This is a genomic window from bacterium, assembly GCA_017744355.1.
Taxonomy (GTDB): domain Bacteria; phylum Cyanobacteriota; class Sericytochromatia; order S15B-MN24; family UBA4093; genus JAGIBK01.
The window spans coordinates 57672-113247 of sequence record JAGIBK010000007.1 but is presented as its reverse complement, the minus strand read 5'-3'; the positions used below and the strand labels follow the sequence as shown (position 1 = coordinate 113247).

53 protein-coding genes and 1 riboswitch (2 of these 54 only partly in view) are annotated in these 55576 nt (G+C 67.7%); of the genes, 26 read left to right on the top strand and 27 right to left on the bottom strand.

What is annotated here, in order from left to right; translation table 11 throughout:
• From J7643_16895 to J7643_16880, 4 genes are all read right to left on the bottom strand, one after another.
• Positions 1–1089, bottom strand: partial view of a hypothetical protein gene (locus J7643_16895; GenBank protein MBO9542269.1) — the 5' portion only. 117 nt of this gene lie to the left of the window's left edge; 1089 of the gene's 1206 nt are visible here — the first part of the coding sequence; the start codon lies at positions 1087–1089; its stop codon lies off the left edge, out of view.
• A gap of 6 nt (positions 1090–1095) precedes the next feature.
• Entirely contained in the window at positions 1096–2217 is a 1122-nt protein-coding gene (locus J7643_16890; protein MBO9542268.1) for a hypothetical protein, read from the bottom strand.
• 107 nt (positions 2218–2324) lie between these two features.
• On the bottom strand, positions 2325–2777 hold the full coding sequence (locus J7643_16885; protein ID MBO9542267.1) for a DUF4442 domain-containing protein: 453 nt from the start codon (positions 2775–2777) through the stop codon (positions 2325–2327).
• Positions 2778–2786: 9 nt separating this feature from the next.
• Positions 2787–3275, bottom strand: a complete 489-nt coding sequence (locus J7643_16880) for a hypothetical protein (GenBank protein MBO9542266.1) — start codon at positions 3273–3275, stop codon at positions 2787–2789.
• A gap of 71 nt (positions 3276–3346) precedes the next feature.
• Here J7643_16880 and J7643_16875 point away from each other — a divergent pair, with 71 nt between their 5' ends.
• From J7643_16875 to J7643_16850, 6 genes are all read left to right on the top strand, one after another.
• Positions 3347–4132 (top strand): alpha/beta hydrolase, encoded by a 786-nt coding sequence (locus tag J7643_16875; protein ID MBO9542265.1) that lies wholly within the window; start codon positions 3347–3349, stop codon positions 4130–4132.
• 106 nt (positions 4133–4238) lie between these two features.
• Positions 4239–4895 (top strand): hypothetical protein, encoded by a 657-nt coding sequence (locus J7643_16870; protein MBO9542264.1) that lies wholly within the window; start codon positions 4239–4241, stop codon positions 4893–4895.
• On the top strand, positions 4892–6073 hold the full coding sequence (locus J7643_16865; GenBank protein ID MBO9542263.1) for a hypothetical protein: 1182 nt from the start codon (positions 4892–4894) through the stop codon (positions 6071–6073). The genes J7643_16870 and J7643_16865 overlap by 4 nt, the downstream gene beginning before the upstream one ends.
• Before the next feature lie 4 nt (positions 6074–6077).
• Complete coding sequence (locus tag J7643_16860) at positions 6078–6962, top strand: type II secretion system F family protein (protein MBO9542262.1); 885 nt, start codon at positions 6078–6080, stop codon at positions 6960–6962.
• Between the two features lie 96 nt (positions 6963–7058).
• Positions 7059–7889: a type II secretion system F family protein gene (locus J7643_16855; protein ID MBO9542261.1), complete on the top strand. Its 831-nt coding sequence runs from the start codon at positions 7059–7061 to the stop codon at positions 7887–7889.
• A 98-nt stretch (positions 7890–7987) separates the two neighbouring features.
• Positions 7988–8230, top strand: a complete 243-nt coding sequence (locus J7643_16850; protein MBO9542260.1) for a hypothetical protein — start codon at positions 7988–7990, stop codon at positions 8228–8230.
• 1 nt (position 8231) lies between these two features.
• Here the strand turns inward: J7643_16850 and J7643_16845 are convergent, their stop codons facing one another.
• The 6 genes from J7643_16845 to J7643_16820 form a co-directional block, all read right to left on the bottom strand.
• Positions 8232–8672 carry a hypothetical protein gene (locus tag J7643_16845; protein ID MBO9542259.1) on the bottom strand — a complete coding sequence of 147 codons (441 nt, stop codon included), beginning with the start codon at positions 8670–8672 and terminating at the stop codon, positions 8232–8234.
• A 113-nt stretch (positions 8673–8785) separates the two neighbouring features.
• Positions 8786–9814 (bottom strand): MCE family protein, encoded by a 1029-nt coding sequence (locus J7643_16840; GenBank protein ID MBO9542258.1) that lies wholly within the window; start codon positions 9812–9814, stop codon positions 8786–8788.
• A gap of 18 nt (positions 9815–9832) precedes the next feature.
• Positions 9833–10636 (bottom strand): ABC transporter ATP-binding protein, encoded by an 804-nt coding sequence (locus tag J7643_16835; GenBank protein MBO9542257.1) that lies wholly within the window; start codon positions 10634–10636, stop codon positions 9833–9835.
• 9 nt (positions 10637–10645) lie between these two features.
• Positions 10646–11407 (bottom strand): ABC transporter permease, encoded by a 762-nt coding sequence (locus tag J7643_16830; protein MBO9542256.1) that lies wholly within the window; start codon positions 11405–11407, stop codon positions 10646–10648.
• Positions 11407–12156 (bottom strand): ABC transporter permease, encoded by a 750-nt coding sequence (locus J7643_16825; GenBank protein ID MBO9542255.1) that lies wholly within the window; start codon positions 12154–12156, stop codon positions 11407–11409. Before J7643_16825 ends, J7643_16830 begins: the two co-directional genes overlap by 1 nt.
• A 123-nt stretch (positions 12157–12279) precedes the next feature.
• A complete protein-coding gene (locus J7643_16820; GenBank protein MBO9542254.1) occupies positions 12280–12873 on the bottom strand; it encodes a hypothetical protein in 594 nt (197 codons plus the stop codon).
• A gap of 209 nt (positions 12874–13082) precedes the next feature.
• Between J7643_16820 and J7643_16815 the strand changes: the two genes are divergently transcribed.
• On the top strand, positions 13083–13226 hold the full coding sequence (locus J7643_16815) for a hypothetical protein (GenBank protein MBO9542253.1): 144 nt from the start codon (positions 13083–13085) through the stop codon (positions 13224–13226).
• A gap of 47 nt (positions 13227–13273) precedes the next feature.
• Here the strand turns inward: J7643_16815 and J7643_16810 are convergent, their stop codons facing one another.
• Positions 13274–15946, bottom strand: coding sequence for a DEAD/DEAH box helicase (locus J7643_16810; GenBank protein ID MBO9542252.1), 2673 nt, complete (start codon positions 15944–15946; stop codon positions 13274–13276).
• A 183-nt stretch (positions 15947–16129) separates the two neighbouring features.
• Between J7643_16810 and J7643_16805 the strand changes: the two genes are divergently transcribed.
• Positions 16130–16777 (top strand): ribonuclease HII, encoded by a 648-nt coding sequence (locus tag J7643_16805; GenBank protein MBO9542251.1) that lies wholly within the window; start codon positions 16130–16132, stop codon positions 16775–16777.
• On the opposite strand, the gene J7643_16800 is transcribed toward J7643_16805, so the two are convergent.
• Positions 16774–17694, bottom strand: a complete 921-nt coding sequence (locus J7643_16800) for a C39 family peptidase (protein ID MBO9542250.1) — start codon at positions 17692–17694, stop codon at positions 16774–16776. The genes J7643_16805 and J7643_16800 overlap by 4 nt on opposite strands.
• 145 nt (positions 17695–17839) lie before the next feature.
• Between J7643_16800 and J7643_16795 the strand changes: the two genes are divergently transcribed.
• From J7643_16795 to J7643_16780, 4 genes are all read left to right on the top strand, one after another.
• On the top strand, positions 17840–20215 hold the full coding sequence (locus J7643_16795; protein MBO9542249.1) for a hypothetical protein: 2376 nt from the start codon (positions 17840–17842) through the stop codon (positions 20213–20215).
• Between the two features lie 150 nt (positions 20216–20365).
• Positions 20366–21103 carry a hypothetical protein gene (locus J7643_16790; GenBank protein MBO9542248.1) on the top strand — a complete coding sequence of 246 codons (738 nt, stop codon included), beginning with the start codon at positions 20366–20368 and terminating at the stop codon, positions 21101–21103.
• Between the two features lie 10 nt (positions 21104–21113).
• On the top strand, positions 21114–24110 hold the full coding sequence (locus tag J7643_16785) for an IPT/TIG domain-containing protein (protein MBO9542247.1): 2997 nt from the start codon (positions 21114–21116) through the stop codon (positions 24108–24110).
• Positions 24107–25102 (top strand): hypothetical protein, encoded by a 996-nt coding sequence (locus J7643_16780; protein ID MBO9542246.1) that lies wholly within the window; start codon positions 24107–24109, stop codon positions 25100–25102. Before J7643_16785 ends, J7643_16780 begins: the two co-directional genes overlap by 4 nt.
• A 71-nt stretch (positions 25103–25173) precedes the next feature.
• On the opposite strand, the gene J7643_16775 is transcribed toward J7643_16780, so the two are convergent.
• The 3 genes from J7643_16775 to J7643_16765 all read right to left on the bottom strand — a co-directional run bounded on the left by J7643_16775 (position 25174) and on the right by J7643_16765 (position 27905).
• Positions 25174–26376, bottom strand: a complete 1203-nt coding sequence (locus J7643_16775; protein MBO9542245.1) for a glycine C-acetyltransferase — start codon at positions 26374–26376, stop codon at positions 25174–25176.
• Between the two features lie 29 nt (positions 26377–26405).
• Positions 26406–27482: an L-threonine 3-dehydrogenase gene (tdh, locus tag J7643_16770; protein MBO9542244.1), complete on the bottom strand. Its 1077-nt coding sequence runs from the start codon at positions 27480–27482 to the stop codon at positions 26406–26408.
• 204 nt (positions 27483–27686) lie between these two features.
• Entirely contained in the window at positions 27687–27905 is a 219-nt protein-coding gene (locus J7643_16765) for a hypothetical protein (protein MBO9542243.1), read from the bottom strand.
• Positions 27906–28143: 238 nt separating this feature from the next.
• Here J7643_16765 and J7643_16760 point away from each other — a divergent pair, with 238 nt between their 5' ends.
• Complete coding sequence (locus tag J7643_16760) at positions 28144–28599, top strand: hypothetical protein (protein MBO9542242.1); 456 nt, start codon at positions 28144–28146, stop codon at positions 28597–28599.
• Between the two features lie 12 nt (positions 28600–28611).
• On the opposite strand, the gene J7643_16755 is transcribed toward J7643_16760, so the two are convergent.
• From J7643_16755 to J7643_16745, 3 genes are all read right to left on the bottom strand, one after another.
• A complete protein-coding gene (locus tag J7643_16755; protein MBO9542241.1) occupies positions 28612–29856 on the bottom strand; it encodes a hypothetical protein in 1245 nt (414 codons plus the stop codon).
• 84 nt (positions 29857–29940) lie between these two features.
• A complete protein-coding gene (gene metK / locus J7643_16750; protein ID MBO9542240.1) occupies positions 29941–31179 on the bottom strand; it encodes a methionine adenosyltransferase in 1239 nt (412 codons plus the stop codon).
• A 96-nt stretch (positions 31180–31275) separates the two neighbouring features.
• Positions 31276–31380: riboswitch (SAM riboswitch) on the bottom strand.
• 142 nt (positions 31381–31522) lie between these two features.
• The gene (locus J7643_16745; GenBank protein ID MBO9542239.1) at positions 31523–32395 is read right to left on the bottom strand and encodes a hypothetical protein; all 873 of its coding nucleotides are present in this window, start codon (positions 32393–32395) and stop codon (positions 31523–31525) included.
• A 230-nt stretch (positions 32396–32625) separates the two neighbouring features.
• Here J7643_16745 and J7643_16740 point away from each other — a divergent pair, with 230 nt between their 5' ends.
• From J7643_16740 to J7643_16705, 8 genes are all read left to right on the top strand, one after another.
• Positions 32626–33606 carry a dipeptidase gene (locus J7643_16740; GenBank protein MBO9542238.1) on the top strand — a complete coding sequence of 327 codons (981 nt, stop codon included), beginning with the start codon at positions 32626–32628 and terminating at the stop codon, positions 33604–33606.
• 76 nt (positions 33607–33682) lie between these two features.
• Positions 33683–34744, top strand: a complete 1062-nt coding sequence (locus J7643_16735; GenBank protein ID MBO9542237.1) for a bifunctional phosphoglucose/phosphomannose isomerase — start codon at positions 33683–33685, stop codon at positions 34742–34744.
• Entirely contained in the window at positions 34744–35814 is a 1071-nt protein-coding gene (locus tag J7643_16730) for an NDP-sugar synthase (GenBank protein ID MBO9542236.1), read from the top strand. The genes J7643_16735 and J7643_16730 overlap by 1 nt, the downstream gene beginning before the upstream one ends.
• A gap of 61 nt (positions 35815–35875) precedes the next feature.
• Positions 35876–37309 carry a phosphoglucomutase/phosphomannomutase family protein gene (locus J7643_16725; GenBank protein ID MBO9542235.1) on the top strand — a complete coding sequence of 478 codons (1434 nt, stop codon included), beginning with the start codon at positions 35876–35878 and terminating at the stop codon, positions 37307–37309.
• 4 nt (positions 37310–37313) lie between these two features.
• Complete coding sequence (locus tag J7643_16720; GenBank protein ID MBO9542234.1) at positions 37314–38306, top strand: D-alanine--D-alanine ligase; 993 nt, start codon at positions 37314–37316, stop codon at positions 38304–38306.
• A 67-nt stretch (positions 38307–38373) separates the two neighbouring features.
• On the top strand, positions 38374–38916 hold the full coding sequence (locus J7643_16715) for a hypothetical protein (protein ID MBO9542233.1): 543 nt from the start codon (positions 38374–38376) through the stop codon (positions 38914–38916).
• 15 nt (positions 38917–38931) lie between these two features.
• Positions 38932–39375, top strand: a complete 444-nt coding sequence (locus J7643_16710; protein MBO9542232.1) for a CBS domain-containing protein — start codon at positions 38932–38934, stop codon at positions 39373–39375.
• Positions 39376–39450: 75 nt separating this feature from the next.
• Positions 39451–40002 carry a dual specificity protein phosphatase family protein gene (locus tag J7643_16705; GenBank protein ID MBO9542231.1) on the top strand — a complete coding sequence of 184 codons (552 nt, stop codon included), beginning with the start codon at positions 39451–39453 and terminating at the stop codon, positions 40000–40002.
• Between the two features lie 53 nt (positions 40003–40055).
• Here J7643_16705 and J7643_16700 read toward each other — a convergent pair whose 3' ends face one another.
• Entirely contained in the window at positions 40056–40898 is an 843-nt protein-coding gene (locus J7643_16700; GenBank protein MBO9542230.1) for a helix-turn-helix transcriptional regulator, read from the bottom strand.
• A 204-nt stretch (positions 40899–41102) separates the two neighbouring features.
• Here J7643_16700 and J7643_16695 point away from each other — a divergent pair, with 204 nt between their 5' ends.
• Complete coding sequence (locus J7643_16695) at positions 41103–42110, top strand: multidrug resistance efflux transporter family protein (protein MBO9542229.1); 1008 nt, start codon at positions 41103–41105, stop codon at positions 42108–42110.
• Here the strand turns inward: J7643_16695 and J7643_16690 are convergent.
• From J7643_16690 to J7643_16680, 3 genes are all read right to left on the bottom strand, one after another.
• Positions 42103–43380, bottom strand: a complete 1278-nt coding sequence (locus J7643_16690) for a YncE family protein (GenBank protein MBO9542228.1) — start codon at positions 43378–43380, stop codon at positions 42103–42105. The two genes, J7643_16695 and J7643_16690, sit on opposite strands and share 8 nt — an antisense overlap.
• Positions 43381–43430: 50 nt before the next feature.
• Entirely contained in the window at positions 43431–44417 is a 987-nt protein-coding gene (locus J7643_16685) for a transporter (GenBank protein ID MBO9542227.1), read from the bottom strand.
• Between the two features lie 124 nt (positions 44418–44541).
• On the bottom strand, positions 44542–44943 hold the full coding sequence (locus tag J7643_16680; GenBank protein ID MBO9542226.1) for a hypothetical protein: 402 nt from the start codon (positions 44941–44943) through the stop codon (positions 44542–44544).
• 135 nt (positions 44944–45078) lie between these two features.
• Between J7643_16680 and J7643_16675 the strand changes: the two genes are divergently transcribed.
• From J7643_16675 to J7643_16660, 4 genes are all read left to right on the top strand, one after another.
• Positions 45079–45432 (top strand): DUF1622 domain-containing protein, encoded by a 354-nt coding sequence (locus J7643_16675; GenBank protein MBO9542225.1) that lies wholly within the window; start codon positions 45079–45081, stop codon positions 45430–45432.
• A gap of 84 nt (positions 45433–45516) precedes the next feature.
• The gene (locus J7643_16670) at positions 45517–46875 is read left to right on the top strand and encodes a cytochrome ubiquinol oxidase subunit I (protein MBO9542224.1); all 1359 of its coding nucleotides are present in this window, start codon (positions 45517–45519) and stop codon (positions 46873–46875) included.
• A 10-nt stretch (positions 46876–46885) separates the two neighbouring features.
• Positions 46886–47926 carry a cytochrome d ubiquinol oxidase subunit II gene (gene cydB, locus J7643_16665; protein ID MBO9542223.1) on the top strand — a complete coding sequence of 347 codons (1041 nt, stop codon included), beginning with the start codon at positions 46886–46888 and terminating at the stop codon, positions 47924–47926.
• A gap of 260 nt (positions 47927–48186) precedes the next feature.
• The gene (locus tag J7643_16660) at positions 48187–48654 is read left to right on the top strand and encodes a hypothetical protein (protein MBO9542222.1); all 468 of its coding nucleotides are present in this window, start codon (positions 48187–48189) and stop codon (positions 48652–48654) included.
• Between the two features lie 99 nt (positions 48655–48753).
• Here J7643_16660 and J7643_16655 read toward each other — a convergent pair whose 3' ends face one another.
• From J7643_16655 to guaA, 5 genes are all read right to left on the bottom strand, one after another.
• Positions 48754–49713: an endonuclease/exonuclease/phosphatase family protein gene (locus J7643_16655; GenBank protein MBO9542221.1), complete on the bottom strand. Its 960-nt coding sequence runs from the start codon at positions 49711–49713 to the stop codon at positions 48754–48756.
• Between the two features lie 95 nt (positions 49714–49808).
• Positions 49809–50918 (bottom strand): alpha/beta hydrolase, encoded by a 1110-nt coding sequence (locus J7643_16650; protein ID MBO9542220.1) that lies wholly within the window; start codon positions 50916–50918, stop codon positions 49809–49811.
• Positions 50915–53716 carry an AMP-binding protein gene (locus J7643_16645; protein MBO9542219.1) on the bottom strand — a complete coding sequence of 934 codons (2802 nt, stop codon included), beginning with the start codon at positions 53714–53716 and terminating at the stop codon, positions 50915–50917. The genes J7643_16650 and J7643_16645 overlap by 4 nt, the downstream gene beginning before the upstream one ends.
• Before the next feature lie 184 nt (positions 53717–53900).
• Positions 53901–55043, bottom strand: coding sequence for an IMP dehydrogenase (locus J7643_16640; GenBank protein ID MBO9542218.1), 1143 nt, complete (start codon positions 55041–55043; stop codon positions 53901–53903).
• Positions 55044–55057: 14 nt separating this feature from the next.
• Positions 55058–55576: the final stretch of a glutamine-hydrolyzing GMP synthase gene (guaA, locus tag J7643_16635; GenBank protein ID MBO9542217.1), read on the bottom strand. Its footprint extends 1038 nt past the window's final position; 519 of the gene's 1557 nt are visible here — the last part of the coding sequence; the start codon falls outside the window, past its right edge — the gene reads right to left on this strand; its stop codon occupies positions 55058–55060.

Below are 55576 nucleotides of genomic sequence, written 5' to 3'. Positions count from 1 at the left end.
GCCGTCGCCTGAATAGCCCGCCGTGCCCGTGCCCGCGAGGGTGGTGATGGTGCCGTCGGATTTGATGGCCCGAACCCGGTGGTTGCCGCTGTCCGCCACGAAGACGCTACCCTGGTTGTCCACGGCGACCGAGGTCGGCAGGCTCAGCCAGGCCTCCTCGGAGGGGCCGCCGTCTCCGCCGAAGCCCGCGAGGCCGACCCCGGCGAGGGTGCTCACGGTGCCGTCCGGGGCGATCTTGCGGATGCGGTGGTTGCCCATGTCGGCCACGTAGACGTTGTCCTGGGCGTCGATCGCAATGTCGGACGGCTTGTCGAACCGGGCCTCGAGGCGCGGCCCGTTGTCGCCACCGAAACCCGCCTGACCCGTGCCCGCGTAGACCGAGATCCGCCAGCTGTGGTTGCCGTCCAGTTTGAGGATGCGGTTGGCGTTCATCTCTGCGACGTACAGGTTGCCCTGCGAGTCGAAGGCCAAGCCGGCGGGGCCGTCGAGCTTGACGTCGAGGCCGTTCAGGTCCTCGGCCCCGGGGGTGAGCGGCAGGGTACCGCGCCCGGCGATGGTAATCAGGAAGTTGTTGAGGTCGATGCAGCGGATGGCCCCGTTGCCTCGATCCGAGAAGAAGATGAGGCCCGTGGCGTCGTCCGAGACGATCTTGTAGGGGGCGTTGACCTGGAGGTAGCTCAGGTTGCGGCCGTCCCCGTTGTAGCCGGGCTCGCCCGTTCCCACGAAGGGGACGAGGAAGCCGTCGTAGGTGAGCTTGCGGATGCGGTGGTTGAGCGAGTCCGCGATGAGCAAATCGCCCCGGTTGATGGCGAGGCCGGTGGGGGTGTTGAGCTGCGCGGCGCTCGGCTGCTGGGAGTTCTCGGAGTAGCCCGCCACCCCGGTGCCGGCCACCGTCTGAATGGCCAGGTCGCGATCGCCCGCGAGCGGGGTCGGCGTCGGGGCGGGGGTCGTGCTGGGGCGCGGCGTGGGGGTGGCCTGTGCGGGGAGCTTGCCGGGCACAGGCTCCCCGGTCCCGGCAGGGCTGCGGAGCGCGCAGGCGGCCAGCGCGAGGGCGATCACGGGGAAGAGGGGCCTGAGGGCTCGGTGCATGGGCGCTTACCGCAAGACGCGAATCCGCGCGTTGTCGATGTCCGCCACGAGGATGGCGCCGTTGGGGGCGATGGCGATGTCTCCCGGCCGGCGGAACTGGATGGCCCCCGTGCCGTCGGTGAAGCCCGGCCAGTTGTTACCCGCCACGGTACGGATGCGACCGTCGGCGCCGATCTCGCGGACCGCGTGGTTGTAGGTGTCGGCGACGATCACCCGGCCCGAGGCGTCGACCGCGAGGCCCATGGGGAAGTTGAGGCGCGAGTGGCTCGTGTCGCCGTCGGTGAAGCCGAGGATCCCGTTGCCCGCGATGGTCTTGACCGTGCGATCGGGGGCGATCCGGCGGATGCGCAGGTTGCCGTAATCCGCGACGTACAGATTGCCGGCGCCGTCGAAGGCGAGCTTGCGCGGCAGGTTGAAGTAGGAGCGCGCCCCCGGCCCATCGGCGAAGCCGCGGCCCTCGTTGCCCGCGTAGCGGGTCACGACGCCCTGGGGCGAGATCTTGTCGATCCAGTAGGTGCTCGAGACGTAGAGGTTGGACGAGGCGTCGATCGCGATGCCGAAGAGCTCGATGGGGTCGTAGGCGCTGCCGTCGGGGTTCTTGAGGGCGAGGGTCGAGACCTGGCCGCTCGGGCTGATCTTGCGCACGGCGTCGAAGTCGGCGACGTACAGGTCGCCACTCGGGGCGATCGCCACGTCCTTGGGGCCCATGAACTGGGCCTGCTTGCCCAGCCCATCGGCGCGGCCCGGCTGCTCGCTCTGCCCGCCGACGAAGGTCGAGACCTGACCGCTCGGACTGATCTTGCGGATCCGGTAGGCGTAGGGCTCGGCGACGTAGAGGGTGCCGTCCGCGGCGACCGCGAGGCCCTCGGGGGCTTTGAAGGTCGCGCTCGTACCCGCCCCGTCCAGGCTCCCCTCGACGCCGGTGCCCGCCAGGGTCGAGGCCACGATGCCGGCGCGTGCCTGCTCGATGGAGGGCGAGGTGGAGACCTCGCCGGGGGTGTACTCGGCGGTCACCTCGTGGGGCACATCGTCGCCCGGCAAGGTGGTGCCCGCGGGGCCCTCACCGCCACACGCCGCCAGCGCGAGGGCCATGCTACCGGCTAGCGCGGCCCGGATCCAAGTCTTCATGCATCCCTCCTGAAGTCGAGCACTCAAGGGTTGCGCCGGATCGTATGGCATCCGGATGACCCGCACGTGGTGCATCGGTTACGGGAGGATGAAGGAAACCTCGCTCGCTATTTTCGGCGGATGTGGATCGTCTTGTCGATCTCAGCACAGCAGGTGCCCTCGCCATCGACGAGCGCGACACGGTAGGTGCGGTTCACGGCAGCGCCCTCGGCCGTCAATCGCGTGATCTCCTGGATTTCGGCCTCGTCGAGCGTAAACTGCGCGCGCAGCGTCGAGCGCCCGGGCTTCAGGAAGCGGATGGCGGCGCTCTTGTCCCAGACCACGTAGCCCGGGCCCAGGCTCCGGATCAACATGACCATGTAGATGGGATCGACCGCAGCGAACATGCTCCCGCCGAAGATGGTGCCCACGTAGTTGCGAGTCCGCCAGGAGAGCGGCAGGTCGATGCGGACCTCACGCCAATCCCCGGCGATGTAGCGGATGCGCGCCCCTGAGCCCCGATACGCGGGGAACAGGTTGAAGGACCAGCGCGTCAGACGCGTCTTCCAGGACTCGGGCATCGCGCCTCCTCAGGGCTTGACCTCGGCCGCCTTGTTCTTCTCGGCGGCGAGGCGATAGGCATCCCAGGCGACGAAGCCATGGAAGGCGAGCACCCCGAGTAGCGCGCCCATCTGCGCCCACTGGACGCCCGTGTCGCTGCTCAGGGCGTAGGGCTTCCCCGCGACCAGGGGCAGCAGCACCTGGCTGCCGAGGTAGAAGCCGCCGGCTCCGGCGGCCAGATCCCCCACCGGCGTGAGCGCGGCGCGGAGCCACTCGCCCTGGTACCAGTAGCCGGCGCTGGTCCCCACCAGGTAGATGGTCCCGGTCAGGGCCGGGTTCGTGCCCGCCAGGGTGGGGGGCAACGCGAGGGTCACCCCCGCAAGCCCCAGGGCCCCTGCGAGCTCGGGCGAGTAGCGCGGGCTGCCCGCGACGCTCGTGGCCCCCGGCAGTGCCGACGGGGTCGCAAGCGGCGAGAAGGCGAGGGTGGCCGAGGCGAGAAGGGGCAAGGTCGCGTGCATGGGCTTTCTCTGTCGAGGGGCGAGGGGCTGCTACTATAAGTACCACGACCCCCCACGCTCGTGAGGCTGCCATGTCGATCCCAGCGTCGCACCGCATCATCCCCCTGCTCCTCTTCCCCATGCTGCTGGCCGCGTGCGGGGTCCAGCCCTCGGACCCCGTGAAAGCGGGCCAGAAATGGTTTCTCGTCCCGGTGATGGCCGAGGCCCGTGAGGCCCTGCGCTCCACGGCCGAGGTGCGCGTCGACTCCGAGCAGGAGATCGTCCTCTCGCCCGCGACCGGTTCGCCCCGCACGGGGCTCATCCTCTACCCGGGGGCCTCGGTGGACCCGCGCGCCTACGCCCCAGCCGCGCGCGCGCTCGCCCAGCGCGGCCACCGGGTGATCCTCGCGAGCATGCCTTTCGGCTTCTCTCTCTTCAACGGCAACGCGGCCGACGACATCATCCGGCGCCACCCCGAGATCACGGCCTGGGCCATCGGCGGGCACTCGCTCGGCGGCGTGGCCGCGGCCTCGTACGCCGCCGAGCATTCGGAAAAGCTCAAGGGGCTCGTCTTCTGGGCGTCGTATCCGGCCTCAGGCACGGACCTGAAGTCGAGCGGGCTCAAGGTCGTCTCGATCTGGGGCACCCGCGACGGCCGCTCAAAGCCCGAGGCCGTCCGCGACTCGGCGCGTTGGCTACCCACCGATACCCGCTTCGTGTCGCTCGAAGGAGGCAACCACGCGCAATTCGGCTGGTACGGAGCGCAGGCCGGCGATCTGGAAGCGACCCTCTCGCGCGAGGAGCAACAGCGCCAGATCGTCGAGGCGACGGCGGCCCTGCTGGAGGCGATCGCTCCTTCGGCAGCGACCGGCCCCTGAGGCAAAAGGCTCAAGCCTTCGTTCATCCGCGCGTAACCTAAGGGCGATCTGCGCGCAAGAGTCGGGGGGTATGGTGCCCGGGACACAGGAGGTTCCGGCCATGGGCATGACCCCGTTCAGATTCGCGATCGCCGTTTGCTGCGGCTTGGCCGCTTCGAGCGTGCTGTACGTCTCGCAGAAGGCGGACGGCATCACCCTCGCCGAGAGCTCGGCCGCAAGCATTCAAGAGGCAACCCCCAGCGTGGCGGCGGCCTCGCCCCGGCCGTCCCCCATCGCCACCGCCTCTCACGCCCTTGCCGCCACCCACAGCGTCGCCGTCCCGACGCAGGCGCCCCCCGCGAGCCCTTCGCTTGCCGTGAAGCCGTCGCCGGCGGCGAGCGTCTCGGCGACCCCCAAGGCCAGCCCGTCGATCCCGGCGAGTCCCTCGGCGATGGTCAAGGCCACTCCGAGCCCCGCGAGCCCGTCCACCGCGGTCAAGGTTTCCCCGAGCGCAAGCCCCCCGCCGGTGGTCAAGTCTCCTTCGGCAAAAGGGACGAGCGCCGCCTCGCCAGCCCCCACGAAGTCGCCCCCCATCAAGGCCGCCCCTTCCACGTCGAAAGCGGCAAAACACCCAACGAGCAAACAGGCTGAGCCACCGGCGCCCAAGCGCATCATCATCCGTCATTCGCAGCCCGGGGACGTGGTCTTCACCATGGAAGGCGAAGAGCTCCAGGTCGAGTTTCGCCAGGCCCCGACCCCCAAACGCCAAGGAGGCCGCTCATGAACAAGCCCCTGCGCACTCTGCTGCTCGCTGACGACGGGATCCGGGACCGACACCGGGCGGACATCCGCAACCTCGAGAACTGTCAGCTGATCGGCGAGGTGCACGAAGGCGAGGCGGGGATCCACTTCGCCTCGCTCTGCCAGCCCGACCTGGTCCTGGTCGGCATCAGCGAGGATACCCTCGGCACCGCGCGCAGGCTCCAGACGGTGGCCCCATGGGCCAAGGTGGTGGCGCTAGGGACCCCCGAGGACGAGGCCAGCCGCCTCGCCTTGATGCAGGCCGGCGTGAGCGACTTCGTGCCCACCGAGGAGCGGGCCTCGCTCATCCAGCTCCTGGAGCGGCTCGCCGCTCCCGAAACGGTCCCCGAGGGCCTGGACGACGGGCCGCACCCCGGCAAGGTCATCGCCTGCTACAGCCCCAAGGGCGGAGCGGGGCGCTCGACGCTCGCGGTCAACCTCGCGATCGCCCTCTTCCGCGCTACCGGCCGCGAGACCATCCTGGTGGACGGCGCCTGCTTCCATGGGGATCTGGACCTCTTCCTCAACCTCCAGCCCCCGCAGGGGATCGCCTCGGTGCTCGCGGGCGGCCGGCTCGACGGGGCTCTCTGCCCCCACCCGACGGGCATCAAGCTGCTGGGGTGGACCAAGGGCGATCGCGAGGAGGCCCCCGAGAAGCTGCGGAACCTCGTGCACCTGCTGCGCCAGCGTGACGCCTGGGTGGTGGTGGACAGCCACCCGGCCCTGCGCGCGATCAACCGGGTCATCCTGGAGCTCTCGGACCGGGTCTACGTGCCCATGTTCCTCGACATCGCGCACATCCGCGCCCTCCAGCGGGACCTCGCCCAGTGGCGCGAGGATCGCCTGGACACCGCGCGCTTCGAGCTCGTCGCCTGGGGCGAGAAGAGCGACGTGAGCCGCCAAGAGGCTGGCAAGATCCTGCGCCGCGGGATCGACTTCCAGCTCCAGGCCGATCCCGTGGGCGCCCGCAGCGCTATCAACCAGGGCGTCCCCATGCTCCAGGCCGAGCCGCGCGGCGCGTTCGCGCGGGATCTCGATCGCTTGATCGCTTCTTTCACCGAGCCTCAGACCCGGGCGCTGGTCCAGCTCAAGGCCGCCAACCCCTTGGAGCAGTTCATCGCCTGGATCAAGAAGGGCCCCGCGACCGGTTTCGGGGCCTAGGGCCATGAACTACGTCTTCGTCTTCTTCGGCGCCACGATCCTGGCGCTCGTCGTCCTGTGGTTCGTGCCGCACCACGGCGCGCGGCTGGTCCGCTCGCGGCTGGGAGCGCTCGAAGCGGCGGGCCCCGGGCTCGTCCCCCTCGACTCGCCCCAGACCCGCAAGATCCAGGAGCGGCGGCGCGCCAAGGCGCGGCGCAAGCAGCGCCGGAGCCTGCAGGCCAGGTGGCTGCGCTTCGTGGCGCCCATCGTGGCCCTCGCCGCGGCCCTGGGGGTCTCGGCCTGGGCCTGGGGGCCCCAGCGCGCCATCGCCTGCGGCGCCCTGGTGCTGGCCTGGATGCTCGGCCTCGGCTGGTGGCGGCGTCAGCGCCGGCTCTCGCATGTCTCGCAGCAGATGCCCGTCGCCCTGCACATCATGGCGAACCACCTGCGCGACACCAACTCCTTCTTCGGGGCCCTCGAGGCCGTCGCGCAGCAGGCCCCGCGCGGGATCGCCCGGGAGTTCGCCCTGATCCACGCAGCGATCACCGCCGGCGCTACCGAAGAGCACGCCTTCTTGGCCTTCGCCCGCCGCAACCCGGTGCCCGAGGCCGAGATGGTCGCAACCGCCCTCTCGGTTCCCCAGGATCGGGGCCAGCGCCTGGCCGCTGCCCTCTTCAACGTTCACGAAGTACTCGCCGGTCGCCACCAGAGCCGGCAAGAGGCCGGGCGAATCGAGCGTTCGGTGCGCCTCTTGGCCTGGGTCCTGGTGGTGCCGGTAGCCGTGGTCGCCATCGAGCCCCTCGCGAGGCCGGAGGGGCTCAGCCTGCTCAAGGTCGTGATCCTCGGCCTGTTCTGCGCGGGGACCCTCGCCATCAACCGGGTGTGCGTGGGCCTCGGACGGGGAGGGTAACGTGCGTCCGACAAAACTGTTCCTTGGAGCCGCCAACGGCGGCCAGACACGACACATGCCTGGTTTTGTTGGACGCACGTAATGGGGGTGCAAGCCATGCTGGCCATCGTGCTTTCGATCCTCACCGTGACGGCGGGCGTCACGGTCCTCGCCTTCGAGCGCGCCCTGCGTCGCCGACGGGTGGTCGCGCGGCGCCTGGGGCTGCTGGAGGACGACGCCGAATTCGCGGGCCGCGGGGGACGCTGGGCCCTGATCGCCACCTGGGTGTCGGAGGCCTTCGAGCCTCGGAAGATCTGGCGTGGGATGGCGCGGACCGCCCGGCGCTCGCTGAGCGTCAGCCTGATGATGGCCTCGCTCGCTCTGACCCTCGGGATCGGCTACGGCTGGTGGCTGATGGACCGCTCGGGCACCACCTGGGGGGTGGTGGGCGGCGGCTCCCTGGCACTGCTCGGGTGGTACCTGCTGGGGGGCTACATGGAGGGGCGCCTCCAGCGCCGCAAAGAAGCCATCGCATGGTCGGTGCCGGCCCTCTTGGACCGCATCGTTTGCCTGGTCGAGGTGGGGGTCAGCTTCGAATCGGCCCTGGGCAACGTGGTGCGCGAGAAGGGAAAGGGCGATCGCACCCTCAAGAACGAGCTGTTCCGCTACCTGCAGGAGACCCGCCTCGGCCACACCCGCCAGGAGGCGCTGGTCGCCCTGGCGCAGCGCTGCGACGTGCCCGAGCTGCACCGGATGGTCGGAGCGGTCCTCGCCTCGCGCGACGACGCGGCCGCCCTGCGCACCCAGCTACGGGAGTGCTCCCTGGCGTTGCAGGGCGAGTGGCTCAAGAAGAAGCGCGATCGCGCCAAGCGCGCCATCACCCTCATGCTGGGGATCATCGTGACCTGCTTCGGCCCGCTGATGGCGATCGCCCTCGGTGCCAGGTAAGCCTTCCGGGGGAGTCGGCGCGGAGATAGAATGGGCCGCACTTCATGCCCAGGACGCGCCACGCACCCAGTCCTTGGCCACACGGCAACGGAGGCGGAATGGATATCGATCGCGTGATCGTCGAACGACAAGATGGCATGAGCTTCTGCGGGGTCCTGAGCTACGAGCACGGCGACAAGCACCAGATGCTCACCTGGAGCTTCGAGCGCACGCCCGACAACAAGGTCGTCCTGCTGCTCTTCCCGGCCAGCGCCAACGGCCACTACCCGGAGGTCCAGGTCTACTACCGCGAGCTCGCCGACGCCATCCTCGACGCCATCCTGCAGGCGGCTTCGCGCTAGGCTAGGCCTTGCCTTCCTGCACGGAGAGGGCGCGGTAGATCTGCGCCTCGGTGCAGGCCCCCATGTCGATCAGGACCGGTGCGAGGCGATCGCCCGTGCGCTCCTGGGTTTCGAGGGCCGTCCCGATCTGCTCGAGGGAGACCAGGCCGAGCTTCATCAGGGTATCGCCCAGCTTGATGTCCTGGTACTGGTCCTCGAGGGTGCTCTTGAGCTGCGCGAAGGAGATGAAGCCGAGGCCCAGGAGGATCTCGCCGATCCGCAGATAGGGGCTCGACGCCTGCACCCGGAGCGCCTCGTCGAGCTGGTGGGCGTCGATGATCCGCCGGGCGATGAGCAGGGCACCGAAGTGCAGGGTCTCGATCGGTACCCGCCGCCGCTGCGGCACAACCGGCACGGTGGCTTGTTTGGTGGCCGGGACGGGCAGGCTCGACGGGTTGTTCACGGGGCCTCCTGGACGCAAGGTCCGAAAAGTGTTCAGGTTGCTGGCTATTATACGGCAAGTGGCGGCGCTTTTGGCGCCGCCACTCACATTCAGAGTGTGATCTCGGTCAAATTCTAGAAGAGACGCGCCTTGACCTTGAGCGAGCCATCCTTCTCGACGAGCTCGCGGCCCTTGGTCTGGTCCAGGATCGGGTCCAGCTTGCCCAGGGTCGCATCGAGGCGATTCACGAGCTTGTCCAGGGTGTCCAGGGTCTTGGGCAGGCGGCTGAGCGAGGGCTCGAGGGCGTCCAGGGTCTTGGGGAGCTTGGTGAGAGTCGGATCCAGCGCGACCAGGGTCTGGTCCGCGTGGTCGATGAGGGCGGGGCCCTTCTTGCCGAGCGCGGTCACAGTGGGGGCGAGCTCGACGCTCGCACGGTCCAGGCGCGCCAGGAGGTCGGGACCGCGCTTGCCCAGGGCCTTGGTGGCGGGCTCCAGGTCAGAGGTCATGCGATCGAGGCGGTTGATGAGGCTCGGCGCGGCGTCAGCCGTGCGATCCAGGCTGTCGATCATGTGCGCCAGCTTGTCCTCGTTCTTGGTCAAGATGCGATCGAGGGTGGCGAGGGTGTTGCCCGCGGTGTCGAGGGTCTTGCCCATGGACTCGCCGCGGCCGCCCAAGGTGGTCGCGAGGCTGTGAACGATGCTCGAGAGGTCCTTGGGGTCCACGTCCTTGAGGACCGGGCCCACGTACTTCATCAGCTCGTCCACCTCGACCGGCACGTCGGTCTGACCGATGGTCTCACCGTCCTTGAGCAGGGGGGCGCTCTCGGACTGGGGCAGAAGCTCGATGTACTTCTCGCCCAGGAGGCTCTTCATGCGGATGGCCGCCTTCACGTCCTGGCGGATGTCGGCGTCGGTCTTGAGGCGCAGCTTGACGAGCGCCTTGTCGTGGGCGACCGAGAGGGACTCGACCGAGCCCACGTTCACGCCCGCGATCATGACCGCGCCGTCCTTGACGAGGCCCGCCGCGTTGTCGAACTTGGCCGTCACGATGATCGCCTTGCCGAGCTTGAGGCCGCCCACCGCCACGGACATGTAGGCCAAGAGACCCAGCGCCGCGAGGATGAAGGCCCCGAGGGCCACGTCGTTCCAGAGCTTGCGTTCCATTTAACTCCTACCTACTTGTTACACGACTTGGATGGGGCCGTCCGCGCTGCGGTCGAAGAACTGCCGGAGGATGGGGTTGTCCGACTCCTTCAGCTTGTCCGCCGCGCCGTAGGCGATGAGCTTGCTCTTGTAGAGCATGGCGATCCGGTCGGCGATCTGGAAGGTGCCGGGGATGTCGTGGCTGATGACGATGAAGGTCAGGCCCAGCTCGCGCTGCATGCGAAGGATCAGCTTGTCGATCGCATCGGACATGACCGGGTCCAGGCCCGAGTTGGGCTCGTCGAACAGCACGATCTCGGGCTCGAGGGCGATCGCCCGGGCGATGCCCACGCGCTTGCGCATGCCGCCCGAGAGCTCCGAGGGGAACTTGTGCTCGACACCGGGCAGGCCCACCTGGGCGAGCTTGGCCGCGACGATGGCGCGGATCTCCTTCTCGCTCTTCTTGGTGTGCTGGCGCAGGGGGAAGGCCACGTTGTCGCCCACGTTCATGGAGTCGAAGAGGGCGCCGTCCTGGAACAGCATCCCGAACTTCTTGCGGACCTCGTAGAGGTCCTTCTCCTTGAGCTGGGTCAGGTCCTGGCCGTCCACCAGAATCCCGCCCTGGTCCGGCTTGAGAAGGCCGACCAAGAGCTTGATGAAGACCGACTTGCCGGTGCCCGAAGGGCCGATGATGACGGTCGTCTTGCCGCGCTCGATGCGCAGCGTCACGTCATCCAGCACCTTCTGCTTGCCGAAGGCCTTGTGGACGTTGCGGAACTCGACGATGCTGTCTTGCGGCAGCGGCCCGGAGCCCGAGATGGCGTTTGACTGTTCGGTGGCCATAGTCCTTCTTTACCCAAACAAGGCTTCTGACAGGAAGTAGTTGACGATGACGATGATCGTGGCGACCACCACCACCGTTCGGTTGATGGCGCGGCTGACCCCCTGGGGACCGGGGGCCGAGTTGAAGCCGTAGTAGCAGGCGACCAGACAGGTCAGCGTGGCGAAGATGATCCCCTTCAACATGGCGCACCACAGATCGGTCGCCGTCAAGTAGCGGGTGAGGTCCGCGACGAAGGTGCCCCCATTGACGCCGAGCTGGAAGACCGCGACCACGTAGCCCGCGGCGATCGCCGCGATCGAGGCGAAGACGATGAGGCAAGGGGCGACCAGGATGAAGGCGAGGAAGCGCGGGACCATCAGGAACCAGAAGGGGTTGACCGACATGACCTCAAGGGCGTCGATCTGCTCGCGGATGCGCATGGTGGCGATGGTCGCGGTCATGTCGGTGCCGGGCTTGGCGGCCATCATGGCCCCCACGATGATGGGGGCGAACTCGCGCAGGCACATCAAGCCGGAATAGGCGCCCACCATGTCCTGGCCGCCGAAACGCTGGAAGGCGTAGTAGCCCACCAGCACGATGTTGGAGCCGACGAAGGCGCAGATGGCCATGATGACCGGGAAGCTCTCGAGGCCGATCTTGATCATCTGCTCGATGACGAGCGAAGGGCTCGGCGCGCGGCGGACGGCGGCCTTCAGTACCAGGCCCAGGAAGCGCACGATGGATCCGACCTCGGCCAGGACCCCGACGCCCTTGGAAAGCAAGCTCGCCATCAGCCGATCACCTTGAGCAACAGAGTGGTGATGAAGTAGTTGGAGATGGCGATGGCCACGATCGCATGGACGACCGTCTTGTTGGAGGCCTTGCCCACGCCCTGGGCGCCGCCCGTGACGTTGTAGCCGTAGTAGCAGGCGATGAGGCCGATCAGGGCGCCGAAGACCACGCTCTTGAGCATGCCGCCCAGGATGACGTTCATGTGGACGAACTCGAGCAGGTTGCCGACGAAGACGCCCTTGGTGACGCCCTTGAGGCCGACGGCCACCAGGTAGCCGCCCAGCATGCCCGCCAAGCTGCCGAAGAGGCTGATGAGGGGGCAGGCGACGACCAGGGCGATGAGGCGCGGCACGACCACGAACTTGATGGGCGGCACCGCCATCACCCCGAGGGCGTCGATCTCCTCTTTCACGCGCATGGTGCCGATCTCGCCGGCGATGGCGGTCCCCGCCTGAGCGGCGATCATGATGGCGCCGAGGCTCGGGGCCATCTCGCGCAGGATCGACTCGGCCAAGAGGCTGGAGAGGACGTGGTCGGCTCCGAAGATGCGGATGACGGCCAGGCCCTGGAGCGCGCCGATCATCCCGACGGCCGTCATGATGGCCAGCACTGGGATCAGGCACTGAAAAGCGACCGCGTGCAGGGCGCGGCGGGTTTCAGCAAAGAAGAAGGGGGGAGTGGCGATCGCGGCGGCAATCTCGCCGAGAAAGCGGCCCATCCCGCCGACGACGGCCAAGAAGTTGCGCATGGGCCCCATCCTACCATCATCCGTTAGCCTGCAACAAGGGCCGTCCACGCACGCGACAAGGCCCGGGCGGTTGCCCGGGCCTTGTCGAAGAGCAGTTGGGTTGGGAGTGGTTGAGCGAGTCGATTAGTAACCGTTGTAACCGGTGCCGGTCCCGCTGTTGTAGCCGTTGTTGTAGCCGGTGCCGGTGCCGGCGCCGTAGCCGCCGTCGGTGCTGGTGGCGACGGAGATCTCGTTGGCCTTCTTGCTGGGCGTGACGTCGAGGGTGGCCGACTGGCCGGCGGCGACGTTGAAGGTGATGTCCTTGGTCTCGGTCTGCTCGCCCTTCCAGGAGAAGGTGACGGTGACCTTGCCCGAAGCGGCGCTGGTGCCGGGGTTCTGGACCTGGATCTTGGCGCTCTTGATGCGCTCGGTCCCGAAGGGGAGGTACCAGGGCTTGTCCATCTCCTGGCTGGAGACCGAGGCGATGACCTGAGCGCTGGGGTAGCCGCCGGTGCCGGTGCCGGGGTTGTAGATGCCGCCGCCGTTGCCGGTGCCGGGGTTGTAGCCGGTGCCGGGATCGTAGGTGTTGCCGCCGCCGGTGCCGGGATCGTAGACGCTGCCCTGATCATCGCCCAGGCCGTCATCGACGCCGGTGGGGGTGCGGCTGCAGCCGGTGGCCATGCTGAAGGCCAGGGCGCCGACGACCAAGAGGATGGCGTGCTTGCGGAACGTGCTCATTGGTAACCTCCCGTGAAACCCAAACTCACTTGCTCTTAACAGTATTTGGACTGTTGGGCGGGAGATCTTGCGGGCATGAAGTTAATTCCACGTTAACTCTCATCTAAGATTAATCCAAGGACACGGATGAAATCTCCTCGAAACCGCACGGATACTTGCTTTCAACCGATCCAGGATAGCCTGAAGAAAAGCCGAGAGGAGGTGTTCCCGTGTTCACTCAACTGGGGGGATGGCTGGATCAGCTCGTGCGCACCGCCCCACCGCTGGTACAAGACAACGCCTTTGCGATCGCCTGGACCTTCGTGGCCCTTTATGCCGTGCGCACGTTCATGCGCTGGGGGATGCCCTATTAAAAATCCCCCGAGCCCTGTTGAGGGCTCGGGGGATGGTTTCGCGGTCCTTAGAAGACTTCCTTCACGATGTCGCGGTCCAGTAGCTCGGCGGCCTCTCGCGCCCTGGCGCGGAAGGTCTCGCCCAGCCCCGGGATCTCGCGGAACTGCTGGAGCATGTCGATCACCTGGCGCAGGTGGCGGACGAGCTGCCCCTCGTCAATCCCCGAGGCCTCGATGATCGGCCCCCACTCCAGCCCTTCGGCCCATGCCTGGGTAAGCCCCACGTAGTCGGGCACCAGGTAGATGGGTTGCTCGATCTCCAGCTCAAGCATCCGCTTGGCGAGGCGCTTGGCATCCTTGGCCAGGCGCTCGAACAGGATGTGCAGCTCAGGATCGAACTTCAGGCCGCGCCAGCTCTGGCGACCGCGCACCGGCTCGGCCACCAGGGCGCTCGTCGCCGCTGCGAGCTTCACGGGCTCCAGGCCCTCCAGCATCCCTGAAGCGAGGGCCTCGGCCGCCACCAATTCGTTCGTGGTCCGCACGCTCGTAAGGGCCTGCCCACGCGCCAAGAGCTCTCGCCCGCGCAAGAAGCCCGTCTCCTCCAGGAAGCGCACCAGCTTCAAGAAGCCGCGCCAGTGGTTGGAGTGGAGGACGTCGATCTCCTTGTTGAAGCGCCCGATCTCCTGGCCGAGGATGCGGCGATCGCGCACCGATTCCTGGCAGGCCTTGCGGACCTTGCAGCTGCTGCAAGGGAAGCGCTCCAGCTCCTGGGTGACCTCCTTGAGCTTCGCCTTGGCCTTGAAGATCTCGGGCGGCTCGGTAATGGGCTTGACCATCGCCTCGAGGTCAAGGCCGCTGCGCTCGATCCATTCGTGCCAGGTCGGCCGGTAATCCCCGGGGGTGTGCTGCTGGAGGTAGCTGATGCGCCCGGCCTTGACCACCACCTCTTCGGGGATGGTCGTCACGGGCTCGCCCGGCAGCACCATGACCAGGTGTCGGCCACCCAGGCGCGTGATCGAGGGGGTTTCGAGCAGCACCGAGTAGTGCACGTCGCCGCTCTTGACCGTCTGCACGTCTAGCAGGACCCCAAGCTCGGGCGAAGTGGCCCCGGGCGGGTGGACCAGCACCCAGCTTCCAAAAGACGCCTTGAGCAGCTGCGAGGTGGCCGACTGGCGCGACGTGTACTGCCGGGAGCTCTCCATCCCCGCGAGGCGCTTGCGCAGGCTCTCACGGTCGTTGCGCAAGAGCTTGAGGCGATCCAGCAGATCCACGCGCTCCTTGGCCTCGTCGAAGGGGCAGCGCTCGTCGAGCGCTTCGAGGCGCTCCTGGGTGCGGCGCTTGCGGTCGAAGAGGCTCGCGACCGCCCCCGAGCTCTGGAACTGGGCAAAGCTCTGCTCGACGATCTTGCGCGCCTGATCCGGCTCGTAGCGGTGGGTCAGGTTCGCCACCATGTTGAAGTTGAGGGCGAAGCGGCTCTTGAGGGGCTCGGCCTGGCTCGTCGCCAGGTGGCCGATCTCCATGGGCGAGTAGCGGTGGCTCGACACGACCACCCCGTAGCCCACCTCGTCCATGCCCCGGCGGCCGGCGCGGCCCATCATCTGCTGGAACTCGGAGACGGTCAGCACCCGGTGGCCTTCGTCGGTGCGCTTGATGACGCTCGAAAGCACCACCGTTCGAGCGGGCATGTTGATGCCCGCGGCCAGGGTCTCGGTGGCGAAGACCACCTTGATGAGCGCCCGCTGGAAGAGGCGCTCGATCAGGTACTTGAGCGGCGGCAAGAGGCCCGCGTGGTGCGGGGCGACCCCGTAAGGCAAGAGGTCCAGCCACTTCTTGGTGGCATGGGAGCCGAGCATCCCCGGCGTCTGCCGGACCGCCGCCTCGACCATGTGCCGGATCCGCTTGCGCTCCTCGGGGGTGGTCAGCATCAGGTCCGCGTTGATCACGTCCCGCGCCTGCTCTTCGCAGCCCAAACGGCTGAAGACGAAGTAGATCGCAGGCAGCATCTCCTTGTTCTGGAGATCCTTGACCACCTCGACCGGTTCGGGCGGCGCCACCCAGCCCTCGTCGTCGCCGAAGCGCTTGACCGCGAGCTTGCCCGTCGAGGTGAAGAGCTTCTTGACGTTGGGGGAAGCCACGTAGCTTTCGAGGGGCACCGGGCGCTCGGCGTGGTAGACCACCTGCATGGGCTTGTGGACCGTACCGACCCAGGTGGCGAGCTCTTCGGCGTTGGGGATGGTGGCCGACAGGGCCGTGACCGAGGTGTGCTTGTTGAGGAAGACGATCGTCTCCTCCCAGACCGTCCCGCGGCCCTCGCTGCCCAGGTAGTGCGCCTCGTCCAGGACCACGTGCGACACGTCCTCCACCCGCGTGGGGTCCGCGTGCAGGATGTTGCGCAAGATTTCGGTGGTCATGATGAGCACCGGCGCCTCGGGCTCGAGCACCACGTCACCCGTGATGAGGCCGACCTGGCCCGGCAGGGCCGCCTTGAGGTCGCGGTACTTCTGGTTGGAGAGGGCCTTGAGCGGGGTGGTGTAGATGCAGCGCGTCTTGGATTCGAGCGCCAGGAAGACGGCGAACTCGGCGACGACCGTCTTGCCCGAGCCGGTGGGGGCCGAGACCAGCACGGAGCGCCCGCTCGCGAGGGCCTCCATCGCCTCGATCTGGAAGGGGTCGAGCGGGAACTTCTGGGTCCTGGCGAAGGCGGCGACGAGCGCCTTGGGGTCCGTAGCGGGCATGGTCATGGGCGCGCCTTTCTCAAGTTTTTGCGCAGTGTAACACGCGCTCTCCCGCACGCCAAGCCATCTTTCGGGCAATACGTTAAGAGCGTCGAACAAAACTGTTCCGCTCAGGCGCCCACGGCGCCCAGTGATCAACACATGCCTGGTTTTGTGAGATGCTCTAAAATGGCCGCTATGCGCGAGACCATGTGGAGCATCGAGGAAAGCTGGTGGGGCAGGGGCGATCGCCACCTGGCCGGCCTGGACGAGGTGGGGCGCGGTCCCCTGGTAGGAGCGGTGGTGGCCGCCTGCGTGGTACTACCGGGGCCCGATCATCCCGACTTCGAAGCAGTAAAAGTACGTCTCACGGGCCTGACCGACTCCAAGAAGCTGAGCGAGGCGCGCCGTGAGCACTTCGCCGCGGTGGTCAAGGAGGTCGCGCTCGCCTGGGCGATCGCTGAGTGCTCCCCCGAGGAGATCGATCGCCTCAACATCCTCTCAGCCTCGCACGAGGCCATGGCCCGCGCCCTGCGCCGGGTGCGCAAGACCCTCAAACCCGACCGGCTCCTGGTGGACGGGCACATGGCGATCCGGGGGATTCGGACCAAGCAAGAGGCACTGGTCAAGGGGGACGCGCGATCCATGTCCATCGCCGCTGCGGCGGTGATTGCCAAGGTCCACCGCGACGCCCAGATGATCGCGCTGCACCGCCAATATCCCGCCTACGGCTTCGATCGGCACAAGGGGTACCCGACCGCCGAGCACCTGGCGGCGATCGCCGAGCACGGCCTCACCCCGCAGCACCGCAGAAGCTTCGGCCCCTGCCGCGACCTGCAGCTTCGTCTCTGGCCCTAGGCCTTGAGGGAGATCAAGCCGTAGGCGCCGCGCTGGGCCTGTGACTTCTTGAACTGGGCTTCCGAGATCGACATGGGGCCGCTCGCGTTGGCCGGGTCGTGCATGTAGACGCGGCCGTCGGCCACCTTGGTCACGACCGTGTAGTGCCCCGAGGTGGAGTTCGGGTTGAGGTAGCTGGGGCGCAGGTGCGCGATGACGAGGCGGCCCTTGGCCAGCTCGGCCTTCAGCTTGTCCAGGCCGCCGTACAGGACGTCGGCGTCCAGGCCGTAGCTCTTGGCGCCCCGGACGAGCTGCTCATAGCTCGTGCCGCTGTACTCGCTGGAGTTGCTCGTGCCCGCCCCCATCCGGCGACGGGAGTCCTCGATGGCGGCGTTGGCGTTGCCAGGCGTGACGCTGCGCTTGCCGAAGGCCTCCGCGACGATGGTCAGGCTCGCCGGGCCGCAGTTGCCGTTGGCACGTGAGGCATCCTCGTTAACGTTCGAGGTGCTGCGGTACTGGGAGACGAAGGTGTTGTTGCCGACGTTCGGCTTGACGGCCGGCTTAGGCGCGGGCTGCGGCGCCGGTTTCGGCTTCTCGGCAGGCTTGGGGGCCGGCTTCGGCTTTTCAGCGGGCTTCGGCGCCGGCTTGGACTGAGCCGGCGGCTTCTTCTCGGCCTCGGGCTTCGGCTTGGGCTTCAGGGCCTCGCCCAGGCGATCGACCAGGGTGTCGAGCTTCTTGAACATCTGCTTCAGGCCCGTCGAAGGCTGGATCATCTCCGCCTGGCTCGGAGCCGGCTGGACAGGCGCCTGGTGCAGATGAAGCCGATCGAGCAGGGCGTCGTAGGTGGGCGACGCAGGAGCCCCTACCGCACTCGTCGGTGCGGCGGTGCGAGCGGCATGCAACCTTGCTACTTGTGAAAATGCTTGAATGGTCGACATGGTTTCCCCCCATGGCTTGGCCTTTCCAATCTATCGGATGCCAGGGCGGAGAATCGGTAATCCATTGATTAAGATTCAGCTAGCATTGCCTTAATCACAAGGAAACGCTTGACGCTTCCGGGGAGGTAGGGTTTCTATCTCTAGCATGACGAGCCAGGAGCCATCGCCCCCGCCCTCGATGCCCCCCAGCGTCTTTCTCAGCGCCCCGCCGGGCGCGGGCAAGACCTATCAGCTCGAACGCTGGCACGCCGAGGCCCCCGATCGACGGCGCTACCTCGCCCTGACCCGCGACGACGCGGATCCCGCCTTCTTCCTGCACCGCTTCCTGCAGCCGTGGCCAGCACTCGCAGCGCGCTTCGAACAGCTCCGAAGCACCCTGAGCGCCTCCGAGCCGGGGGCTGTGCTCGGGCTCGCGCTGAGCGAGGTGATGCCCGAAGACGGCCTTTTGCTCGACGACTTCCACCTGGCCGAGGACACCCCGCTCGAAACGTTGCTCCAGGGTCTGATCCGGCACTTTCCCGCCACGGGCTCGCTTGCGATCGCCTCTCGCCATCTCCCGCCGAAGCTCGAACGCCAAAGCCTCGCGCACTGGGACGCCGAGCACCCGGGCTGGCAGGGGCGAGCGCGCCTCGAAGACCTCCTGGACCTGCCGGTGCCCTTGCAAGCGCAGGTCTTGGCCCTCCAACTGGTCGGCGCGTTCGGCGAGCTGCCCGACGGCGATGAGCTGATACGCCGCAACCTCGCCCAGCGCGACGCGGCAGGCTTGCTCGTGCTGCAGGCCGCCTGGCACGACGCGGCGATAGAGGCAGTGGAGCGCGGCGCGCCGCAGGGCGTGTGGGATTTGATCGCCAGGGGGCTCAAGGCGCAAGGCATCCGCCACTTCCGGACCCACCAGGCGAGTGCCGCCCGCGCGATCCTGCGCCAGGTGCCGCCCGAAGTGCGCACCCAGCATGCGATCTTCCTGCGGCTGGAGGCAGCCGCTCTCTTCGAGGCGGGGATGCTCGAAGGCGGCTGGATGCAGTATCAGCAGGCCCTCGCCCTCTGTGCGGCCGAGCGACACGAGCGGCTCGACACGTTGCTCGAAATGGCGAGCAGCGCGTCGAACCAGCGCGACCTGGAGCGCTACGAAGCGCTCCTCGCTGAGCTCACCCCTCACGAAGCGGCGCTCACGCCCCTCCAGCGCGCACGCTACCTCAACCTCAAGGCCTGGAAGCAGTGGCTGGTGGCCGAGACCGACGAGGTCCACGCCCTCTGGCAAGAGGTCCTCGCCATCACGCCGTCGGGCGATCGCCTCCTGCACTACGAGCACTACCTGGCCTTGCTCGGGCTGCACGTCACCCACAACAACCAGGGGCTGAGGCTGGAAGCCACCCGCTACGCCGAGCGCCTCCTCTCGCTAGTCGTCGCGCAGAACTTCGAGACCCGCCTGCTCGAAGCCCACAATGCGCGCCTGCGAAGCCACCTGCTCGATCCGCAGGGGCTCTCGTCCATCCAAGTCGTGCTCCAGATCCCGCCCCGCGCCTTCGAGGCCCCCAGCCCCGACGCGGTGCTCAACTTCGTCTCGCTGCTGGGAAGCCGTGCCCTGCGGGCCCAGGCCCACCAGGCGGCCTATGCCTACTTCCAGTACATGAAGGCCCGGGCCATCCGACAAGGAGCGACGGCGTTCGTGCAGATGAGCAACCTCCACCTACTCGAAATCGCCTGCTACCAGGGCCGCTACGTCGAAGCCCGGTTGTACTACGACGAGCTGAGCCGCCTTGCGCTGGACAACGACCAGCGCAACTACATGCGCCTCACCTGGGCCTGCGCGCTGGCCGCCCAAGGGGAGACGGCCGAGGCACTGGCCCTGCTGCAGACCGAGCTCGACGCGCAACCGCTCGAAGACCTCAGGGCGAGCGTGTTCTTGCTTGCCCAAAAGCTCGCAGGCGAAGCGGTCCCGGCGCCTGCCGTCCTGTCGCGCCCCTCGCTGCGCCGAGGGTACTGGCACGAGGCGTTCGACGGGGCAGGCTGGCCCTCGATGCTCTCATGCCAGGCCTTCGGGGACTTGCGCCTCCTGCTGGACGGTACCGAGTCCCTCAAGCTCTCGCGTCACAAGGCGCTGATGCTGCTCGGCTACCTGGCGCTCAACCCGGATGGGATCCCCTCCGAGACCCTCGCCGAGCACCTCTTCGAGGACCCTGACGAGCTGAACCAGCTCCACTCGGCCGCTCACAGCCTACGGCAAGGGCTCAAGAAGCTGGAAGCGGGCCATCTGCTCGAAGCCGCCGGTGGGCTGTACCGCCTGCGCTGGGACGATGTGGCCTTCTGCGACCTCCACGAGTTCGAGGCCCTGTACCGCAAGGGCCGCGAACTGGAGAACGAGGGCCTGACGGCCGGGGCCCGCCTCTTCTTCGAGCTGGCGATCGCGATCGCCTCGCCCCCCATGTTCGGCAACCTGCCGGACGCCTTCGACAGCGCGCGCGCCGCCCATGCGGGCAAGCTTCGCCACGCGCGCGCCTTCATCGAGCAACCGCCAAGCTGAAATCCGTCCCAAAGCTCGACCAGGTATCCGCTGACAAGCTCCTGGCGCCGCTTTGAAAGGACTTGCAAGTTAACGACCCATCGCGCTTCGGTATAGGAAAAGTCCACGACCATCACGGTCGAATGGCAATACCGAAGGGGCGACACGGGCATGTCTGGATGGTTCAAGCTCAGAGGCTTCGCGGCGATGACGCTGCTTTTGCTGGCGATCGCAGGCTGTGATACGGGTGACGACCTGTTGCTGGTGGCACATGGCCCCAGCGCCTCTCCGACCCCGGACGCCGGCGAGGTCGGGGGCAACGTCTCGGGCGGCAGCACGACGCCGATGGCAAGCCTCGTGCTCATCGCCCCCGACGTGGACGCCATCACCCTCAACGCCCCTGCCGCCGACGGCTCGACCCCCGCGCGCTACCCGAACAGCCGAGCGCTCTCGGCGAAAGTCTGGCTCTACACCGGCGAAACGGACCCGCTAGGCGTGACGTGGTCGAGCTCCGTGCCCGAGGCCGTCGAGGTGAGCCCGCAGGGGCTCGTCACGGTCAAGCCGGGCGCGAGCGGCAGCGCCATCGTCACCGCGGCCTCGGTGCGCAACCCGCAGATGACGGACGAGCTCGTCGTTTCGATCACCACCGACGGCAAACTGAAGCTGAGCGTCTTTCCGACCCTCAGCCACGACGAGGAAGACAGGGCGCAGACGCGCCTCGAGCTCACCCAAAACGGCGTCCTCATCGACACACCGACCCTGACCAACGAGCTCGCCCTCGCCCTCGCGGCCGGGACCTACCGCCTTGCGATCACGCGCACCGGCAACGGGCCGAGCGTCTCTTGGGTTTCGGAGAACGTCCAGGTGACCCCCAACGGCGTCACCGCGATCGCAGCGCAGCTGCAATGAGGCCTCAGCGGTGAAACAGCTCACGGCCCTGCTTCTGGCTTCCCTGCTGCTCGTCCTGACGGGCTGCCCGCGCATCGGTGCGCTGGTCGCCGACACGGGCCTCCTCACGGCCTCGGGGCACGCGTCGCTCACGGGCCAGATCCGCTTCCAGACCCAGGCCACCCCTTCCGAGATCTCCAGCGGCGCGACCGTCTCGCTGATCGACACCCGCGACGGGCGCTCCGTCGCCTCTACCGTGACCAAGGCGAACGGCGACTTCTCGCTGAGCATCGCGAACTGGACCCCGCAGGTCGATACCCCGTACGCGCTCGAAGCCGTCCGGGGCCTCCCCGCGGGCGGGGCCCCCAACCGGGTCGGGGCGGCGGCAGCGCGCCTGAGGACCCTCATCCGCTTCAACGGCGCGTGGAGCAGCCTGAGCACGGGCCGCATCGACATCAACCCGACGACCACCGCCCTCAGCATCCTCCAGAGCCTCAAGGGCCTGAGCAAGGCCCAGCAGCTCGCCATGATGGGCACGGCGAACGGCGCGAGCTTCACCGGCACCGTGGGGGCCACCGGCATCACCGGCGCCGAGTTCACGAGCGTCCTCGGGTTGGTCAACGCTGCCCTGCAACTCAACCAGGACCCGCTGCGGGCGATCGCCCGCGACGTCAACACCGGCGGCTACGTGCGCCTGGAGCGTGGCCCCATGGTGACGGACATCTCGACGACCGGCGCCAACCGGGGCGACACCGTGGTGCTGTACGGCAGCGGCTTCGACCCGGCCGTCAACATCGTTCGCTTCAACGGGGTCCAGGCCCCTGCCATCGTTAACGCCACCGCCACCCAGCTCACCGTCACCGTGCCCGCCACCGCCGTCAAGGGCGCGCTGACGGTGCAAGTCGGCAACCTGGTCTCGCTGGTGCTGCCCACCTTCAACGTGCTCGGGCTCGGCATCACCAGCCAGAGCCTCGTCACGAAGTTCGGCGGCCTGAAGGATCCCATCCCCGGGATGCCTGCCACTCAGTGGAGCCTCACCAAGCCGAACGGCGTGGCCCTGGACGGCAACGGCAACCTGTACTTCACCGACTTCGGGGCCAACCGCGTCTTCAAGGTCGACGCGAGCGGCACCCTGACCCTGCTCGCCGGTACCGGCTTGCCGGGCAGCGACAACGGGGTCGCCGCCACAGCGCGGATCAGCAATCCCACCGGCATCCGGGTGGACGGGGCCGGCAACCTGTACGTGGTCGCCAAAGGCTCCTACGAGATCCGCAAGATCGGGACCAACGGGATGATCGCGCCCCTGACCACCGGAGCGCTCAACGGGCCCGAGGACGCGGCCCGGGATGCGGCGGGGAACCTCTACATCAGCGACTACTGGAACTACCGGATCCGGAAGGTGGACACGGCGGGCAACGCCTCCAACCTGGCGGGTGGCAACGGAGCGGCCTTCTTCGGCGACGACGGCCCCGCCGGCGACTCGAAGATCAACGGCCCGAGCGGTATTGCGGTGGATGCGTCGGGGAGCGTCTTCTTCGGCGACGGCAACAACTTCCGCCTCCGGATGGTGGCAGGCTGGACCGGCACCTGCTACGGCAAGAACGTGGTGGCGGGCAACATCTACACCGTCGCGGGCGGCGGGGCCACGGCACCGGCCGAAGGGGTCACCGCGCTCTCGGCCAACCTCCCCCCCCCTCGCGGGGTGGCGGTGAGCCCCGCAGGCGACGTCTACTTCGTCACGATGACCAGCAACAAGATCTTCCGACTGGACCTTGCGGGCGTCCTGCACCTGGTGGCGGGCGGTGGCGCGCAGGCCCCGGCGGACGGGCTCGATCCGCTGCAGGCGAACTTCAAGAGCATCCAGAAGGTGGCCGTGGATGCGGCAGGCAACCTGGCCTTCGTCGAAGATGGTCTCAACCAGGTGATGGTGATCCCGAAGACATCGGGGTCCCACTTCGGCAAGGCGATGACGGCAGGCAAGCTTTACACGGCCGCGGGTAACGGCTTGGCCGGCGTCTCGAGCGACGGCACCGTCGCCGGCAACACCCAACTCCTGGGGGTCGAGGCGATCGCCATCGAGCGCTCGGGGGCCCTGCTCTTCACCGACGGGAACCGCCTTCGCAGGCTCAGCGGCGGCGTCGTCTCGACGGTGACCGGCAGCGACACCGCCGGCCCCGGGGGCAACAACGTCGTCGCCGCGAGCGGCCTGCTCAACTCTCCAAAGGGGGTGGCGGTGGATGCCAGCGGCAGCATCTTCATCTCCGACCAGTCGAACTACCGGATCCGGATGATCCCGAGCGAGAGCGGCATGGCCTTCGGCCAGACCCGGACGGCGGGCAACATCTCCACCATCGTCGGCGGCTCGTGGGGCAGCGGCCCTTTCGGGGGCGACCCGTTAGTCGCCAAGCTATACGGCCCTCGCGGCATGGTGGTGGATGCCGCAGGGAACCTCCTCTTCGCCGACAGCGGGAACCTCGTCCTCATGCTCCCGCGGGTGGGAGGGAATTACTACGGCCAGACGCTCGAGGCCAACAAGCTCTACATCATCGCCGGCAAGGGCATCTCGGGCTACAGCGGCGACGACGGCCCGGCGGTGAATGCGACCATCAACTGGCCGAGCGACGTCGTCCTGGACAAGGAGCAGAACCTCTACTTCTCTGATCTCAACAACCGGCGCATCCGACGCGTGGATCGCGTCACCGGGATCATCACCACCGTGGCGGGCGGCGGCGCGGGCTTCAGCGACGGCATCCCCGCCCTCACCGCCAATATCGGCTATCCGGCCGGGCTCGCGTTCGATCCCCTCGGGAACCTCTACCTCTCCGACACGGACTTCCACCTCATCCGCAAGGTGGACCCGAACGGCATCATCTGGACGCTGGGCGGCGCCGGCGCCAGCTATCAAGGGGACGGCGGCATCCTCGGCAACGCCAGGTTCTACAGAGCCACGGACATCGCGAGCGACGCCTCGGGCAGCCTCTACATCGCCGATACCAACAACCGGCTCATCAGGAAGGTGGACCCATGAGACGCCTTGCAGCCTGCCTCACCGCAAGCCTGCTCCTAGCGGCCTGCTCCGCCCCGGTCGTTTCGCCTGAGGCTCCCGCGACGCCACCGCTCGCGGGCGTCGTCGAGGGCGCGAGCGAGCGGCAGGCGCAGGCGACGCTCGGCGACATCGCGAACGGCGCGACCATCTCGATCATCGAGCCCGCCTCAGGCAACACGGTCGCCACCACCCTCACCACGCCGGATGGCGGCTTCCGCTTCAACTTCAAGAACGAGTTCAAGCCGGGGAGCAAGCCCTACTTCCTCGAAGCGATGAAGGGTCTGCGGGCCAACAGCGCAGGCGCCCCGCTCATCCGCCTACGCACCCTGATCACGTACCGGAGCGGGCGCTGGCTCTCCCTGAGCGGTGCCGTGCACACGCTGAGCCGCAGCAGCAGCGCCCTTTCGGCCCTCTCCAACCTCAAGGCCCTTACCGACGACCAGAACGCCAGCCTCATGGGGTGCTTGACCACGCCGGCCACCGATAGCCCCGGCATCGAGATCCCCGCCGCCTTCGTCGTTCCGGCCGGATTGAGCGGGCTGCTCGACGTGCCGACCTACGAGATGGCCTGGGCAGTGGTGGACCGCGCGATCGCCCAGGACCAGGACCCCATCGCGGGCCTCTACGTCCGGGCGGCGTCGGCCTCCGCCGCGCTCCCCAACGGCGTGACGGACGCGTATGGGCTCTGGGACGGCTTTGGCCTGACGGCGGACGGCTTCGTCTTCTCGAGCCTCTCGGCCGCGACGATCGCCCGCGGCGGGACCCTGAAGCTCTACGGCCACGGCCTGCCCAGGACGACGAGCGGCGCCACGGTGACCCTCGGCGTGGGCGGCCCCGCCTGCACAGTGACGGCGGCGAGCGCGGACGGCACCTCGCTGAGCGTCCAGATCCCCCTCGGGATCAGCACCGGCGCCTATGCCCTCCAGCTGATCTACGGCAAGTGGACCGCCACCAAGAACGTGACGGTGAACTAGCCCCGGCACACCTCAACGCAGCACCGCCCAGGCCAAGGCCTGGGCGGTGCTGCGTTTTTGGCTCAGGCGGCTTAGCGGGCGCCGACCGGCTGGATGATGCCCATCTCGGTGCCGACCTTCTCGAAGACGGAAAGGGCACGGTCGAGCTCTTCGCGGGTATGAGCAGCGGTCACGATGGTGCGCACGCGGCTCTTGTCGTTGGCAACCGTCGGGAAGCCGATGCCCTGGGCGAAGACGCCGTTGGCGAAGAGGCGATCCGAGAACTGCATCGCGCGCGCCCCGTCGCCGATGATGACCGGGGTGATGGGGGTTTCGGAGCCGGCGGTGTTGAAGCCGAGGCGGTTGAGACCCTCCTTGAAGTAGCGGGTGTTGTCCCACAGCCGCTCCATGAGGGTGGGATCCTCTTGGAGCAGGTCGAAGGCCGCGAGCGCTGCCGCCGTGACGGCGGGCGGGTGCGAGGTCGAGAAGAGGAAGGGACGCGCCTTGAGGATCAGGTACTCGATCAGGGTGCGCGAGCCGGCCACGTAGCCGCCCAGGCAGCCGATGGCCTTGGAGAGGGTGCCCACCTGGATGTGGACCCGACCGTGCAGGCCGAAGTGATCGACCGTGCCGCGGCCCTGGTGGCCGAGCACGCCCGACGAGTGGGCGTCATCGACCATGATGATGGCGTTGTGCTTCTCCGAGACTTCGACGATGTCGGGCAGGGGCGCGATGTCGCCGTCCATCGAGAAGACGCCGTCGGTGATGACCAGGGTGCGGCGGTAGTTGCCCTTGACCTCGTCGAGCACCCGGCGCAGATCCGCCACGTCCTTGTGCTTGAAGACGGCGATCTTGGCGCGGCTCAGGCGGCAGCCGTCGATGATGCTCGCGTGGTTGAGCTCGTCGGAGACGATCACGTCCTCCTTGCCGAGCACCGCCGAGACCGTCCCGGAGTTGGCCGTGAAGCCCGACTGGAACACCAGGGCCGCTTCGGTGTGCTTGAAGGCCGCGATCTTGGCCTCGAGCTCCACGTGCTGGCTCATGGTGCCCGCGATGGTGCGGACCGAGCCCGAACCCGCGCCAAACGTGTCGATGGCCTCGTGGGCCGCCTTCACGAGCTTGGGGTGGGTCGTCAGGCCCAGGTAGTTGTTGGAGCTGAGGTTGACGACCTCCTGGTGGTCGAAGCAAGCCTCGGCCTCCTGCTTGCCTTCGAGCACGCGGGGCATGCGGTACAGGCCCCTGTCCTTGAGGTCTTGCAGCTCGTCGGCGAGGTAACCGAAGGGATCGTAGCTCATCGTATCTCCTATGATGGCAAAGCCGCGGGTTAAGGGGTCAGGACGATCTTGCCGCAGTTGCCCGAGATCATCAACGCCATGGCCTCGTCGATCTGGTCGAGGGACATGTGGTGAGTGATCATGGGGCTGAGATCGATCCGGCGCGAGTTGAGCAAGTTGGCGACCTGGTACCAGGTGTCCATCATCTTGCGACCCGTGATGCCCTGGACCGTGACCCCGCGCATGACGATGTCGTTGCCCACGTCGAGGGTGACGGGCTTGCCGGGCAGGCCCAGGATCGAGTAGCGGCCGCCGGCGCGGATCATCTTGAAGGCGTTGTTCATGGCGCACTCGTTGCCGGACATCTCGCAGACGATGTCCACGCCGCCGGGGACCTCCTTGAGGACCCGGGCGATCGCATCCTCCTCGTCGGCCTTGATGGTGAGCGTCGCTCCCATCTGACGAGCCAGCTCCAGGCGGTAGGCGTTGAGGTCGATGGCGATGACGTGACCCGCCCCCGCGGCCTTGGCGACGGCGCAGGCGAGGATCCCGGTGGGGCCGCAGCCGCTCACCACGACCGTACGGCCCGCCACGTCACCCGCAAGCACCGTGTGGACGGCGTTGCCCAAAGGCTCCTGCACGGGCGCCCACTCCATGGGCAGATCGGGGGAGTTGAACCAGAGGTTCTCCTCGGGGACGACCACGTACTCGGCAAAGCAGCCGGGGATGTCGACGCCCAGGATGGTGGTGTTGGCGCAGACGTGGGCCAGGCCCGTCCGGCACTGGTAGCAGTGGCCGCAGACCACGTGGGTCTCAGCCGAGACCAGATCGCCGATCTTGGCGGTCTTGACCTGCTCACCGATGGCGACGACCTCGCCACCCAGCTCGTGCCCCATGATGAGGGGCGGCTTGACGCGGCCCTGGGACCAGGCGTCCCAGGTGTAGAGGTGGACGTCGGTGCCGCAGACGGTCGTCGCCTTGACCTTGACGAGGACCTCGCGGGGGCCGGGGGTGGGGACTGCGGTGGTGATGAGCGTGCCGCCGGGCTCGGGGCGGGGCTTGATTACCGCCTTCATCGTCTCCGGAATCGCCGGGGTCGCAACCCCTTCGTTGGCCGCCATCGTCATCGCCATGCATTCCTTCCTATCAGGGTTCTGGGGTCACGGGGGCGGGCCGAGCCCGCCCGAAATTCGTGACCTACAGTCTAGCAGAAGGGGACAAGCGCCTCAACTTCGCGCTAGCGCCTGCGGCTTTTCCGTAGGGCAGCGAGAGATAGGGGCAGCGCAGGCAGGGTGACCCAGAACGTCATCTCTCGCTGTTCCGAAGGAAATCTAGGGAATCAGGGCCTCCGAGGCCTCGCGGCTCAGGTGCAGTTGCAAGCTGGAGAGGTCGCCCGGAGCCTTGCGATCGCCCGCCAGGTCCGTGTCGTGGGTGAGGGTCCGCAGGCGCTGCGCCTGGTAAGGGTCCGACGCGGTCGAGCGGGGCTCGGCTTTCTGGCAGCCTGCCGCCAGCAGCGCCACGAGGGCGAACAGGGTAAATACGCGAATCATGATCACCTCCGGAAGCTATGATCTTACCAGGCGGTAAAACAGATGGCGAGCCAATCGGGGGTATTTCCGACAAGACCATTTTACCATCGCTTGCCCTCTTAACGAATCGTTGTCCCACGATCCGCGCCGGGAGCTATAATTCGAGTACCCCAAGGCGGCAACACCAGTCACGGCGCGCCGATCGACTCTTCTTCCCGAAGTGGCAACATTGCGCCGACGCTCAGAAGGGAGGGCCTCCATGGATACCCGCGATCGCAAGAACCAACTGCAGTGCATCGTGGACGAAGGCTTGCTCGTGAACCGTCGGGACATGGTCCGTGTCCTTCGCGATCTGGGACCGGTCCGCTACCAGGACCTGATCGACGGTGAGATCGCCCACCAGGGCGAGGGCATCATCGTGAACGTGGTCGCCAACGACCAGAACGCGACCGTCATCCTCAACAAACGCCTCTACCTCAACGTCAACGCCTTCGACTACCTGAGCCTGAGCGCGGACGAAGCAGGCGGCACCCTGGTGGACCTGGTCTCCGACCAGCGGACGCTGCGACTCATCCCCACCAGCGACCCCATGCAGGAGCAGGAGCACGGCGTGATCGTCGAGGCCACCGGCTCGTCGCGCGAAGCGCTCGATCGGATCTTCGGGGATCACTTCGCCGAGGTCTACCTGGAGGACGACTCGGACGACGAGGACTAAAGCCGAAGCGGCTTAGGTCGCCTTGCCTTCCTGGAGCTTGAGCTTCTCGAAGTAGAAGCGGGCCATGTACCCGTCCCGGACCCGCGCCGAGAGCGAAACGCCGACCAGGGCCACCCCCAGGATGGAGGCCGATCGCTTCCAGGCCAGCCTCCGGCCGCGCACGGCCTCCTTGGCCCCCACCTCACCCGAGAGGACCATCACGTGGCGCAGCCCCTTGAGGGGTTGCGCCACGCCCGTGTGATAGACCACCCAGCGGTAGCGCCGCAGCAGCTCCTCGGGCAGCGGCGGACGCCGACCGTTGAGCGCGACCAACCCGGTCAAGAGATCCAGATCGGCGATCGAGGTGGCGCGCAGGGCCCCTTCCGCCTCGAACTCGCCGGCATCGTCCGTCTCTTCGAGCATGGCAGGCAGGTTGCTCGCCTCCCCGGCCAGATCAACCACCAGCACCCGCCCGCGGTCGTGGGTCAGGGCGATGCCGAGGGCGGCGGCCACCCCGGCGCTCGCATCCAGATCCGACAGGGCGAAGACGCCCGCCTCGCGAAAGGGCGGCTTGAGCAGGGTCGCAAAGCGGCGAAAGAAGACCCCGAGGGCCTGACAGGCAGGAGCTTGCAACTCGAGGAAGCGCCCGCCCATCCCGAGGCCCGCCGGCAGGATACCGATCACGGGCATGCCGAAGAAGATGGGCAGCGAGAGGAAACTGCGCCGGCGCGCGGCGAGGAAGGCCGCAAGCCCTGCCGCAGCGAGGGCTGCGATCGCCGCCGCTCCGAGCCCAAGGGCACGTGAAGAGACGGGCAGCTTCAAGGGGACAGCGGATGGGGTCCCGGCCGGGGCCGCAGGGGGCGTGGTTGAGAGGGAGAGGCCGTCGCCCGAGAGGCGGTAGGCGTAGTGGACCGGGCTCGAATCCGCCAGCTCCTTGATGCGCTGCATGGCGATCGCCACGGCCTTGTCGCGCTCGGCCCCCTTGGCGTCCACGTCCACGTGGAACGCCACGCCCGCCGGCAGGTTCTCGACCGAGATGAGGCCGATTTCGGGCTTCATGGCATCAGGGAAGGCGGCGTAGACCTCGCCGAGCCAGCGGCTGGCCGCAAGCTCCTGGATGGCATGCACGTCGCGCGCCGGCGCAAGCGGCGAGTACTCCAGGCGCAGGACCGTCTCGGCGGCGAGTGCCGCCGCCGGGAAACAGAGACTGAAGCCGAGGGCGAGCGTGGAGGCGAGAAGGCCGAAAGAGGGCCGGAACCCGGGACGAGATAATCGCATGGGGTTCATTATAGGGACGCCCAAGGCCCCAAGCAAGGAAGCCACCGGGGCTCCGGTGGCTTCCTCGATCATTGAAGGGATGCGCTAGGCGAGGACGCGGGCCTCGCCGAGGGCCTCGGCCAGGAGGGCGGCCTTGTCGGTCCGCTCCCAGGGCAGGTCCAGGTCCGTGCGGCCGAAGTGGCCGTAGGCCGCCGTCTGGCGGTAGATGGGCCGGCGCAGGTCGAGGGCGCGGATGATGCCCGCCGGGCGCAGGTCGAAGTGCTTGAGCACGAGCGCCTCGATCTCGTCCTCGGGAATCCGGTTGGTGCCCTGGCAATCGACCATGACCGAGGTGGGACGCGCCACGCCGATGGCGTAGGACACCTGGACCTCGCAGCGATCCGCGAGCCCCGCCGCCACGATGTTCTTGGCCACGTAGCGCGCGGCGTACGCGGCCGAGCGGTCAACCTTCGTGGGATCCTTGCCCGAGAAGGCGCCGCCGCCGTGACGGGCGTAGCCGCCGTAGGTGTCGACGATGATCTTGCGGCCGGTGAGGCCCGCATCGCCCATGGGACCGCCCACCACGAAGCGACCCGAGGGGTTGATCAGGAAGCGGGTGGGGTTGCCTCCTGAGGCGCCGCCGCTGAGCAGGCCCTCTTCGACCATCGGCTTGATGACATGGGCGATGAGGTCGCGCTCGATCTGCTCTTGCTCGATCTCGGGGGCGTGCTGGGTCGAGATCAGGATGGTGTCCACCCGCACGGGGGTGTGGCCCTCGTACTCGACGGTCACCTGGGTCTTGCCGTCCGGGCGCAGGTAGGGCAGGACGCCCTCCTTGCGGACTTCGGTGAGGCGGCGCGCCAGGCGGTGCGCCAGGCTGATGGGCAGGGGCATCAGCTCGGGGGTCTCGTTGCAAGCGAACCCGAACATGAGGCCCTGGTCGCCCGCGCCGATGGCGTCGATCTTGGCATCCACCTCGGCATCCGAGAGGCCGCCGCGGACCTCCCAGGCGCGGTCGACGGCCTGGGCGATATCGGGGGACTGCTTACCGACCGCCACCAGCACGCCGCAGGTCTCGGCGTCGAAGCCGTACTTGGCGCGGGTGTAGCCGATGTCGGCGACGGTCTTGCGGACCAGCGCAGGGATGTCCAGGTTGGCGCTCGTGGTGATCTCGCCGGATACCAGCACCAGGCCCGTGGTGACCGTCGTCTCGCAGGCCACGCGGCCGAGGGGATCCTGGGCGAGGATCGCATCGAGCACCGTGTCGGAGATCTGGTCGCAAATTTTATCGGGATGGCCTTCCGTCACCGACTCGGAGGTGAACAGGCGCCGGCGCTGAGTCATGGGAGCTCCTTCCGTAGGGCGCGAACTGCGCAAAAAAATAGCCGCTTGCCAGTCATCAAGAGGCAAGGGCATCGTCCGGGAGCTTTCGCCACCGTTCGCTCATCTCCCGAGAGTCACCTCTCGCAGGATTTGGCACCGCACGCACTACCGCCGGTTGCCGGGCATCATCGGGCCAGTCCCTCCGCCTTCTCTTGATAAGCAAGTATGCGGGCCTCTCGGCCGTTGTCGTTTCTTGCATCTTCTTTAACACGCCAACCAACCGCCGTCAATGCTCGCCTGCACCCGCCGAAGGGCCGAGCGCGGCCCGAGGAGCGCTCCTCGGGCCGCGCGAACAAGTCGAATGCTAGAACCGCCAGGTGGAGCCGAGCCCCAGCGAACCCACCGCTCCCCCACCGCCGACCCCGAGGCTCGGCCCGGTGTTGAAGCCGACGAAGAGGTCCGCCGTCGTGTCCCGGTTAAAGGCATAGCGCAAGCCGAGGGCCGACTGGGTGTTAAGGCCCGCCACCGGGAAGCCGATGTTGGTGTCGGCCAGGAGGTGCAGGTTCTGCGCCAGGCCGAGGTCCGCCCCGAGACCGATCCCGAAGAAGTTGATCGGCCCGCGTACCGCGCCGACCATGCTCGCCGGCAGGTTCAGGACCCCCAGGTTCCAGCTCGGCACCAGGGTGAGGCCCAGGGTGTTGACGTTGTTAAAGGCGAAGAGCTTCGAGATCGGCATCCCCACCTGCAGGCCCAGGTTCGGCGTGCCGTTGGCGTCCACTTCGAGGATGCCGCCCGCGAGGCCCGCGATCCCTGCGAGCGCCTGCCCCTCGGCGAGCCAGCCCCACTTGCCGCTGACATCGAGTCGACCGCGCCAGGGGGCGGTGGCGAGCACCCCGATCCCCGTGCCCAGCTCGAAGTTGTTGCCCATGCCCATCTCGGCCCGCAGGTTGAAGGCATTACCCGTCACCGAGTTGAAGCCGATACCGACCGGGCCGGGGCCGATCCCCACCCCGCCCAAAAAGAGGTTCATGCTCATGAGGTTGGTATTGGTGGGCAGCACGTTGGCCCTGGGCACCGCGTAGTAGCGGGTCGGCCCGGCCGGCACGGCCGACACCACCGGCACCTGGATCGTCGACACCGTGGTTCGCATCGAGGTGCCCTGCGCGTTGGCCACAGGAGCCAGGCACAGCGCCATTCCGCCCGCCAGCCCCAGCGCGATCATGCTCTTGGTTAGCATCAAGGTTCCTCCTTCGAGCCGCCTCCCCGCGTCTTCGCCGGGGACAGCCCCCTCGCCTCACCCGCGGGCGCCTTGCACCCCCATGCATCGAAGTTGAAGATTTGCAACGTAAGGTAGCACTGGCCGGGGCCGCGATACAACGCAGGCTAGAGCGCAGTGGCGCAAGGCCCCCTGGCCGATCGCGTGGTACAATCCCTGCGCCCGTGCCGCCTTGAAACCCGGAGGTTCCCGTGACGCAGACCGCCAACGCCCTGAGAGAACACGCCCTCGAGCTCCACCGCCGCATGCTCGTCGTCGACGGCCACGCCGACACCCTGGATCGGGTCCTGAACGAGGGCCACTCCTTCACCGACCCTGCGCCGGACTTCCAGATCGACCTGCCGCGCCTGATGGACTCCGGCGTCAACGCCCAGGTCTTCTCGCTGTGGACCCCGCCCGAGTACCACGGGGAGCGCTCCATGCACCGGGCCCTCCAGATGATCGCCGCCTTCCTCGATATGCAGCGCGATCGCAAAGAGCTGCGCCAGATCACCTCGATTTCGGACTTCGACGCGACCAAGCCGGGCTTCATCTTCTCCTTCGAGGGGGCCGATCCCCTCGTGGACGACCTCTCGCTGCTCGAGGTCTTCTACCGGCTCGGCCTGCGCATGATCGGCTTGACCTGGAACCACCGCAACGCCTTCGCCGACGGCCTGAAGGTGGGCCCGCGCCCCTCGGGGCTCACCGAGCTCGGTCGGGAGCTGGTCGAGCGCATGCAGGAGCTCGGCATCGTGCTCGACCTGGCGCACATCGCCGAGCCCGGCTTCTGGGACGCCATCGAATGCTCCGAGGGGCCGGTGGTCGCCACCCACGCCAACGCCCACGCCCTCCACGCCCACGGCCGCAACCTGCGCGACGACCAGATCAAGGCGATCGCCGAGCGTGGCGGCCTGGTGGGCATCACCTTCGTGCCGGGCTTTTTGACGCGCGAGAAGGCGGATCTCGACCACGTGCTCGCCCACATCGACCACATCGTGAAGCTGGTCGGCGACGATCACGTGGCGCTCGGCTCCGACTTCGACGGGATCACCGCCCCTCCGACCCGCCTCTCGCACGTGGGCATGCTCCCCAACCTGACCGAGGGAATGCTCGCGCGAGGCTACACCGAGGAGCGCATCGAAAAGATCCTTGGACGCAACTGGCTGCGCGTGTTCCAGGCGGTTTGGAAGTAGATCTCAGGACATGCTATGATCGTCAGCGCGCAAGCGTTTGCGCTCCCACCCCACCTGCATTGACGGAGGGTTTTCCTTGCTTTCCATGCTCGACGATACCGCGCGCCTGAAATCTGCCGATCCCTCGGACATGCTCGGCTATCTGCACCGCCTTCCCGAGGTCGCAGAGCCCGCCTTCCGCCGCGCCCAGGCCGTCGCCCTGCCCCTGCCGCGCCCGCGCCAGGTGGTGATCTGCGGCATGGGCGGCTCGGCCATCAGCGGCGATCTGGCCCGCAACCTGGTCTTCTCGACGTCAGAAGTGCCCTTGGTCGTCTCGCGCCACAACGGGCTGCCCGCTTCGACCGGTACCGAGGACCTGGTGATCCTGCTCTCGTACTCGGGCAACACCGCCGAGACTCTCGGCTGCCTCGAAGACGCGATCGCCCGATCGATCCCCTGCGTGCTCGTCACCTCGGGCGGCAAGTTCGGCCAGCTCGCCAAGCAGCACGGCCTCGCCACCGTCCCGGTCGAGAGCGGCTGGATGCCTCGCGCGGCCCTTGGCGAGCTGTACTTCTCCCTCTTGGGCCTCATCAGCCAGCTGCCCGGCTGCGGGTGGATCTCGCCCGAGGCCGTCGTCCGCCAGCTGCGCGCCGAGCGCGCGACCTACGGCCTCGACGTACCCATCGAGCGCAACCCCGCCAAGCAGATCGCAAGCAAGCTCGCAGGCAAGCGCCCCGTCATCTTCGGCGTCCACCCCAGCACCGAGGCCGTCGCCATGCGCTGGAAGGCCCAGATCAACGAAAACTCCAAGATGACGGCCCTGATGGGCGTCTTCCCCGAGCTGACCCACAACGAGATCGTCAACCTGGCCCACGCCAAGCACGACGACCACGTCATGGTCGTGCTGCGCGATCCGGCGGATCACCCCTTCCTGCAGCGCCAGCTGGGCTACGCCCGCGACATCATGGCGCCCATGCTCGACGAGGTCGTCGAACTGGTCGGCGGGGGCGAAGATCCGCTGAGCCGCCAGCTCTCTTTGGCTTATCTCGGCGACTGGGTGAGCGTCTACCTGGCCCTGATGGCGGGTGTCGACCCCACCCCGGTCGAGGCCATCTTCGGCCTCAAGGATCGCATGGCCCTTTCAGAGGAGGTGCGGTAGTGCGCGCCGTCATCATCGCAGGGGGTTCGGGCACGCGGCTTCGGCCCCTGACCTACAACACGCCCAAGCCCATGGTGCCGCTGTTCGACAAGCCCTTCTTGCAGTACCAGATCGAGCTCTTGCGCGAGCACGGCATCAAGGAGATCATCATCAATCTCCACTACCTGTCGGACTCGATCAAGAACGTGCTCGGCGACGGCAGCCACCTGGGCGTCAAGCTCTACTACTCGCTCGAGGACAAGGCCCTCGGCACCGCCGGTGCGGTCAAGAATGCCGAAGAGTTCTTCGATGACGAGCCCATGCTCGTCTTCAACGGCGACATCCTGACCGACGTGGACCTCACGGCCGTGCTGCAGGCCCACAAGGAGACCAAGGCCCGCGCCACCCTGACCCTCATCCGGGTCGAGGACCCCACGGCCTACGGCCTGGTGATGATGGACGACAGTCGCATCACCCGCTTCCTCGAAAAGCCCACCATGGACGAAGCCCGGGCCCTCAACGTGGACACGGTCAACGCCGGCATCTACGTCTTGGACCCGGACGTCTTCCGGTACGTCCCCAAGGGCGAGGCCTACTCCTTCGAGCGCGGGCTCTTCCCCCTCTTGCTGCAGCTCGGCGAGCGCATCACGGGCCACGTCACCGACTCCTACTGGCTCGACATCGGCAGCCCCCTCAAGTACATGCAGGCCCACAGCGACGTGCTCCAGAAGCTCGTCAAGGTCCAGATGCCGGGCATCGAGATCAAGCCCGGCGTGTGGGTGGGCCCCGACGCGGACGTGGACGCCACGGCCGACCTGCGCGGCCCCATCTACGTGGGCGCCGGCGCCAAGATCCGCAAGAAGGCCAAGATCCACGAGTACAGCGTCATCGGCGCGGGGGTCACGGTTGACGACCGGGCGATCCTCGAACGGGCGATGATCGGGGCGGGCAGCGCGGTCGGCGAAGAGGCGGTCCTCCAGCGCTGCATCGTGGGCCGCAACTGCGCCATCGGCGCCCACGCCCAGCTGGGCCACAACATGGTCCTCGCGGACGACTCGGTCGTCGGCAAGGGCACCCGCATCGCGAACTAGCGACACATCCCCCCGCTCTGCGGGGGGATTTCGAATCCCTGCAAGTAGGAGAGAAGACGTGCTGACCCAACAGGCGAACGCCCTCAAGTTCGGAACCGACGGCTGGCGTGCGGTGATCGCCAAGGAGTTCACCTTCGACAACGTGGCCCTGGTCGCCCAGGCCCTGGCCGAGACCTGGCAGGCCGAGTACCCGGACCTGTGGCGCGAGCGGCCCGCCGTGGTCGGCTTCGACACCCGCTTTCTCTCCGACAAGTTCGCCCGCACTGCAGCCGAGGTCCTCGCGGCCAACGGCTTCAACGTCGTCATGGCCGATCGGCCCTGCTCCAGCCCCTCCATCTCGTGGGCGGTCAAGGAGAAAGGTGCCGTCGGCGCCGTCATGATCACGGCGAGCCACAACCCGCCCGAGTACAACGGCTTCAAGATCAAGGCCCACTACGGCGGCTCGGCCTCGCCCAAGCTGACGGCCAAGGTCGAGGCCGCCCTCGGCAAAGGCGTGCGCCCCGCTCCCTACAACGGCGAGACAATCGAAACCTTCGACCCTCGCGCGGGCTACTTCGCGCAGCTCTCCAAGCTGGTGAATTTGGAGGCGATCGCAAAAGCGGGCCTCCAGGTCATCGCCGACCCCATGTACGGGGCCGGCTCGGGCTACCTGCGGACCATGCTCGAAGGGGCGGGGATGACCCTCACCGAGCTCCACGCCGAGGCGAACCCCTCGTTCCATGGCACCAACCCCGAGCCCATCGCCCCCAACCTCAAGGAGCTCGCCGTGCGCACCCGCGAGGCGGCCTCGCGCAACCCCTTGACCGTGGGCCTCGCCTTCGATGGGGATGCGGACCGCATCGGGGCGGTGGACGCCGACGGCACCTTCGTCAACTCTCACCGGATCCTCGCCCTGATGCTCCAGCACCTGGTCGAGCACAAGGGCTGGAAGGGCGGCGTCATCCGGACCTTCTCGACCTCGCGCCTGATCGAGAAGCTCGCCAAAACCCACGATCTGCCGCTCTTCGAGACCCCCATCGGCTTCAAGTACATCTGCGACTTGATGGTCAGCGAGGACATCCTCGTCGGCGGCGAAGAGTCGGGCGGCATCGGCATCAAGCACCACATCCCCGAGCGCGACGGCATCCTCTGCGGGCTCATGCTGCTCGAGATCATGGCGACCCACAAGGCCACGCTCGGCGAACTGGTTTCACGCCTGGATGCGACCCACGGCTCGCACCAGTACGACCGGATCGACCTGCACCTCTCGGACAACGCCCGCAAGGACCAGGTCCTCGCGGATCTCAAGGCCAACCCGCCTGCCGCCTTCGCCGGTCAAGCGGTCATGGCCGTCGAGACCCTCGACGGGGTCAAGTTCACCCTCTCGCACGGCGGCTGGCTGCTCTTCAGGGCCTCCGGCACCGAGCCCCTCTTACGCATCTACGCCGAGGCCCCGAGCCTCGATCTGGTCAAGGGCCTGCTCGAAGCGGGCCGAACCCTGGCGCAAGGAGCCTAGTCCCATGAGCAAGAAAACCCGCGTCACCGTCCTGTGGGGCGGCTTCTCCACCGAGCGCGAGGTGTCGAGCTGGTCCTGCGAGATGGTCCGGCGCAACCTGGACCCCGAAGCCTACGAGGTCTCGGTCCACGACCTCAACAGCTTCTTGCCGGGCGGCGATCGCACCTGGCAGCAGCTCAAGGACGAGGCGGACGTGGTCTTCATCGCGATCCACGGCGCGGGCGGCGAGGACGGCACCCTGCAGGGGCTCCTCGAGCTGTACGGCATCCCCTACACCGGCTCGGGGGTGCTCGCGAGCGCGCTGGCCATGAACAAGGCCCGTACCAAGGAAATCTACCGCCAGGCGGGCATCCCCACCCCGGACGCCGCCGCCTACGACCTGCGCCAGGCCCCTGTGCCGGACCCTGCCATCGCGCGCGATCGCCTCGGCGCGGCCTACGGCTACCCCATGGTCCTCAAGGCCGACAACCAGGGCTCCAGCTTCGGGGTCCACATCGTCCACCACGCGGACGAGTTCGTCCCCGCCTGGGAGGCGGCCGCCAAGCTCTCGCCCGAGCTGCTCATCGAACGCTTCGTGCCCGGCCTCGAGGTCACCTGCGGGGTCATCGGGGGCTCGGCGATCGAGGCCCTGCCCGTGGTCGAGATCGTGCCCAAGTCCGAGTGGTTCGACTTCGAAGCCAAGTACTCGGCCGGCGCCACGGACGAGATCGTCCCTGCGCGGATCTCGGCGGAGCTGACGGCCAAGGTCCAGGATCTCGCCCTCAAGGCCCACCGAGCCCTCGGCTGCTGGGGCATGTCGCGCACCGACATGCGCATCACCGCCGGCGGCGAGATCTACGTGCTCGAGACCAACACCATCCCCGGCCTCACCGAGAACAGCCTCTTGCCCAAGGCCGCACGCGCGGCGGGCATCATGCTGCCCGAGCTCTTCGATCGCTTCATTGCCATGGCCTTCGAGCGCCACGCGTTCCAAGCATCGCCCTCGCTGAAACTCTAGGGCCCTCCGGCTGATTGCCGACCGGCTTCAAAAAGCTTAAGATAGCGGCATTCTTTGGAGGATTGCCGTGTCATCGCTGCCGCTCACATACCTGTTCCCCGCCGCGCTGGTCCTGATGCTCGTCGGGCTCGTGCTCACCATCCGTCGCCAGCTCGTGGGCTTCGCCCTCGTCGGGGTGACGGCCGTCGCCTACGCCCTCTACCTCGCCTCCTTGCAAGGCTGGCAGGTCCCGGGGCTGTGGGCCACCCGGTACGCCATCATGGTGGCGCTGGTCATCCTCGGCCTCTCCCTCGAAGCCATCAGCGAGCGCTTCCGCTTCCGGATGGGCTGGGTCAGCCAGAACACGGTGTGGGGCGGCCTCATCGGCGGCATGATCGGCTTGTTCGCCTTCGGCGGGGCCTTCTGGATGCTCATCGGCACCCTGATCGGCACCGTCGGCGTCCAGTTCAGCGGCCACCGGGGCCGGCAGACCTTCGGGCGCGCGCTGGTGGACGGCCTCGAGGGCTTCTTCGGCATGTTCGGCTCGCCCGGGCTGCGGGTGCTCTTCGCGGTGGTCGTGATCGACCTGTTCCTCGACCTCTCGCGCACGGCTGCCCGACTCACCCTCTAGCATTTAGGAGGCGCCATGCAGGTTCGCGACGTCATGACTTCCCCCGCCTACGCGGTGACGCCCCAGACCTCGATCAAGGAGCTGCTCGCCACCTTCAAGGAGCGCCAGGTCAGCGGCTTTCCCGTCGTCGAGAGCGGGCTGGTCGTCGGCGTGGTGGCCGAGAGCGACCTGGTCTACCGCGATCGCCCCCTCAAGCCGCCTCCCTTCCTCGCCCTCTTCGACATGGTCATCCCCCTCGAGACCCCCGAGCACCTGCGCGAGGAGATCATCAAGACCGTGGGCTCCCACGTGGGCGACGTGATGACCACCCCCGCCGTGACCATCTCGCCCGACGCCGACGTGTCCGAGGCCGCGAGCCTCATGGTCGATCGCCAGATCAACCGCCTGCCCGTCGTGGACGGCTCGGGCCAGCTCGTGGGCATCGTCAGCCGCGCGGATCTAGTCGCCTCGATGGCCTAGGATAGGCGTCGGTAGCCGCTTTCAGCGACTCCAGGTAGAATGGTTCAGCGTCCCTTCTTGACCCAGGAGGATCCCATGCGCCCATTCCGCTGGTTCATCGCAGCCGCCCTGCTCGGCGTCACGGCCGTGAGCGCCCCCAGCGCGGCGATCGCCGCCCCGACGACCGCCACCGAGGCGACGATCAAGCACCCGCGCAACTTCCGGACCGTCGAGGACGGCTTCTACCGCGGCGGCAAGATCGAGTCCAAGGAGCAGCTCAAGATGCTGCGCGACACCTACGGGGTCAAGACCGTCGTCTGCCTCGCCAAGGACTCGCTCGGCCCCGAGGGCGACAACGAGTTCGCCTGGGGCGAGGAGCTCGGCGTCAAGGTCATCAAGAGCTACATGACCGACGTGGCCCCCAAGCCCGAGCAGTGGACGACCATCAAGCAGGCCATGCAGGACAAGGACGTCTACGTCCACTGCAAGTGGGGAGCCGACCGCACCGGCGCGGTCGTCGCCAAGTACCGCCAAGAGGTCCAGGGCTGGGACGCCCGCACCGCCTTCGCCGAGGCACGCAAGTACGGCTTCAAGCCCTGGCTCAAGGCCCTCAGGACCTGGATCGACGCCCCCGAGGACATGAAGTAACCGCCCCGGAAGCCCTGATCGCTATCGCGGTCAGGGCTTCCGCCTTTTGAACCTCAAGACCCGACAAGCGCCTGAAATTGACGTCGGTAGGCCGCCGGCGGCTGACCGATGGCCTGGTGAAAGGTCCGGATGAAATGAGACGGCTGCCTGAAGCCCACGTCGAGCGCGATGCGGGTGACCGGTAGACTCGTCGTCTCGAGCAGCTCTCGGGCGGCCCTCAGGCGCACATCGATGAGGAAGCGCTTCGGCGTGACGCCCGTCGCGGCCTTGAAGCGCCGATCGAAGTGCCGAGGGGTCATGCCGGCCTGCTGGGCCAGCTCCTCGATGGTGAGGTCCTGCGCGTACTCCTTGAGGATCATCTCGATCGCCCGCGAGATCTCGAAGTCGACGCCCTGCGCAGGCACGGGCTCGCGCTCGTAAGCCCTGACGAGCGCGACGCCGAGCAGTTCGATCGCCGCCGCCAGAACCCGGTCGCTGCCGAGCCGAGGCTCGCGAAGCTCCGAGGCCATCCGCGCGGCCAGCGGCCAGATGAAAGGCTCGCTGATCACCCGCGCCCCGGTCATCCGGGGCCCCGCCCCACCCAAAGCAGCCGCCAGCTGAGCCCCCCAGTCCGGAGGGGCCATGACGACAAGCAGATCAAGCTCACCGTCCAGATACAGGGCCGCGTGCGCGACGTTCGGCGGCATCAGGATCACGCTCTCGGGACCGGCAAGATGGCGCTCATTGGCGAGCGTCACGTGGATGCGCCCTGCGACGGGCACCTGGATCTGCCACTCGTCGTGGGTATGGGCCTCGGCGAAGAAGCCCCGGTAGCGCTCGAGACTCACCAGAAAGGGCCCAATGCGCCGATCGGCAACCGCGATCGGTGCCCCGGCCACGAACGCCCTCGGCCTCATCCGCGCCCTCCTTCATGTCCGAAAACTGCAATCAACGCGTCCGCTTTGTGGCGGAAGGCGCGCCCTCACTGGCTTACACTCGCAGCAGCTCGATTGTGATCGCCGAGCAAATTGTACGATGCCGGGCCTTCGATGGCGAGGGTAGCGTGCGAAGGGGCGATCGCCATTCCGGGCAGAAGATGTTTCAGGCAGAGAGGAGGCTTCATGCGTGCCATATCGCTGGGGGTGGGGGCCTCGTTCTTCTTCGCGTCCACCTTCATCCTGAACCGGCTGATGCAGCTGAATGGCGGCGACTGGGGCTGGAGCGGCTCGCTCAGAATCTTCTGGACGGTGCCGATCCTGCTCGCGCTCGTCGCCTGGCAGGGCAAGCTGGTGCCGGTCCTGCGCGAACTGGCTCGGCATCCCATGCAGTGGCTCGGCTGGAGCACGGTGGGCTTCGGGCTCTGCTTCGCGCCGCTCTGCTACGCGGCAGCCTCGGGGCCCTCCTGGCTCGTGGCCGGTACCTGGCAGCTGACGATCCTGGCCGGGATGATCCTGGCCCCCTTCCTCCGCGAGCCCGGCGAGCACCCCGCGCCCATTCCGCTTCGCACCTGGTTTTTTTCCGGCCTGATCCTGCTTGGCGTCGTCCTGTTGCAGGGGAACGAGGCCCGCCACCTCACGGCTCAGGATCTCGCGGGCGGCGTGCTCCCCGTGGTCATCGCCGCGTTCGCCTTCCCCCTTGGCAACCGACGCATGATGCGGTTCTGTCAGTCTCGGCTGGACGCCGTTCAGCGGACGCTCGCCATGACGCTCGCGAGCCTGCCCTTCTGGATCGCCCTCGCCCTGTGGCGGGCCTCCTCGGGCCGCCTGCCGACTTCCGACCAGCTCTTTCAAAGCGCACTGGTGGCCATCTGCTCGGGGGTCATCGCCACGATATTCTTCTTCGCGGCGACCAACGCGGTTCAGGACTCCCCGGCGAAACTGGCGGCGGTAGAGGCGACGCAGGCGGGCGAAGTGGTCTTCGCCACCCTCGGCGAGGGCTTGATCCTCTCGAAGCCGCTGCCCGCAGGCGGAGCACTCGGCGGCCTTGCGCTCATCGTGGTGGGGATGCTGCTGCACGCGCTCGGCACGCGCCGGCCCCAGGAAGCTCCAATGGTTACCCCGTCGTGCGCGACAAAAAAAGAAGGCGGCGAGCCCGAAGCCCACCGCCTTCCCGATGCCCGTCTTACTTGACGAGCGCCCGGTCGATGATCGACACCGTGTTGTCGGTGATGTTCGAGACGAAGGCCTTGGTCGCGGTGAAGGCCATCTTGTGGTGGCCGTTCCCGACCCGGACCACGCCGATCACCTTCTGGGTCTCGGCGTCCAGCACCGTCACGCTGCCGTCCCCGTCGCCGCCGACCCAGATCTGCTGCTTATCAGCGTCGTGGTCGTGGCCCTCGTGGGCGGTGCGGTACTGGCTAGCAGCCGCAGGGGCCGTGACGGCGTAGATGTGGACCGGCCCCGCGTTCGCGGTGCTCGCCGCATCGAGGAGCTTGCGGCCGACCTTGACCATGGTCGCCTTCTTCTCCCCCAGGTCGATGATGGCGACCTCCTCGGATCCCTTGCAGGTGACGTAGGCGTAGCGGCCGTCGGCGCGCAGGGCCATGTCGGTGGGCTCCTTGCCCACCGAGAGCTCCGTGACGACCTTCTTCTCGTTCAGGTCGTAGAGCACGACAGTGTTCGAGATCTTGTTGCCGAAGAGCAGGGTGGCCTTGCCGCCGTAGGTCGAGATGTCGATGGCGCTGGGGCCGAGGCCCTGCTTGATGGTCGTCACCTCGGGATTGCCGATCTTGATGAACGAGACCGAGTTGTCGGCGGCATTGGGAGCCGCGATGAAGCCGGCGCCGACCGCCGCGAAGCCGCCCACGCTGTCGGTGGCGGTGTCCGAGTTCACCGTGAGGCGATCGACGGTCGGATCGGCCTCGAAGCCGCCCGTCCACTTGATGCGCGCGATGTTCTGCTTGCTGGCCGCGTCCTTGAGGGGCACGATGAGGGTCGTGTCGTCCTCCCAGACGCACTTGGAGCCGGGAGTCGCGCCGTCGAGAGCGATCTTCTTGACCTGCTCGCCGGTCGCCCCCTTGATGACGCGCAGGGCCTTGGCCCCGCCGTCCAGGTTGAAGGCGTAGGCAGCGTCGTGGCTCGCCTTGGTGTAGCTGGGCTTGCCCTGCGGGGTCTCGCCCGAGAAGTCGAGCTCCTTGACGACGCTCTCCTGGTCAGGGTCGATGACGGCGATCTTGAAGCCGTTGGGGCTCGCGTTGACGATGCGGCCGCCCGCAAAGGCCATGCCGTGAGGGCCGACGGGCACCGAGACGGTCTTCTTGTGGTCGAAGGCCTTCACGGCCTCCGAATTACCCTGACTCTGCTGGTCAGGGGTGGCGCCGGGGCCCGGGCAGCCGACCAGCGCGAACGAGAGGGCACTCGCGAGGCCGAGCGCGAGAAGGACGTTGTTGCGAGATTGCATGCGGATTCTACCTTTCGAATGGGAGGCCGCGGCGTGTCGTGCGCCGCGACTCAAAGGAAACAGAAGTAGCTGGCGTAGAAGGTGCGATCCGTCATGGCGTTGAGCCACGGGCCGAGGCTCGGATCGGCACCATAGGCGACCCTCAGGCCCTGGTTGGGCAAGAATCGCCATTCGACGCTAGGAGTGACCTTGAGTTTTCCCAGTGATTCCGCGGAGGGAGCGACGTTCTCCCCCGAAATGAAGCCCCGAAACGCCGAGACTCCGAGCCCGAGCCGGAGGCCGGCGGGCAGATCCAGGTTGGCCTGCAGCTGACCGAGGCCCGAGTTCCCCACGTAGAAGGCCGACGAGACGACGCTCGGCGTGGTGAGGGGACGCTGGTAGCCGACGCTGGCCGAGAGTTCGAGCGGGCCGTACGCCTTGAGGGCGCTCAGCCCGAGCTGACCACTCGCCACCCCGCTGCCGGTAAAAGCCGCCGGGTCGCCTGCGGCGTTGCCCGTGGGCAGGATCGCCCCGGCCCAGAGCGCGAGCGACGGCAAGAAATCGTCGCCCGCGAAGGCCAAGTAGGATCCCTGCAGCGAGACGTCGCCGAGCCCGCCGCCGGTTCGCTCTCCGATCGGGTTGTCTTCGTCGTCGAAGAAGGCCGAGGAGACCGAGCCGTAGGGGCCCCACTGCGCGCCGTAGAGGCGGCTCGAGGCCAGGGGCAGCTGCACGCCGAGGGTCCAGCTGTCGGTGGGGTAGTAGGTGATGCCCAGGTTGCCTTGCACCGTGGTCAGGCTGCTGCCGACCGGCTTCTCGGACCAGACCCCACGATCGTTGAAGTTGCCGGTGATGTCCCGGAAGCTCAAGGTCGTCTGGATCAGGAACTTGCCCGCGTTGCCGGTGTCGAACAGGGTCACGCCGTTCGCGAAGCTCGTCACTTCGGCGTTGCTGCCGGGCAGGCCGCAACCGCAGGTGCCGCACGCCAAGGCAGCGGGCTGCACCCCGAGGATCGCCGTCGCTGCGATCGCAGCCAGGGCGAAGGGGGAACGAATGGCCATGGCCACTCTCTCCTTTCAGAATCACGTTGGAGCATCGACCAAACGCCCGTTACGGTCGCAGGCGCTCAAAGCGCCGTCAGCGGCCAAAACGAGGGGGGTCGCAAGCTCCGATGGGCGAAGGGAATCAGCCCGTGATCCGCGGAGGGGGCGAAGCGATCGAAAGGAAGGGAGGAAGATAGTCAGCCCGCACGTCCGAGAGCGGGCGGTGCGCCTCGGGCAGCAGGGGCCTGAAGGCCACGCCGGCCGACAGCAGGGTGGGCGGCGGCAGCTTGGGCATGGTGGAGTGGGCCACGTCCGCGTCGTGCTCGGCGGGCATGGCTGCCCCCATGTGGCACGTGGCGTGGCCCCTAGGCTCGGCAGCGGCCTCGCAGGCGAACTTGCACGAGCAGCTGGCGTCGCAGACGCAGGACTCGATGGTGCAGGGATGGCCCTCGCCATCCCCCACACATGGGCTCGGCAAGCGCGCCGCCCCCATCAGGAGCAGCACGACGAGCACCATCATGATCCGCACGAACCGAGTCGTCATGCTGCCATGATACGCCCCAAGCATCCGAGCGTCGAGGGGGGGAACTACCGATCCGCCATCCCTCGAAAATAAGCTTGGCCATTTGCTTTCAGCCGGTGCTTTGCTTCACTGGGGTCGAGAATGCAGGAGGCCGGGATGCAGAACCTCTTCCAACTCTGGACCGATCGCCTCGCCGTCGGCATCGAGCTGTTCGCCGCCCTCATCATCTCGCTGGCGGCGCTCAAAGCGATCGGGCTCGGACTCGCGCGCCTACTCGTGCCGCACGCCACCCGCCCCACCCCCGAGCAAATCCGCCTGGATTTCGGGCGCTGGCTCGCGCTGGGCCTCGAATTCCTGCTCGGCGCGGACATCCTTCGCACGGCCGCGGCCCCCACATGGAACGACATCGGGCAGCTGGCGGCCCTCGCCACCCTCCGAACCGCCCTCAACTACTTTCTGGAGCGCGAGATCAGGCTGGGGGAAGCCCACGAACCCGCCGTGCGAGAGTGAAGGGCAAAAGACCCAAGAAGATTCGAGCAAACAAGCAAGCGATCGCTCCACCAGCCCCCTATGGTGGAGGGAGGAGGATCGCCCATGGACGACCCGACGCTCGTGGCCCGATGGCAATTCGGCTTCACCATCCTGTACCACTACCTCTACCCGCAGCTCACCATGGGCCTGGCCCTGCTGATCTTGATCCTCAAGAGCCTCTACTTGCGCACCCAGGACGATCGCTGGAACCGCAGCGCCCGGTTCTGGGCCAAGATCTTCGCCATCAACTTCGTCATGGGGGTCGTCACCGGCATCCCGATGGAGTTCCAGTTCGGCACCAACTGGGCCAAGTTCTCGGTCTTCGCCGGCGGGATCATCGCCCAGACCCTCGCGATGGAGGGGGCCTTCGCCTTCTTCCTCGAGTCGGCCTTCTTGGGCCTCTTCCTGTTCGGCGAGCGCCGCTTCGGGCAACGGCTCCACTGGTTCTCTGCCTTCATGGTCTGGCTGGGGACCTGGGCCTCGGGCTACTTTATCATCGCGACCAACGCCTGGATGCAGCACCCGGTCGGCTACAAGATGACCCCGGACGGCACGGTCGAGCTGGTGGATTACTGGGCCGTGCTCCTGAACCCCTGGATCCTCGCCCAGTACATGCACGCCATCGGGGGCGCGGTGTTGACCGCCGCCTGCGTCATGAGCGGGGTGGGGGCCTTCTACCTGCTCTCGCACCAGCACGAGGAGTACGGCCGCCGCTTCGTGAAGGTCGGCGTGCTCACAGGGCTCATCGCCTCTCTCTTCCAGCTCTACCCGAGCGGGGACTGGTCGGGCGTGCAGGTGACGCATAGGCAACCCATCAAGCTCGCCGCCATGGAGGGGCTGTTCCAGACCGAGCAGGGGGCGGGCATCGCGATCCTCGGCCAGCCCGACATGCAGGCCCTCAAGCTGGACAACCCCTTCGTCGTCCCCAGGGCCCTGAGCTTCCTCACCTACCGCAGCTGGAGCGCCGAGATCAAGGGCCTGGACGCCTTTCCCCGCGACGAATGGCCCAGCTCGGTCCCGCTCTTGTACTACAGCTACCACATCATGGTGGGGCTGGGCACGATCATGATCGCCGTGATGGGGCTCTCCGTCTTGATGCTCTGGCGGCGCCGGCTGTACCAGGCCCGCTGGCTGCTGTGGTGCCTCATGCTGATGGTCCCCTTCCCCTACATCGCGAACTCCGCCGGCTGGATGACCGCCGAGCTGGGCCGACAGCCCTGGCTCGTCTACGGCCTGCTTCGGACGGTGGACGGGGCCTCGCCCACCGTCTCGAGCGGCAACATCTGGTTCACCCTCCTGGGCTTCGCCGGCATGTACGCCGTGTTCGGCATGCTCTTCGTGCTCTTGGTGCTGCGCGAGATCGCCCACGGTCCCGAGGTCGGGCCCAGCGGCCCCGAGGCGGCGCTCGGCGTGAGCGGCTGAAAGGAGCGCCATGACCACGCTCTGGTTCGTCCTGGTCCTCTTCATGCTCGTCATGTACGTGCTCCTGGACGGCTTCGACCTGGGGGCGGGGGCCGTCCACGTCTTCGTCGCCAAGACCGACGCCGAGCGTCGCATGGTCCTCAAGGCCATCGGACCGGTCTGGGACGGCAACGAGGTCTGGCTCATCGCGGCGGGCGGCACCCTGTTCTTCGCCTTCCCCGTCCTTTACGCCTCGAGCTTCAGCGGCTTCTACCTGCCTTTGATGATCGTGCTGTGGCTCTTGATGATGCGCGGGGTCTCGATCGAGCTGCGATCGCACCTCAAGCACCCCATGTGGGCGACCTTCTGGGACGCGGGCTTCTTCGTCTCGAGCGCGCTGCTTGCGATCTTCTTCGGGGCGGCGGCCGGCAACGTGATCCGCGGGGTGCCCCTCGACGCGAGCGGCTTCTTCTTCGAGGCCCTCTGGACCAACTTCGATCCCACCAACCCCAACCCGGGCATCTTGGACTGGTACACCGTGCTGGTGGGGCTTTTGGCCCTTGCGGTCCTGGTCACCCACGGGGCCAACTACCTGGTGCTCAAGACCGAAGGGGCGCTCAACGCGCGCGCCCGGCGAATGGCCCTGGCCGGCTGGGCGGCGACCGTCGCCCTCACCATCCCGGTCACGGTTTCGACCTTCTGGCTGCGGCCCGTCATGTGGGCGAACTTCGGGCGCGCGCCGTGGGGGGCGATCTTTCCCTTGATCGCCATCGGGGGGCTCGTCGGGGTACTCGTCTGTCTGTTGAGGCACCACGAGCGGGGGGCGCTGATCGCATCAGGGGCCTACATGGCCGGGATGATGGTGAGCAGCGCCTTTGCCCTCTACCCTCGGGTGCTGCCCGCGGTCAACCCCGCCCATGACCTCACCATCCACAACGCCGCCACCTCGCTTTACGGCATGACCGTGGGCCTCGTGTGGTGGAGCATCGGGATGGTGCTCGCCGCGATCTACTTCGTCTTCATCTACCGCCTCTTCCGGGGCAAGGTCTCCCCCGAAGAGGGGCACTACTAGCGCCGGGACATCAAGCGCCGACCAAGGTTGCCAGCAATAGGCCACGCCTGCCCCTCGCAGGCGTGGCCTATTGCTGCCCGTTCAGAATCGCTCCATGCCCCTCAGCGAGCGCCATGGAGGTCGTCAGAACTCTCCGTGGGGCGTTGTCCCGCTCGGATGAGATGTGCATACTCCCCTGCGTGGGCACCGATGGCGAGCGATCCTCCGAGACCGCCCTCGGATGCCGCCCAGCTCCCCCTTTTATCTTTGGAGGTCTTCTCATGCCCAAGCTTTTCAGCGTGCAGATCTGGAGCGCAGGGGTGATGACGCTGACGTTGCTCGCAGGCTGCTCGACGAGCAGCCCGACCATGGCTCCCTGGAACGCGGGTACTGCCCTTCACAACCAGAGCGCGAGCGCTCAGCAAGCCACCATGAGCGGCGAGCGGGATAAAGCGAAGGACAAGGCCAAAAAAGAAGAGAAACGAGAAGAGAAGAAAGAAGAGAAAAAGGAGCACGCTCAGCCACCCTGCCCTCAGCCGTGCCCCCCCGCCCAGCAGCACGCCAAGGCTGAGATGGGCGAGAAGGACAAAGCCAAGATGCACGGCGATAAGGACAAGATGCACGAGGGCAAGGACAAGGACAAGAAGCACGAGGGCAAAGACAAAGAGCACGGCAAGAAGCCTGAGATGGGTAAGCGCGAGCATGGCCAGCAAGCAGGCATGCCGAGCGGAACGGGGATGAGCTACTAAGGGCACCGCCCCTTGAAGCGCGAGGCCCGGAGTCGCTGACTCCGGGCCTCATGCGTCAAGGGCCACCCCTTCTGGAGCGGCCCTTGCGCGTTGTTCGTGTTAGCGATCGCGCGTGGCGTCGATGGTGACCTTGGCGGGCAGGTGGTCCGAGGCCTTCTGAGCATCGGGGGTGTCCAAGATGGCGGCCGAGTTGGCGACGTACTCCTGCTTGATGCCCTGCGACAGCAGGATGTAGTCGATGCGCCCGCGGTACTTGATCGGGTGATAGGTGAAGGCCGAGGCGCCGAGCTCCGAGAGGGCGTCGTAGAGCTTGGGGTCGCGATCGCGGCCATCGAGGAAGACCTTGAGGGTCTCGGTGTTGGGCTGGTCGTTGAAGTCGCCCATCACGGCGTAGTTGGCGCGGGGGTTCTGATCCTCGAAGTCGCGCAGGATGCGGCGGATCTCCATGGCCTCGGCCTTGCGCTTGGCATCGGCCTGGGCGCCGCCCGCATGGGCCTTGAGGTGGGTCATGAAGACCGTGAAGGCATAGCCCTTGCCGGGGGTGATCTGCACCTGCAACAAGTCGCGGCTCAGCTGCTGCGGGGCGGGAGCGCCGGGCACGCCGAACTGGGTATTCTTGTGGGACTTGACGTGGGTGATCGGGAAGCGGCTGAGGACCGCCACGTCGATGCCGCGCGGATCGTTGCCCTCGACCAGGGCGATGTGCTTGTAGCCCATATCCGCCAGGTAGGCGTCGCGGAAGTTGCGCAGGGTCGCCTTGGACTCCACCTCGACCAGGCCCACCACGTCCGCGTTCAGCTCGCGCATGGCGTTGGCGAGAGACTGCTTGCTTTCGTGGCTCTTGGCCGGGCTGGTCTTGGGGTTGATGACGGTGTTGGAGCCGTCGAAGAGGTTCTCGACGTTGTAGGTCGCGAGCGTGAACTTGCCCGCAGGGGCGAGATCCGCGCCCTGCGCGGTCACCGTGCCGCCTGCGTCCCCCATCAGTCCGAGCGGGCCGAGGCCGCAGCCGGAGAGGGTCATCGCGAGAAGCGCGGCCCAGAGGAAGCGGTTGCGTTGCATGCGACATGCTCCTTTGTGGAACGAAGGCGGGGGCTGGATCCATTATCTCAAAATCCAGGCAATACTTTCGCTAAGAAACGGTAAAGAAATCAGCCTCAGGGCTGGCGTTCAGCGAGCAAAGCGTCCACGGCGAGCCAGAGCTGCCAGGCATCCAGCAAGCCCAGGCCCTTGAGCTCTACGTGGCCCAAGTCCCCCACAACCGTGACGCGCACGCGGCCCGGGGGCAGGGCAGCAGCCAGGGCCAGGCTCTCGGTGTAGGGGATGACCGCATCACTCTTGCCGTGCAAGAGATTGACCCGGGCTTCGAGGGCGCACAGGTCCTGTTTTGAGAGGTCGAGGGCGGCCATGTCGTCGCGGATCGGCTTCGGGAGCCTTGCCAGGAGCCCCGGCACCCGCTCGGGATCGGCGTTGACGAGCAGGTCGTAGAGGGCGCGGCCTTCGGGCTTGAGGTGGCGCGCTAAATCCTCAATGGGGGCTGTGGGATCGGCGAGCCTGCGCGCGGCCATGGCGCTGAGGGCCTCGCGATCGCCCGGATCGGCGAGGAGATCCACGTTACTCAGGACGAAGACCCAGGTGCCGTAGGGGTTGGGGCGCTGGTGGCGCCAGGCCCCCTTCTCGTCTCGGAAGAAGCCCGTCGTGAAGTAGGTGACCACGCGCGTCGCGTCGTAGTAACCCCCGACCCCGAGCACGAAGCGGACCTGGTGCCGGATCGCGGGCGAGAGGGCCGCGAGCAAGGCCGGGCCCACCGCGTAGCTGAAGGCCCCGATCCCCGCCTTGCCCCCTGGGGCGAGTTCGGGGCACGAGACCAGGTAGGCGAAGGCGTCCGTCACGTCCTGGATGTTGCCCGGCCGGATCTTGAGCGCGCGCAGGCTTTGAATCTCGGGCACCAGGACCGCGAAGCGCGCCCGAGCAAGAGTGTTGGCGAAGGCCACCAGACGCGCATCGTCCTTGCCCTCCCGCGCCGCGCCGGGCACCAGCACGATCCCGGCCCGCGGCTCCCCGTCGCTCAGGTAGAGGTCCCCCTCGTGGCGCCGGCCTGCGATCGCGTAGCGCACCAGCGTCCGGGTAGGGGTCGGGGTACGTGCCTTGAGCGTGCTCGGCTGCTCACCCGCAGCGACGTCTTTCAGGACCCAGAGTGCCTCGCGGCTCGGCAGGCAGCCTTGCAAGAGCAGGAGCGCCCCGCAGCATAGCAAGAAGCGCCTCACGGGCGCGGCCCTGCCAAGGGGGGCTCGCCGCTCGCCTCGCGGATCGCGGCATAGGCGGCCTCTCGCAACGAAAGCGCCGCCGCCCAGTCACTGCCCGCCGGTCGAATCGGTGCTCCGACCTCCACGCGGATGGCCCCGCGCCTGGGCCAGCGCGCGTGGGCGCGCAGGATCTGGCGCGTGCCCCGGATGGCGATCGGCACCACCGGGGCCCCCGCTTCGGCCGCCACCGTGAAGGCCCCCATCCGAAACGGCAGCAGGCCCGGTGCCCGAACGAAGGTCCCCTCCGGGAAGAAGGCCACCGGCTCGCCACGGCGCAAGGCGGCCAGCGCCTCGTCCTGCTCTTCGAGGCCCCGAGCCTGGCCCTTGGGCGCGACGAAGATCGCCCCCATGCGCGTCAGGAAGATCCGGGGGAAAAAGCGCGCGCGAAAACGCGCATGGGCCACGTAGCGCGGCGCAATCGGCAAGCACGCTTCAAGGGCGAGGCCATCCAGGTAGCTCGCGTGGTTCATGACCAGCACGCAGGGCCCGCAGCCTCGCAGGTGCTCGAGACCTCGGACCTCGATCGGCATCCCCGCGAGGCGCAACAGCCCGCGCGCCGCCACGCGCAGCGCGCGCCGGCTGATCGCGGGCACCAGGGCCATCAAGGGCCAGGTCAGCGCCGCGAAGACGACGAACAGGCCCCAGGCGTAGAGACCGTAGAGGCCAGCGCCGAGGCGCTGTGCCGTGCCCTTGAGGCGTGGCCCGAGGCCCGCCGCCTCAAGGCGCAGCCACTGGCGCCATGGCGCTTGCGTGCCGGCTAGCAGCGTGCCGCGCTCGTAGCGTTCGCGGCAGGCCGCGCGGCGGATCTTGCCGCTCGACGTCTTGGGCACCGCGTGCGGGGGCACGAGGACCACGTCGTCCGGGGGCAACGCGAGCAATTCGACGCTCCGCTCGACGATCCGGGCCCTGAGGGCCGCCTCGGGCTCGGTTCGCGGCGGGCGCACCTCAGCCACGACCACCAGCCGCTCGGTCCCCGACTGTGGATCGGGGCTTCCGAAGACCGCCACGCCGCCCTTGCGGATGCCCTCGATCTCGCCGATCGCCGCTTCGAGCTCGTAAGGCGGAATGTTGCGCCCGCCCCGGATGATGAGGTCTTTGACCCGGCTCGTGAGGAACACCTCGCCGAGGACCGTGTAAGCGAGATCTCCTGAATCCAGCCACCCGCCCCGGAAGAGCCGCGCGGTCTGCTCGGGATTGCGGAAGTAGCCCGCGGTGGCCGAAGGGCCCTTGAACTCCAGGCGCCCCACCTCGCGATCGCCCAGCTCGCGACCCTTCGCATCCACGATGCGGACCTGGTGGCCGACAAGCGGCAGGCCGCAGCCCACGACGCGCAAGGCGCCCCCGTCGTCCTCGCGGGCCGGTAGCGCAAGGCCGTCGCGCAGCAGGGCCTCGCGCTGGATCCGGTCGACGACGGGCCCCCGGCCCGGTGGCGGGAAGGTGAGCCCCACCGACGCCTCGGCAAGCCCGTACACGGGTGCCATGGCCTCGCGCCTGAAGCCGTAAGGAGCAAAGCGCGCGCCAAAGCGCGCGAGGGTGTCCGCACTGACGGGCTCGGCGCCGTTGAGGGCCCTGCGCCAGGAACCCAGCTCGAGCCCTTCGAGCATCTCGTCCGAAAGCTTCCGCGCGCAGAGCTCATAGGCGAAGTTCGGCGCCGCCGAGAGGGTCCCGCGGTAGCGGTGGATGGCGCGCAGCCAGCGCTCGGGGCGCGCCATGAAGGCCAAAGGGGACATGAGGACCAGCGGCATGGCGAAGTAGAGGCTGCCGAGCCAGGCCCCGATCAGACCCATGTCGTGGTACAGGGGCAGCCAGCTGACGAACACGTCCTCGGGGGTGACCGGCAAGGCCCGGCCCATGGCCCGGATGTTCGCAAGCAGGTTGGAATGGGTCAGCATGACCCCCTTGGGCTGCCCCGTGCTGCCCGAGGTGTACTGCAAGAGCGCCAGGTCGTCCCCGCGCGTGAACAGGGGCAGGGCGATCCCGCCCCAGGCCGAGAGCTGCTCCGGCGTCGTCACTTCCTTCAGCTCCGGCACGAGGCCCTTCAGGAGGCGCGCGAGGGGCATGACCTCGGGGGTCGCCAGCAAAAAGGCCGCGCGCGAATTGTCGAGGATCCCGGCCTGGCGCCTCAGGTGGTCTTCGAGCTGCGACGGCCGGAAGGGCGGGTAGATGGGCACGGGCACCCCGCCCGCGAGCAGGATCCCCATGAAGCTGTGGAAGTACGCCCGCCCGGTCGGCAGCATGAGGGCGACCGCCTGGCCCGCAGCAAGGCCCCGCTCCTTGAGCCCGAGTGCGAGCGACGAGGCCCCCCGCAAGAGATCCGCGTAGGTGAGCGGCTCCTCGGTCGACTCGTAGAAGACCAGGTGCTGGCGCTCCGGATGGGCCTCCACGTGCCACCCCAGCACGTCGAGCAGGCTCACGGCCCGCTCGGGAAGGCCCACGCGCTCGCCTCCTGTCGGAAGGACGGGGGCCTCAGGCATGGCCAGATGCTCGCCTGCCGCGCTCAGGACGGCCTGCACCAGGTCTCGCGGTGTCTCGGCTGCGAAGAGGGCCCCCTCGGGCAGGCGCACGCCAAACTGTCGCTCGATCCGCAAGAGCAGCTCGGTGCGATCCAGGCTGTCCAGCCCGAAGTCCCGGTCCAGGGCGCTGTCCAGCGCCAAGCTCCGCGCGCTCCGGCGCGGGTGCAGCTCAGCCGCAAGCCGCCGCGCCGTCTCGAGCAGCTCGTCGGCGATGGGGGTGGTGGCGAGGTCCGCGCGCGCTGCCATGGCCCCTCCCGGATGCATCGGCGGCCATGGTACCGGAAGGCCCCCATCCTCGACCTGCTTACTGAAGCGGCCCAAATCGGCGTAAAGCGGTCAACAGCACTCCCAGCCGCCCGTGAATTCGAGACGAAGCGCCAAAGAAAACAGGCCTCCGCGATCGTGATCGCGGGGGCCTGCTCATTCCAACCTAGCTGACCGGATGCGAGTAATTGGGCGCTTCCTTGGTGATGGTGATGCCGTGGGGGTGCGCCTCGCGCACCGACGCCCCCGACACTCGCATGAAGCGCGCCTGGGTCTTGAGGGCTTCGATGCTCTTGAGGCCGCAGTACCCCATCCCCTTGCGCAGGCCGCCTACGAGCTGGTAGAGGATGTCCTCGACCGAGCCGGAGAGCGGGACCATCCCCTCGATCCCCTCGGGTACGAGGGTGCCGCCCCCGTGCTTGCCGTAGCGGTCGTTGGTCTCGTTCTGAAGCGCGCCGATGGAGCCCATGCCGCGGTAGACCTTGTACTGGCGCCCGCTGAAGATCACCTCGGTGCCCGGGCTCTCTTGGCTGCGTGCAAAGAGGCTGCCCATCATCACGACGTCGGCGCCCGCCGCGATCGCCTTGGTCAGATCCCCCGAGTACCGGATCCCGCCGTCGGCGATGATGGGAACGCCCGCCTCGTGCGCGATCGAGGCCACCGCCCGGATGGCCGTTACCTGGGGCACCCCCACCCCCGCCACCACGCGGGTGGTGCAGATCGAGCCGGGCCCGATCCCCACCTTGAGCGAGTCGGCGCCTGCGGCGATGAGGTCCCGCGCGGCCTCAGGGGTCGCGATGTTGCCCGCGATGACCTGGGCCTCGGGGTGAGCGGCCTTCAATTGCTTGAGGGTCTCGACCACGTTCTTCGAGTGGCCGTGGGCCGTGTCGATGCACAGCACGTCCACCCCGGCGGCCAGGAGGGCCTCGGCGCGTTCGAGGCCCTGGCCCGCGCCGATGGCGGCCCCGACCAAGAGCCGGCCCTGGGCGTCCAGGGCAGCCTGCTCGCGGCACTCAGCCGGGACCGGCTCGGCCTTGACCGCCTGGATCTCGGCCACCTGGGCCTCGACGGTCATGTTGCGGTGGACGATGCCCAGCCCGCCCTTGAAAGCGAGGGCGATCGCCATCCGCGACTCGGTGACGGTGTCCATGGCCGCCGAGACGATGGGCACCTTGAGGGTGACGTTGCGGGTGATGCGGGTCGTGAGGTCGGCCTCGGCGGGCAGGAAGTCGGAATAGCCCGGCACGAGGATCACGTCGTCGAAGGTATAGCCCTCGACCATCTTTTCAGCCCAATCATACGGATTCATTGGCGTGCTTCTCCTTATTCCCACTCGATGGTCGCGGGCGGCTTCGAGGTCACGTCGAAGACCACCCGGTTGACGCCGCGCACCTCGTTGGCGATGCGTGCGGCCGCGCGGCCCAGGACCTCATAGGGCACCGGGTAGTAGTCGGCGGTCATCCCGTCCACCGAGTCCACCGCCCTCAGGGCCACGACCGCCCCGTAGGTGCGCCCGTCGCCCTGGACCCCCACCGCGTTGACGGGCAAGAGCACCGCGAAGGCCTGCCAGATGGCCTCGTAGAGCCCGGCCTTGCGCAGCTCCTCCAGGTAAATGAGATCAGCCGCGCGCAGGGTTTCGAGGCGCTCGGGGGTGATCTCGCCCAGGATGCGGATGGCGAGCCCCGGGCCCGGGAAGGGGTGGCGCATGACCAGCTCCCGCGCAAGACCCAGGTGCATGCCGAGCGCGCGCACCTCATCCTTGAAGATGCCCTTGCAGGGCTCGACTATCAAGCCGGCTTCGCGCTTGGCCTTGACCAGGGGGGTGCCCACGTTGTGGTGGGT

Excerpts from the sequence above, each read along its gene's own strand:
- J7643_16880 (MBO9542266.1), bottom strand. The coding sequence starts at position 3,275 with ATGCACGCGACCTTGCCCCTTCTCGCCTCGGCCACCCTCGCCTTCTCG.
- J7643_16850 (MBO9542260.1), top strand. The coding sequence starts at position 7,988 with ATGGATATCGATCGCGTGATCGTCGAACGACAAGATGGCATGAGCTTC.
- J7643_16800 (MBO9542250.1), bottom strand. The coding sequence starts at position 17,694 with ATGTCGACCATTCAAGCATTTTCACAAGTAGCAAGGTTGCATGCCGCT.
- J7643_16660 (MBO9542222.1), top strand. The coding sequence starts at position 48,187 with ATGCCCAAGCTTTTCAGCGTGCAGATCTGGAGCGCAGGGGTGATGACG.
- J7643_16855 (MBO9542261.1), top strand. The coding sequence starts at position 7,059 with ATGCTGGCCATCGTGCTTTCGATCCTCACCGTGACGGCGGGCGTCACG.
- J7643_16705 (MBO9542231.1), top strand. The coding sequence starts at position 39,451 with ATGCGCCCATTCCGCTGGTTCATCGCAGCCGCCCTGCTCGGCGTCACG.
- J7643_16690 (MBO9542228.1), bottom strand. The coding sequence starts at position 43,380 with ATGCAATCTCGCAACAACGTCCTTCTCGCGCTCGGCCTCGCGAGTGCC.
- J7643_16655 (MBO9542221.1), bottom strand. The coding sequence starts at position 49,713 with ATGCAACGCAACCGCTTCCTCTGGGCCGCGCTTCTCGCGATGACCCTC.
- J7643_16700 (MBO9542230.1), bottom strand. The coding sequence starts at position 40,898 with ATGAGGCCGAGGGCGTTCGTGGCCGGGGCACCGATCGCGGTTGCCGAT.
- J7643_16755 (MBO9542241.1), bottom strand. The coding sequence starts at position 29,856 with ATGCGATTATCTCGTCCCGGGTTCCGGCCCTCTTTCGGCCTTCTCGCC.
- J7643_16835 (MBO9542257.1), bottom strand. The coding sequence starts at position 10,636 with ATGGCCACCGAACAGTCAAACGCCATCTCGGGCTCCGGGCCGCTGCCG.
- J7643_16640 (MBO9542218.1), bottom strand. The coding sequence starts at position 55,043 with ATGAATCCGTATGATTGGGCTGAAAAGATGGTCGAGGGCTATACCTTC.
- J7643_16870 (MBO9542264.1), top strand. The coding sequence starts at position 4,239 with ATGACCCCGTTCAGATTCGCGATCGCCGTTTGCTGCGGCTTGGCCGCT.
- J7643_16840 (MBO9542258.1), bottom strand. The coding sequence starts at position 9,814 with ATGGAACGCAAGCTCTGGAACGACGTGGCCCTCGGGGCCTTCATCCTC.
- J7643_16865 (MBO9542263.1), top strand. The coding sequence starts at position 4,892 with ATGAACAAGCCCCTGCGCACTCTGCTGCTCGCTGACGACGGGATCCGG.
- J7643_16830 (MBO9542256.1), bottom strand. The coding sequence starts at position 11,407 with ATGGCGAGCTTGCTTTCCAAGGGCGTCGGGGTCCTGGCCGAGGTCGGA.
- J7643_16695 (MBO9542229.1), top strand. The coding sequence starts at position 41,103 with ATGCGTGCCATATCGCTGGGGGTGGGGGCCTCGTTCTTCTTCGCGTCC.
- J7643_16675 (MBO9542225.1), top strand. The coding sequence starts at position 45,079 with ATGCAGAACCTCTTCCAACTCTGGACCGATCGCCTCGCCGTCGGCATC.
- tdh (MBO9542244.1), bottom strand. The coding sequence starts at position 27,482 with ATGACGATGGCGGCCAACGAAGGGGTTGCGACCCCGGCGATTCCGGAG.
- J7643_16810 (MBO9542252.1), bottom strand. The coding sequence starts at position 15,946 with ATGACCATGCCCGCTACGGACCCCAAGGCGCTCGTCGCCGCCTTCGCC.
- J7643_16875 (MBO9542265.1), top strand. The coding sequence starts at position 3,347 with ATGTCGATCCCAGCGTCGCACCGCATCATCCCCCTGCTCCTCTTCCCC.
- J7643_16745 (MBO9542239.1), bottom strand. The coding sequence starts at position 32,395 with ATGCTAACCAAGAGCATGATCGCGCTGGGGCTGGCGGGCGGAATGGCG.
- J7643_16890 (MBO9542268.1), bottom strand. The coding sequence starts at position 2,217 with ATGAAGACTTGGATCCGGGCCGCGCTAGCCGGTAGCATGGCCCTCGCG.
- J7643_16685 (MBO9542227.1), bottom strand. The coding sequence starts at position 44,417 with ATGGCCATTCGTTCCCCCTTCGCCCTGGCTGCGATCGCAGCGACGGCG.
- J7643_16680 (MBO9542226.1), bottom strand. The coding sequence starts at position 44,943 with ATGACGACTCGGTTCGTGCGGATCATGATGGTGCTCGTCGTGCTGCTC.
- J7643_16765 (MBO9542243.1), bottom strand. The coding sequence starts at position 27,905 with ATGATTCGCGTATTTACCCTGTTCGCCCTCGTGGCGCTGCTGGCGGCA.
- metK (MBO9542240.1), bottom strand. The coding sequence starts at position 31,179 with ATGACTCAGCGCCGGCGCCTGTTCACCTCCGAGTCGGTGACGGAAGGC.
- J7643_16860 (MBO9542262.1), top strand. The coding sequence starts at position 6,078 with ATGAACTACGTCTTCGTCTTCTTCGGCGCCACGATCCTGGCGCTCGTC.
- J7643_16710 (MBO9542232.1), top strand. The coding sequence starts at position 38,932 with ATGCAGGTTCGCGACGTCATGACTTCCCCCGCCTACGCGGTGACGCCC.
- J7643_16775 (MBO9542245.1), bottom strand. The coding sequence starts at position 26,376 with ATGAGCTACGATCCCTTCGGTTACCTCGCCGACGAGCTGCAAGACCTC.
- J7643_16645 (MBO9542219.1), bottom strand. The coding sequence starts at position 53,716 with ATGGCAGCGCGCGCGGACCTCGCCACCACCCCCATCGCCGACGAGCTG.
- J7643_16780 (MBO9542246.1), top strand. The coding sequence starts at position 24,107 with ATGAGACGCCTTGCAGCCTGCCTCACCGCAAGCCTGCTCCTAGCGGCC.
- J7643_16790 (MBO9542248.1), top strand. The coding sequence starts at position 20,366 with ATGTCTGGATGGTTCAAGCTCAGAGGCTTCGCGGCGATGACGCTGCTT.
- J7643_16820 (MBO9542254.1), bottom strand. The coding sequence starts at position 12,873 with ATGAGCACGTTCCGCAAGCACGCCATCCTCTTGGTCGTCGGCGCCCTG.
- J7643_16670 (MBO9542224.1), top strand. The coding sequence starts at position 45,517 with ATGGACGACCCGACGCTCGTGGCCCGATGGCAATTCGGCTTCACCATC.
- J7643_16795 (MBO9542249.1), top strand. The coding sequence starts at position 17,840 with ATGACGAGCCAGGAGCCATCGCCCCCGCCCTCGATGCCCCCCAGCGTC.
- J7643_16760 (MBO9542242.1), top strand. The coding sequence starts at position 28,144 with ATGGATACCCGCGATCGCAAGAACCAACTGCAGTGCATCGTGGACGAA.
- cydB (MBO9542223.1), top strand. The coding sequence starts at position 46,886 with ATGACCACGCTCTGGTTCGTCCTGGTCCTCTTCATGCTCGTCATGTAC.
- J7643_16825 (MBO9542255.1), bottom strand. The coding sequence starts at position 12,156 with ATGCGCAACTTCTTGGCCGTCGTCGGCGGGATGGGCCGCTTTCTCGGC.
- J7643_16805 (MBO9542251.1), top strand. The coding sequence starts at position 16,130 with ATGTGGAGCATCGAGGAAAGCTGGTGGGGCAGGGGCGATCGCCACCTG.
- J7643_16720 (MBO9542234.1), top strand. The coding sequence starts at position 37,314 with ATGAGCAAGAAAACCCGCGTCACCGTCCTGTGGGGCGGCTTCTCCACC.
- J7643_16885 (MBO9542267.1), bottom strand. The coding sequence starts at position 2,777 with ATGCCCGAGTCCTGGAAGACGCGTCTGACGCGCTGGTCCTTCAACCTG.